At 63.8% G+C, this 56945-nt stretch carries 49 protein-coding genes, 2 tRNA genes, 2 rRNA genes and 1 riboswitch (1 of these 54 running past the window's edge); of the genes, 32 read left to right on the forward strand and 21 right to left on the reverse strand.

Annotated features, from left to right (window positions below):
• From ACTPOI_RS11140 to ACTPOI_RS11200, 13 genes are all read left to right on the forward strand, one after another.
• Positions 1-1981 (forward strand): 23S ribosomal RNA (locus tag ACTPOI_RS11140); the annotation flags it as partial.
• A 144-nt stretch (positions 1982-2125) separates the two neighbouring features.
• Positions 2126-2238: ribosomal RNA gene (gene rrf, locus ACTPOI_RS11145) — 5S ribosomal RNA — on the forward strand.
• 108 nt (positions 2239-2346) lie between these two features.
• Positions 2347-3102: a 16S rRNA pseudouridine(516) synthase gene (locus tag ACTPOI_RS11150; RefSeq protein WP_440108790.1), complete on the forward strand. Its 756-nt coding sequence runs from the start codon at positions 2347-2349 to the stop codon at positions 3100-3102.
• A 204-nt stretch (positions 3103-3306) separates the two neighbouring features.
• Positions 3307-4281, forward strand: a complete 975-nt coding sequence (locus ACTPOI_RS11155) for a YncE family protein (RefSeq protein ID WP_440108792.1) — start codon at positions 3307-3309, stop codon at positions 4279-4281.
• Positions 4282-4323: 42 nt separating this feature from the next.
• Positions 4324-5103 (forward strand): polysaccharide deacetylase family protein, encoded by a 780-nt coding sequence (locus ACTPOI_RS11160; protein ID WP_440108794.1) that lies wholly within the window; start codon positions 4324-4326, stop codon positions 5101-5103.
• A gap of 105 nt (positions 5104-5208) precedes the next feature.
• Positions 5209-6243 (forward strand): sterol desaturase family protein, encoded by a 1035-nt coding sequence (locus ACTPOI_RS11165; protein WP_440108796.1) that lies wholly within the window; start codon positions 5209-5211, stop codon positions 6241-6243.
• Positions 6244-6383: 140 nt separating this feature from the next.
• A complete protein-coding gene (locus ACTPOI_RS11170) occupies positions 6384-7304 on the forward strand; it encodes an EI24 domain-containing protein (protein ID WP_440108798.1) in 921 nt (306 codons plus the stop codon).
• Positions 7301-8122 carry a competence/damage-inducible protein A gene (locus ACTPOI_RS11175; protein ID WP_440108799.1) on the forward strand — a complete coding sequence of 274 codons (822 nt, stop codon included), beginning with the start codon at positions 7301-7303 and terminating at the stop codon, positions 8120-8122. The genes ACTPOI_RS11170 and ACTPOI_RS11175 overlap by 4 nt, the downstream gene beginning before the upstream one ends.
• A gap of 168 nt (positions 8123-8290) precedes the next feature.
• Positions 8291-9706 (forward strand): type I glutamate--ammonia ligase, encoded by a 1416-nt coding sequence (glnA, locus tag ACTPOI_RS11180; RefSeq protein ID WP_440108801.1) that lies wholly within the window; start codon positions 8291-8293, stop codon positions 9704-9706.
• A gap of 205 nt (positions 9707-9911) precedes the next feature.
• The gene (locus ACTPOI_RS11185) at positions 9912-10421 is read left to right on the forward strand and encodes a hypothetical protein (protein WP_440108803.1); all 510 of its coding nucleotides are present in this window, start codon (positions 9912-9914) and stop codon (positions 10419-10421) included.
• 91 nt (positions 10422-10512) lie between these two features.
• Complete coding sequence (glnL, locus tag ACTPOI_RS11190) at positions 10513-11535, forward strand: nitrogen regulation protein NR(II) (RefSeq protein WP_440109461.1); 1023 nt, start codon at positions 10513-10515, stop codon at positions 11533-11535.
• 41 nt (positions 11536-11576) lie between these two features.
• Positions 11577-13274, forward strand: a complete 1698-nt coding sequence (ntrC, locus tag ACTPOI_RS11195) for a nitrogen regulation protein NR(I) (RefSeq protein ID WP_440108804.1) — start codon at positions 11577-11579, stop codon at positions 13272-13274.
• A gap of 297 nt (positions 13275-13571) precedes the next feature.
• Positions 13572-14543, forward strand: coding sequence for a ferritin-like domain-containing protein (locus ACTPOI_RS11200; protein WP_440108806.1), 972 nt, complete (start codon positions 13572-13574; stop codon positions 14541-14543).
• Positions 14544-14686: 143 nt separating this feature from the next.
• On the opposite strand, the gene xth is transcribed toward ACTPOI_RS11200, so the two are convergent.
• From xth to ACTPOI_RS11220, 4 genes are all read right to left on the reverse strand, one after another.
• On the reverse strand, positions 14687-15475 hold the full coding sequence (xth, locus tag ACTPOI_RS11205) for an exodeoxyribonuclease III (protein WP_440108808.1): 789 nt from the start codon (positions 15473-15475) through the stop codon (positions 14687-14689).
• 73 nt (positions 15476-15548) lie between these two features.
• Entirely contained in the window at positions 15549-16037 is a 489-nt protein-coding gene (locus ACTPOI_RS11210) for a dihydrofolate reductase (protein WP_440108809.1), read from the reverse strand.
• Positions 16038-16103: 66 nt separating this feature from the next.
• Positions 16104-16706 (reverse strand): DUF4337 domain-containing protein, encoded by a 603-nt coding sequence (locus ACTPOI_RS11215; protein WP_440108811.1) that lies wholly within the window; start codon positions 16704-16706, stop codon positions 16104-16106.
• Between the two features lie 75 nt (positions 16707-16781).
• A complete protein-coding gene (locus tag ACTPOI_RS11220; protein ID WP_440108813.1) occupies positions 16782-17636 on the reverse strand; it encodes a thymidylate synthase in 855 nt (284 codons plus the stop codon).
• Positions 17637-17976: 340 nt separating this feature from the next.
• Here ACTPOI_RS11220 and ACTPOI_RS11225 point away from each other — a divergent pair, with 340 nt between their 5' ends.
• The 3 genes from ACTPOI_RS11225 to ACTPOI_RS11235 all read left to right on the forward strand — a co-directional run bounded on the left by ACTPOI_RS11225 (position 17977) and on the right by ACTPOI_RS11235 (position 20031).
• The gene (locus tag ACTPOI_RS11225; protein WP_440108815.1) at positions 17977-19017 is read left to right on the forward strand and encodes a PfkB family carbohydrate kinase; all 1041 of its coding nucleotides are present in this window, start codon (positions 17977-17979) and stop codon (positions 19015-19017) included.
• Between the two features lie 24 nt (positions 19018-19041).
• Complete coding sequence (locus ACTPOI_RS11230) at positions 19042-19428, forward strand: hypothetical protein (RefSeq protein WP_440108817.1); 387 nt, start codon at positions 19042-19044, stop codon at positions 19426-19428.
• 87 nt (positions 19429-19515) lie between these two features.
• On the forward strand, positions 19516-20031 hold the full coding sequence (locus ACTPOI_RS11235) for a GNAT family N-acetyltransferase (RefSeq protein ID WP_440108819.1): 516 nt from the start codon (positions 19516-19518) through the stop codon (positions 20029-20031).
• 74 nt (positions 20032-20105) lie between these two features.
• Here ACTPOI_RS11235 and ACTPOI_RS11240 read toward each other — a convergent pair whose 3' ends face one another.
• Positions 20106-20870 (reverse strand): SDR family oxidoreductase, encoded by a 765-nt coding sequence (locus ACTPOI_RS11240; RefSeq protein ID WP_440108821.1) that lies wholly within the window; start codon positions 20868-20870, stop codon positions 20106-20108.
• A gap of 242 nt (positions 20871-21112) precedes the next feature.
• Here ACTPOI_RS11240 and ACTPOI_RS11245 point away from each other — a divergent pair, with 242 nt between their 5' ends.
• Positions 21113-21628: a GNAT family N-acetyltransferase gene (locus tag ACTPOI_RS11245; protein ID WP_440108823.1), complete on the forward strand. Its 516-nt coding sequence runs from the start codon at positions 21113-21115 to the stop codon at positions 21626-21628.
• A 154-nt stretch (positions 21629-21782) separates the two neighbouring features.
• Here the strand turns inward: ACTPOI_RS11245 and ACTPOI_RS11250 are convergent, their stop codons facing one another.
• Together ACTPOI_RS11250 and ACTPOI_RS11255 are read right to left on the reverse strand one after the other, a co-directional pair.
• Positions 21783-23207, reverse strand: coding sequence for an FAD-binding oxidoreductase (locus tag ACTPOI_RS11250; RefSeq protein WP_440108825.1), 1425 nt, complete (start codon positions 23205-23207; stop codon positions 21783-21785).
• 43 nt (positions 23208-23250) lie between these two features.
• Entirely contained in the window at positions 23251-23730 is a 480-nt protein-coding gene (locus tag ACTPOI_RS11255) for a DUF2069 domain-containing protein (RefSeq protein ID WP_440108827.1), read from the reverse strand.
• Positions 23731-23894: 164 nt separating this feature from the next.
• On the opposite strand from ACTPOI_RS11255, the gene ACTPOI_RS11260 reads away from it, so the two are divergent.
• Positions 23895-25145, forward strand: a complete 1251-nt coding sequence (locus tag ACTPOI_RS11260) for a YihY family inner membrane protein (protein ID WP_440108829.1) — start codon at positions 23895-23897, stop codon at positions 25143-25145.
• A 178-nt stretch (positions 25146-25323) separates the two neighbouring features.
• On the opposite strand, the gene ACTPOI_RS11265 is transcribed toward ACTPOI_RS11260, so the two are convergent.
• The 3 genes from ACTPOI_RS11265 to ACTPOI_RS11275 all read right to left on the reverse strand — a co-directional run bounded on the left by ACTPOI_RS11265 (position 25324) and on the right by ACTPOI_RS11275 (position 27979).
• Positions 25324-25653 (reverse strand): Mpo1-like protein, encoded by a 330-nt coding sequence (locus tag ACTPOI_RS11265; protein WP_440108831.1) that lies wholly within the window; start codon positions 25651-25653, stop codon positions 25324-25326.
• A 194-nt stretch (positions 25654-25847) separates the two neighbouring features.
• Positions 25848-26666: an alpha/beta fold hydrolase gene (locus ACTPOI_RS11270; RefSeq protein ID WP_440108833.1), complete on the reverse strand. Its 819-nt coding sequence runs from the start codon at positions 26664-26666 to the stop codon at positions 25848-25850.
• 2 nt (positions 26667-26668) lie between these two features.
• Complete coding sequence (locus ACTPOI_RS11275) at positions 26669-27979, reverse strand: O-acetylhomoserine aminocarboxypropyltransferase (RefSeq protein WP_440108835.1); 1311 nt, start codon at positions 27977-27979, stop codon at positions 26669-26671.
• Positions 27980-28088: 109 nt separating this feature from the next.
• On the opposite strand from ACTPOI_RS11275, the gene ACTPOI_RS11280 reads away from it, so the two are divergent.
• Positions 28089-28538 carry a CBS domain-containing protein gene (locus ACTPOI_RS11280; protein ID WP_440108837.1) on the forward strand — a complete coding sequence of 150 codons (450 nt, stop codon included), beginning with the start codon at positions 28089-28091 and terminating at the stop codon, positions 28536-28538.
• Positions 28539-28621: 83 nt separating this feature from the next.
• On the opposite strand, the gene ACTPOI_RS11285 is transcribed toward ACTPOI_RS11280, so the two are convergent.
• Positions 28622-30775 (reverse strand): EAL domain-containing protein, encoded by a 2154-nt coding sequence (locus ACTPOI_RS11285; RefSeq protein WP_440109463.1) that lies wholly within the window; start codon positions 30773-30775, stop codon positions 28622-28624.
• Between the two features lie 183 nt (positions 30776-30958).
• Between ACTPOI_RS11285 and aroC the strand changes: the two genes are divergently transcribed.
• A complete protein-coding gene (aroC, locus tag ACTPOI_RS11290) occupies positions 30959-32056 on the forward strand; it encodes a chorismate synthase (protein ID WP_440108839.1) in 1098 nt (365 codons plus the stop codon).
• Between the two features lie 160 nt (positions 32057-32216).
• Here aroC and ACTPOI_RS11295 read toward each other — a convergent pair whose 3' ends face one another.
• From ACTPOI_RS11295 to ACTPOI_RS11310, 4 genes are all read right to left on the reverse strand, one after another.
• Positions 32217-33110 carry a DMT family transporter gene (locus ACTPOI_RS11295; protein WP_440108841.1) on the reverse strand — a complete coding sequence of 298 codons (894 nt, stop codon included), beginning with the start codon at positions 33108-33110 and terminating at the stop codon, positions 32217-32219.
• A gap of 145 nt (positions 33111-33255) precedes the next feature.
• Entirely contained in the window at positions 33256-33705 is a 450-nt protein-coding gene (gene nrdR, locus ACTPOI_RS11300) for a transcriptional regulator NrdR (protein ID WP_069105351.1), read from the reverse strand.
• Between the two features lie 15 nt (positions 33706-33720).
• Entirely contained in the window at positions 33721-34965 is a 1245-nt protein-coding gene (gene glyA, locus ACTPOI_RS11305) for a serine hydroxymethyltransferase (protein ID WP_440108843.1), read from the reverse strand.
• 36 nt (positions 34966-35001) lie between these two features.
• Positions 35002-35152: riboswitch (ZMP/ZTP riboswitch) on the reverse strand.
• A 73-nt stretch (positions 35153-35225) separates the two neighbouring features.
• Entirely contained in the window at positions 35226-36074 is an 849-nt protein-coding gene (locus ACTPOI_RS11310; protein WP_440108845.1) for a transglycosylase SLT domain-containing protein, read from the reverse strand.
• A 1026-nt stretch (positions 36075-37100) separates the two neighbouring features.
• On the opposite strand from ACTPOI_RS11310, the gene ACTPOI_RS11315 reads away from it, so the two are divergent.
• Complete coding sequence (locus tag ACTPOI_RS11315; protein ID WP_440108847.1) at positions 37101-39869, forward strand: DUF349 domain-containing protein; 2769 nt, start codon at positions 37101-37103, stop codon at positions 39867-39869.
• A gap of 171 nt (positions 39870-40040) precedes the next feature.
• On the opposite strand, the gene ACTPOI_RS11320 is transcribed toward ACTPOI_RS11315, so the two are convergent.
• Both ACTPOI_RS11320 and ACTPOI_RS11325 read right to left on the reverse strand, forming a co-directional pair.
• Positions 40041-40125, reverse strand: a tRNA-Leu gene (locus ACTPOI_RS11320).
• Between the two features lie 189 nt (positions 40126-40314).
• Positions 40315-40399 (reverse strand) — tRNA-Leu (locus ACTPOI_RS11325).
• Between the two features lie 19 nt (positions 40400-40418).
• Between ACTPOI_RS11325 and rnr the strand changes: the two genes are divergently transcribed.
• Positions 40419-42755 (forward strand): ribonuclease R, encoded by a 2337-nt coding sequence (gene rnr, locus ACTPOI_RS11330; protein ID WP_440108849.1) that lies wholly within the window; start codon positions 40419-40421, stop codon positions 42753-42755.
• Positions 42756-42833: 78 nt separating this feature from the next.
• Here rnr and ACTPOI_RS11335 read toward each other — a convergent pair whose 3' ends face one another.
• Positions 42834-43862, reverse strand: coding sequence for an alpha/beta fold hydrolase (locus ACTPOI_RS11335; protein WP_440108851.1), 1029 nt, complete (start codon positions 43860-43862; stop codon positions 42834-42836).
• Positions 43863-44008: 146 nt separating this feature from the next.
• Between ACTPOI_RS11335 and ACTPOI_RS11340 the strand changes: the two genes are divergently transcribed.
• Positions 44009-44758, forward strand: coding sequence for a helix-turn-helix domain-containing protein (locus ACTPOI_RS11340; protein ID WP_440108853.1), 750 nt, complete (start codon positions 44009-44011; stop codon positions 44756-44758).
• A 45-nt stretch (positions 44759-44803) separates the two neighbouring features.
• Here ACTPOI_RS11340 and ACTPOI_RS11345 read toward each other — a convergent pair whose 3' ends face one another.
• The 3 genes from ACTPOI_RS11345 to ACTPOI_RS11355 all read right to left on the reverse strand — a co-directional run bounded on the left by ACTPOI_RS11345 (position 44804) and on the right by ACTPOI_RS11355 (position 49184).
• Positions 44804-46336, reverse strand: coding sequence for an NAD(P)H-hydrate dehydratase (locus ACTPOI_RS11345; RefSeq protein ID WP_440108855.1), 1533 nt, complete (start codon positions 46334-46336; stop codon positions 44804-44806).
• A 206-nt stretch (positions 46337-46542) separates the two neighbouring features.
• Positions 46543-47775: an FAD-dependent oxidoreductase gene (locus ACTPOI_RS11350; protein WP_440108857.1), complete on the reverse strand. Its 1233-nt coding sequence runs from the start codon at positions 47773-47775 to the stop codon at positions 46543-46545.
• A 50-nt stretch (positions 47776-47825) separates the two neighbouring features.
• Complete coding sequence (locus ACTPOI_RS11355) at positions 47826-49184, reverse strand: amidase (protein ID WP_440108859.1); 1359 nt, start codon at positions 49182-49184, stop codon at positions 47826-47828.
• 244 nt (positions 49185-49428) lie between these two features.
• Between ACTPOI_RS11355 and rpsB the strand changes: the two genes are divergently transcribed.
• From rpsB to bamA, 9 genes are all read left to right on the forward strand, one after another.
• Positions 49429-50181 (forward strand): 30S ribosomal protein S2, encoded by a 753-nt coding sequence (gene rpsB, locus ACTPOI_RS11360; RefSeq protein ID WP_069105361.1) that lies wholly within the window; start codon positions 49429-49431, stop codon positions 50179-50181.
• Positions 50182-50287: 106 nt separating this feature from the next.
• Positions 50288-51214 (forward strand): translation elongation factor Ts, encoded by a 927-nt coding sequence (tsf, locus tag ACTPOI_RS11365; protein ID WP_300459340.1) that lies wholly within the window; start codon positions 50288-50290, stop codon positions 51212-51214.
• Positions 51215-51261: 47 nt separating this feature from the next.
• The gene (gene pyrH, locus ACTPOI_RS11370) at positions 51262-51984 is read left to right on the forward strand and encodes a UMP kinase (protein ID WP_069105363.1); all 723 of its coding nucleotides are present in this window, start codon (positions 51262-51264) and stop codon (positions 51982-51984) included.
• 60 nt (positions 51985-52044) lie between these two features.
• A complete protein-coding gene (frr, locus tag ACTPOI_RS11375) occupies positions 52045-52605 on the forward strand; it encodes a ribosome recycling factor (RefSeq protein WP_440108862.1) in 561 nt (186 codons plus the stop codon).
• A 30-nt stretch (positions 52606-52635) separates the two neighbouring features.
• Positions 52636-53367, forward strand: a complete 732-nt coding sequence (uppS, locus tag ACTPOI_RS11380; protein ID WP_440108864.1) for a polyprenyl diphosphate synthase — start codon at positions 52636-52638, stop codon at positions 53365-53367.
• Between the two features lie 11 nt (positions 53368-53378).
• Entirely contained in the window at positions 53379-54236 is an 858-nt protein-coding gene (locus ACTPOI_RS11385; protein WP_440108866.1) for a phosphatidate cytidylyltransferase, read from the forward strand.
• Positions 54233-55414 carry a 1-deoxy-D-xylulose-5-phosphate reductoisomerase gene (ispC, locus tag ACTPOI_RS11390; protein WP_440108868.1) on the forward strand — a complete coding sequence of 394 codons (1182 nt, stop codon included), beginning with the start codon at positions 54233-54235 and terminating at the stop codon, positions 55412-55414. The genes ACTPOI_RS11385 and ispC overlap by 4 nt, the downstream gene beginning before the upstream one ends.
• A gap of 26 nt (positions 55415-55440) precedes the next feature.
• Complete coding sequence (rseP, locus tag ACTPOI_RS11395; RefSeq protein WP_440108870.1) at positions 55441-56805, forward strand: RIP metalloprotease RseP; 1365 nt, start codon at positions 55441-55443, stop codon at positions 56803-56805.
• 45 nt (positions 56806-56850) lie between these two features.
• Positions 56851-56945 carry the 5' portion of an outer membrane protein assembly factor BamA gene (gene bamA, locus ACTPOI_RS11400; RefSeq protein ID WP_440108872.1) on the forward strand. 2203 nt of this gene lie beyond the right edge of the window, so only the first 95 of its 2298 coding nucleotides appear in the window; it begins with the start codon at positions 56851-56853; its stop codon lies off the right edge, out of view.

Below are 56945 nucleotides of genomic sequence, written 5' to 3' on the forward strand. Positions count from 1 at the left end.
TGCAAACTCCGAATACCGACGAGTACAGCTTGGGAGACAGAGCACCGGGTGCTAACGTCCGGACTCAAGAGGGAAACAACCCAGACCGCCAGCTAAGGTCCCTAAAATTGGCTAAGTGGGAAACGAAGTGGGAAGGCTAAAACAGTCAGGATGTTGGCTTAGAAGCAGCCATCATTTAAAGAAAGCGTAATAGCTCACTGATCGAGTCGTCCTGCGCGGAAGATGTAACGGGGCTAAGCCAGTTACCGAAGCTGCGGATTTGCAATTTATTGCAAGTGGTAGGAGAGCGTTCTGTAGGCCTGTGAAGGTGTCTGGTAACGGATGCTGGAGGTATCAGAAGTGCGAATGCTGACATGAGTAGCGTTAAAGGGGGTGAAAAGCCCCCTCGCCGTAAGCGCAAGGTTTTCTACGCAACGTTCATCGGCGTAGAGTGAGTCGGCCCCTAAGGCGAGGCAGAGATGCGTAGCTGATGGGAAACAGGTCAATATTCCTGTACCGATCAATAGTGCGATGTGGGGACGGAGAAGGTTAGCTCAGCCAACTGTTGGATATGTTGGTTCAAGCCTGTAGTCGTGCCTGGTAGGCAAATCCGCCGGGCTTAGATGAGGGGTGATAACGAGTCTGCTTGCAGACGAAGTGAGTGATACCCTGCTTCCAGGAAAAGCCACTAAGCTTCAGCTATTGACGACCGTACCGCAAACCGACACTGGTGCGCGAGATGAGTATTCTAAGGCGCTTGAGAGAACTCAGGAGAAGGAACTCGGCAAATTGATACCGTAACTTCGGGAGAAGGTATGCCCCAAGTAGGTGAACCTGTACAAGGCGAGCCCAACGGGGTTGCAAAAAATCGGTGGCTGCGACTGTTTAATAAAAACACAGCACTCTGCAAACACGAAAGTGGACGTATAGGGTGTGACGCCTGCCCGGTGCTGGAAGATTAAATGATGGGGTGCAAGCTCTTGATTGAAGTCCCAGTAAACGGCGGCCGTAACTATAACGGTCCTAAGGTAGCGAAATTCCTTGTCGGGTAAGTTCCGACCTGCACGAATGGCGTAACGATGGCCACACTGTCTCCTCCTGAGACTCAGCGAAGTTGAAATGTTTGTGATGATGCAATCTCCCCGCGGAAAGACGGAAAGACCCCATGAACCTTTACTGTAGCTTTGTATTGGACTTTGAACAGATCTGTGTAGGATAGGTGGGAGGCTTTGAAGTGAGGTCGCTAGATCTCATGGAGCCAACGTTGAAATACCACCCTGGTGTGTTTGAGGTTCTAACCTAGGTCCATTATCTGGATCGGGGACAGTGCATGGTAGGCAGTTTGACTGGGGCGGTCTCCTCCCAAAGCGTAACGGAGGAGTTCGAAGGTACGCTAGTTACGGTCGGACATCGTGACGATAGTGCAATGGCATAAGCGTGCTTAACTGCGAGACTGACAAGTCGAGCAGATGCGAAAGCAGGACATAGTGATCCGGTGGTTCTGTATGGAAGGGCCATCGCTCAACGGATAAAAGGTACTCTGGGGATAACAGGCTGATACCGCCCAAGAGTTCATATCGACGGCGGTGTTTGGCACCTCGATGTCGGCTCATCTCATCCTGGGGCTGTAGCCGGTCCCAAGGGTATGGCTGTTCGCCATTTAAAGAGGTACGTGAGCTGGGTTTAAAACGTCGTGAGACAGTTTGGTCCCTATCTTCCGTGGGCGCTGCAGATTTGAGGAAGCCTGCTCCTAGTACGAGAGGACCGGAGTGGACACACCTCTGGTGTATCGGTTGTCACGCCAGTGGCATTGCCGAGTAGCTAAGTGTGGAAGAGATAACCGCTGAAAGCATCTAAGCGGGAAACTCGTTTCAAGATGAGATCTGCCGGGGCCTTGAGCCCCCTAAAGAGTCGTTCAAGACCAGGACGTTGATAGGTCAGGTGTGGAAGCGCAGTAATGCGTTAAGCTAACTGATACTAATTGCTCGTGCGGCTTGACCCTATAACTTTGATTGCCAACGCAAGTAATTGCGATAAGCTCAAAGATTGTTATGCCAAGTTGACGCAGTCAAAAGACACAAAAATCTGATTCCAAACTCTATGAATTCGTTGTGTTGCTCCCAGAGCAGCCCGACACCAAGTTATGCCTGATGACCATAGCAAGTTGGTACCACTCCTTCCCATCCCGAACAGGACAGTGAAACGACTTTGCGCCGATGATAGTGCGGGTTCCCGTGTGAAAGTAGGTCATCGTCAGGCTCTTACAGCCCAAACCGCCCTTCTGCTCGTTCGAGTAGAAGGGCGTTTTGCTTTGCGGGCTGCCAGATCTAATGTCTTGCAGTTAGGTGACTTTTTGCATTTGCGGTTATGCAGCTTCAGGATATTCTTTTTTCCCAAGGGTTTGGTACTCGCCGCGTGTGCGCGGGATTGATCCAGCAAGGTTGGGTGTCGGTTTCGAGTCCAGGTCATCCGGTTGAATTGGCCCTGTGTACCGAGGCGACCGCTGAGTTTGTGCCTGAAGGGCTCGTAATGAACGTTCAGGGCGTTCTTTGGCCGTATCACGAAAAAGCATACGTTTTGCTGAACAAGCCAGCAGGGACTGAGTGCTCTCAGAAGCCGTCCACCTATCCCAGTATCTATACATTGCTTCCAGCGCCACTTCGGCAGCGCCCCACCAAGAGCGCAATTCAGGGAGTACAAGCTGTGGGGCGGTTGGATCAGGACACCACAGGCATGCTGCTCCTGAGCGACGACGGGCAGTTCATTCATCGGATGAGTTCACCCAAAAAGCACGTCTCCAAGGTGTACCGGGTATCGGCCAAGCATGCAGTCGACCAGACGCAAATCGAGCGCTTGTTGGCAGGCGTGGTCTTGGACGACGACCCTCGGCCGGTGAAAGCGGTCGCCTGCAACTTGCTGGATACCAATACCCTGGAGATGACCCTGACCGATGGAAAGTACCACCAGGTCAAGCGGATGCTCGCCGCCGTTGGTAACCGGGTCGAAAACCTGCACCGGTCCAGGATTGGCGGGATGGCTCTCCCTGAAGATCTGGCGCCCGGTCAGTGGCGATGGTTGAGCCCCTCCGATCTCGATTTGCTGGGGTCCGAGTCGGGAAAGTGAGCGACCGCTGCGGTCGGCGAGGCGTTGGCGCCCGCCCCGTGCCGAGCCGGATGTTTCCCGCCTCAATTCGGGTCAGCCTTTGTGTTTACGCATTCCCGCCTGTGTGTCGCTCCAGATCAAGGAAAGACTGCATGGCAGGCAGGGTTCACGCCACCCGCCGCTAAACTCCCAGTTCCTGGAGAAAGTGATTCTGTGAAGACGACCATGTTGAAAGCCCGTGCCTGTCTTGCGTTGGCAGGCCTGTGGCTGGCAATGACGAGCGCTGTTGCCAGCGTGCCTCCCATTTTTGTGCTGAATTCGCTGGAGGCCAACGTCAGCGTGATCGACCCGGTCACCTGGACAGAAACCGCGCGGATACCAACCGGGAAAGAGCCCCACCATCTCTATCTGACGCCGGACGAGAAGTCGCTGATCGTGGCAAATGCGCTGGGGGATACGCTGACCTTTGTAGACCCACAGACTGCCCAGATCCAGCGGACCGTGCGTGGCATTGTGGACCCGTATCACCTGCGGTTCTCGCCAGACATGAAGTGGTTCGTCACGGCGGCCAATCGCCTGAACCACATTGACTTTTACCGCTGGGATGGAAAAGACCTGTCGCTGGTTCAACGCGTGGCTACCTCACGCACGCCAAGCCACCTGTGGATAGACAGTCGTAGCACCACGGTGTACTCGACCATGCAGGACAGCGATGAACTCGTGGCCATCGACATAGCCACTCAGAAAATCAAGTCGCGTGTGAAGACCGGGCCCATGCCTGCTGACGTATACGGCAGCCCCGACGACAAGCGTGTATTTGTAGGGCTCACGGGGGGTGACAGTGTCGAGGTGTTCGACATCACCGGCCGGGAACCGGTCAGCATCAGGAAGATCAAGACGGGTAACGGTGCCCATGCATTCCGGGCAGCAGGCGACGGCAAACATCTGTTCGTGAGCAATCGCGTGGCCAACACGATCAGCAAGCTCGACATGGACACGCTGCAGGTGGTGGAGTCTTACCCGGTACCGGGCGGCCCGGACTGCATGGAAGTGTCTGCAGACGGCCGGTTCATCTACGTCAGTGCTCGCTGGGCACGAAAGCTTTCTGTGGTCGATACCCAGCTGAAGAAGGTGGTGCGGCAGGTACCCGTGGGTAAGTCACCCCACGGCGTGTGGACGCTGCAACACGCTCCCCGCTGAAGGTCGGCGCATCGGTAACTTCACCCCGTACCCGCTTTAAGCATGCGAAGTCTTTTTGCTATTATTTTCATAGCTTTCAGTGCTTGTTCTATAAGCGCTACAGCCAAGAATGACTGCGAAAAGCCGGTTTACCTGACTTTTGACACTGGACACATGGAGGTGGCCCCTCTGGTGGCGGATGTTCTACAGCGTCATCAGGTGCTTGTGACGTTCTTTGGTGCCAACGAGCGTACGAAGGAGGGGGACGGCAGCCTGGGCAACCATTGGGCACCCTGGTGGCGCGCCCGCGCCCAGGAGGGGCACGAGTTTGCGTCCCACACCTGGGATCATGTCTACTGGCGCGGCGACATTGCTGGCAAACCGAACGTTTCATTCACGGTGCGTCCTTCGGCGGGGCAGCGCAATGGCGAAACCTACGCACTGAGCGCAGCCGGCTACTGTGAGCAGCTTGATCGCGCCTCCAACAGGTTGAAGGAAATGACTGGCCGGGCGCCTCTGCCGCTTTTCCGCGCGCCGGGTGGCAAGACGTCGCCGCAGTTACTGGCATCTGCGCGCGCTTGTGGGTACACGCACGTGGGATGGTCGGAGGCGGGATTTCTGGGCGATGAGCTTTCCAGCGAGAAATTCAGCAACGCAGCCCTCTTGCGAAAGGCGCTGCGGGACATCCGCAGCGGTGACATTCTCCTGGCACATCTGGGCATCTGGTCCCGCAAGGACCCTTGGGCGCCTGCCGTGCTGGAGCCGTTGATCACAGGACTGAAGGAGCGCGGATTCTGCTTTAGAACCTTGCGCGAGCATCCTGATCTGGGCAAAACGCAGTAGCGCCATGCACGTCATCGTCGGCGCCAGCCAACGCATTCTGGCGGCAACGCTTTGTGCACATACGGGGCGGTCCAAACATCGACGTGCGGGAAGGATCTTGAAGTGATGGACTGGTGGAGCAATGGATTTGACGCCGCACAGCAGTGGGTGTTTGAGCATGCCATGCAGCCTGTGATGTTCTGGGCTGGGCTGGGCAATCACCTCGAGACCGGCTACGAGGCGGCGGGCTGGCTGCTGGTCGGACTGTTGCAACTGGTCGTCATCATTGGACTGATCGGGCCCCTGCAGCGGCTGCGCCCGGTCGAGGCGGTTTCGGACCGCGCCACCATCCGCACAGATATTCTCTACACACTCATTCACCGGCTTGGTCTTTTCCGCCTGGTACTGTTTTTCGCCATCGATCCGCTGATGGATTCGATGTTCGGCGCATTGCGCGTGGCCGGCATCAGCACCTTTCAGCTGGACGGCATCTGGCCCGGAGTGACGGACCTTCCGTGGGTGAGCCTGCTGCTGTACCTTGTGGTGTTCGATTTTGTGGACTACTGGATCCACCGGGGGCAGCACCACTTTGAATGGTGGTGGAAACTGCACTCGCTGCATCACGCCCAGCGGCAGATGACGATGTGGAGCGACAACCGCAACCACCTGCTGGATGATTTGCTGCGCGACACGATCCTGGTCGTGGTGGCCCAGTTCATTGGCGTGGCACCGGGGCAGTTCATTGCCATCGTGGCCATCACCCAGTTGAGCGAGAGTTTCCAGCATGCCAACCTTCGCCTGTGGTTTGGCCGGTGGGGTGAGCGCCTGTGGGTGAGTCCCCGGTTCCATCGCCGCCATCACAGCATTGGTATCGGCCACGAAACGGTCAAGATGGCGCCTGCCGTTTCCTCCGGCTCTGCAGATACGGACGACGCTTACCCGCCGCGAGTACGGCGCGTCGTATTGGGCGGGCACAACTTCGGGGTGCTACTTCCCTGGTGGGACATCCTGATGGGCACCGCCAACTTCGAGCTGCGCTACGACCCCACCGGTGTGCGCGATCAAGTGGAACCTGGGCCCGACGGCTCCACGCGCAACTACGGAAAAGGCTTCTGGTCCCAGCAATGGACCGGGCTGCTGAGGCTGGCGGGTAAGGCCTGATCGTCAGCTGCCCACAGCGGGGCGTCTACGGTGCCTTGCGAGATGACCCGGTCGGCGCAAACGACGGCGCCACTGCCCGTGCGCTGGCCGACCACTTCCAAGGCAAGTGGGGAAATCATCCAGCGCGGTATGCTCTGCCCATGGGACTTCTGCTTGATTCCTTTTGGCGTGCCAGCGCCTACTGCCTGCGGCCCCGGGTCATGGCCCTGTCGACCGTGCCCTTGTTGGTGATTGCGGCCCTGGCGTTCGTCTTCGGGTACTTTTACTGGGATGCCGCGGTGTCCGGCATGCGCGCAGTGCTTGACTCATCCACCATCCTCACCAGCCTCTGGACCTGGCTGCAAGGATGGGGCGTGGCCGATGCGGCCAACATGGTGGCGCCCTTGATGGTCGTGGTGGCGGTGGCACCCTTGATCGTGGTGGTCTCGCTCCTGCTCGTGGCGATGCTGATGACGCCTGCGCTGGTGCGGCTAGTCGCAGACCGCCGCTTTCCTGGTCTGGAGCGGCGCCAGGGCGGGTCCTTCTTTGCCAGCGTGATGTGGTCCCTCGGCTCAACGGCGCTCGCCCTGGTGGCGTTGGTGCTGTCGATACCGTTGTGGTTCGTGCCGCCGCTGGTGCTCATCCTGCCGCCCCTGATCTGGGGGTGGCTCACCTACCGTGTGATGAGCTTTGATGCGCTGGCTGAGCACGCCAGCAAGGAAGAGCGCCAGCAGCTTTTCAAGCGACACCGCAGCAGCCTGCTGGGCATTGGTATCGTGACCGGCTACCTAGGCGCGGCCCCCAGCATTGTGTGGGCCTCGGGGGTTGTATTTGCGGCGGCTTTTTTCGTGTTGGTGCCGTTGGCGATCTGGATCTACACGCTGGTTTTTGCTTTTTCGTCGCTGTGGTTCACCCACTACTGCCTTGCCGCCCTGGAACGCTTACGTAGCGAGAGCGCGTCCGTTTCGCCGCGCCCCGCAGATCCTGGTATGGCGGCGGCTCTGCCACCAACACCGCTCCCCGCTGCCTTGCCGGAAGCTGGGCCTGCCGTTTCCCCTGAACGACCTTCCACTCCCCCATGATTCCCCGTTTTGGCCTTGTCATCGTCGGTGACGAAATCCTGTCCGGCAAGCGTGCCGACAAGCACTTTTCCAAGGTGATCGAACTGCTTTCGGCCCACGGGCTCTCGCTGTCGTACAGCGAGTACGTCGGTGACGACCCCGCGCGGATCACAGCTACTTTGAGGCGTGCCTTTGAATCCGGGGATGTGTTGTTCTCCTGTGGCGGTATCGGCGCGACGCCTGACGATCACACCCGGCAGTGCGCGGCGGCCGCCCTTGCCCGACCTCTGTGCCTGCATCCCCGTGCGGCGGAACTCATCCGGGAGCGCATGCAGGATGTGGCCCGTGAGCAGGGTGAGCCTTTCGAGCCGGACCGGCACGACAACGTCCATCGTTTGCAGATGGGGCATTTCCCCGAAGGGGCAGAGATCATCCCCAACCCCTACAACAAGATCCCGGGCTTCACCTGTCGCGGAGCGGGCGCTGGCACAGTGCATTTCGTACCCGGATTTCCGGTGATGGCCTGGCCGATGATTGAGTGGGTGCTTGACCAGCATTACGCCGCGTTTTTCAACACCGCACCGCAGATCGAGCAGTCGGTACTGGTGTTCGGAGCCATGGAGGCCGCCTTGACGCCTCTCATGGAGCGCATTGAACAGGCACACCCAGGCGTTCGGGTATTCAGTTTGCCGAGCGTGGATCATCCACAATACGGCCGGCATATTGAACTCGGAGTCAAAGGGGCGGCCTCGGTGGTCCCAGAGGCTTGGGCAGACCTGAAGGCGGGACTGCATGATTTTGGTGCAAATTTGGGCCCCGAATTGGTGCGAAAGCTTTGAGCGTTGATCCTTGATTCTCGAATGCACCTTTATGGTGCTTTTGGGGCTTCAATGGTGCTTCCAAGTTCGGGTTGCTCTGTTGTAGTGCGTGAGGAACCCTACTGGCACGCAACCTGCTTTAATCGAACAAATCTTTTTTTCAACAAGCGCTTTACCCAGGAGAACCTGATGGCCAAGACCGTTGCAGACGTGATGAAGATGGTGAAAGAGAACGAAGTCAAGTTTGTTGACTTCCGTTTCACCGATACCCGTGGCAAACAGCAGCACACCACGGTGCCCGTCTCGCACTTCGACGAAGACAAGTTTGTATCGGGTCACGCGTTCGATGGCTCGTCCATCGCCGGCTGGAAGGGCATCGAAGCCTCCGACATGCTGCTGATGCCCGATCCAGGCACCGCCAACATCGATCCGTTCTTCGAGGAAACCACCCTCATCATGAATTGCGACGTTGTTGAGCCTGCCGATGGCAAGTCCTACGACCGCGATCCACGTTCCATCGCCAAGCGCGCTGAAGCCTACCTGAAGGCCTCCGGCATGGGCGATACCGCTTACTTCGGCCCCGAGCCAGAATTTTTCATCTTCGACGGCGTCCGCTGGAGCACGGACCCCCAGAACACGTTCTACGAAATCGAAGAATACGAAGCACCATGGAATACCGGCGCCAAGCTGGAAGGCGGCAACCGCGGCCACCGTCCCACCGTCAAGGGTGGCTACTTCCCGGTTCCACCGGTTGACAGCACGCAAGACATGCGTGCGGAGATGTCCCTGATCCTCGAATCCCTGGGCATCCCGGTCGAAGTGTTCCACCACGAAGTGGCGGGCGCGGGCCAGAATGAAATCGGCACCAAGTTCTCCACGCTGGTGGAGCGCGCTGACTGGACCATGCTGCAAAAGTATGTGATCCACAACGTGGCCAATGCATACGGCAAGACTGCCACGTTCATGCCCAAGCCCTACCACGGTGACAACGGCTCCGGCATGCACGTGCACCAGTCCGTATGGAAAGATGGCAAGAACCTGTTTGCTGGCGACGGCTATGCAGGCCTGTCTGACTTCGCGCTGTACTACATCGGCGGCATCATCAAGCATGCCCGTGCCCTGAACGCCATCACCAACCCCGGTACCAACAGCTACAAGCGTCTGGTGCCCCATTTCGAAGCTCCGGTGAAGCTGGCCTACTCGGCCAAGAACCGTTCTGCCTCGATCCGTATTCCGTTTGTGGCCAACCCCAAGGGCCGCCGCGTGGAAGCGCGTTTCCCTGATCCACTGATGAACCCCTACCTGGGCTTTGCGGCCCTGCTGATGGCGGGTCTGGATGGCGTGGAAAACAAGATCCACCCCGGCGAAGCCGCCACCAAGGATCTGTACCATCTGCCCCCAGAGGAAGACAAGCTGGTCCCGACCGTGTGCCACAGCCTCGACCAGGCGTTGGAGCACCTGGACAAGGACCGTGCCTTCCTGACCAAGGGTGGCGTGTTCACCGACAGCATGATCGACGCCTACATCGACCTCAAGATGGCCGAAGTGACGCGCTTCCGCATGTCGGTGCACCCTGTCGAGTACGACATGTACTTCTCGATCTAAGCCCAAGGCCGCAAGGCCGGTGCTTTCAGGAAAAGGCGGCGTCAGCCGCCTTTTTTTATGGGCCCGCAGGTGGCCGCTGATGCGTGGAACCAATGCTGCCGCACAGGTGTCTGCACAAAGCCCTGCGCAGCGCACTGCCGGATTGGCGATGACCTGCGATTGGGGGATACTCCCCCGAGCCCTGCACGGCAGCGCGAGGAACCTGATGAAAAACACCCTGATCTCTTTACTACTTATCGTTGCGGCGGCTCCGGCCGCCTGGGCCCAGGATCGCATCTACCGCTGCGGAAACGAGTACACGAACAACGCAGCGCAGGCCAAAGAGCGTGGGTGCAAGCTGGTGGAGGGCGGGAACGTCACCGTGGTGCAGGGCGCACGGCCCGCAGCAGCGGCTGCCCAGCAGCCTGCACCTGCAGGCGGGGCATCGCCTGCGTCGCCGCCCAGCGCCCCGCGTGTGAGCAGCAACGACCAGAAGGCGCGTGACTCCGATGCACGCGCCATCCTGGAATCCGAACTGCGCAAGGCCGAGTCGCGCCACGCCGAGCTGGTCAAGGAATACAACAACGGCGCGCCCGAGCGCAATGCGCTTGATCTGCGCAATCCTCAGCGCTACATGGAGCGCACTGCCGAACTCAAGGCCAGCGTCGCCCGCAGCGAGAGTGACATTGCAGGCATCAAGCGCGAGATTGCCCGCCTGCCCGCCGCCAGCAACTGACGCTTTTCAACCAGGGCTCTTCCGAGTGAACGTACCTTCCATGCGCGATGTCCCGGGCGGACACGCGGGGCGATTCCATTCCCTGGACCTGATGTCCACGCTGGTGGCAGTGCTGCGCGCCGACGGTGCTGTGCAGTTTGCCAATGCCGCACTGGAAAACACGCTGGGCCTTTCGCGCCGCACGCTGGAGGGCGCGGATTTCTCCGGTTTTTTCACCGACCCCAGCCTGCTGCAGACTGCACTGGCGGGCGCCCGTGGCAAAGACTTTGCGGCCCTGCGCTACGAGGCCAACCTCAAGCGGCTGCACCAGGATGCGATTCCGGTGCACGTGAGCGTGGCCGATGCCGAACAGGTGGGCGAGGTGCTGGTAGAGCTGTGGCCGCTGGAGCAGCAGGCCCGGCAGGACCGCGAAGAGCGTCTGCTCGACCAGGCGCAGGCCAACAAGGAGCTGATCCGCAACCTGGCACATGAAATCAAGAACCCGCTCGGTGGCATTCGCGGTGCGGCACAGCTGCTCGAGATGGAGCTGGAAAGCCGGGAGCTGACCGAATACACCCAGGTCATCATCCACGAGGCCGACCGGCTGCAAAGCCTGGTGGACCGGCTGCTGGCGCCGCACCGGCACCCGCACCTGGTGGGCGACGTCAACATCCACGAGGTATGCGAGCGGGTGCGCTCGCTCGTGCTGGTCGAGTATCCCAACGGCCTGCGTGTGGTACGAGACTACGACACCTCCATCCCCGAGTTCCGCGGCGACCGCGCGCAGCTCATCCAGGCGCTGCTCAACATCGTGCAGAACGCTGCCCAGGCGCTGGCCGAGCGCATTGCCGCGGGCAACGCCGTCATCACCTTGCGCACTCGCGTGGCCCGACAAGTAACGTTTGGTCGCCAGCGATATCGGCTGGCACTGGAATTGCATGTCATCGACAACGGACCGGGCGTGCCCGATGCCATCAAGGAGCGTATCTTTTACCCTCTGGTATCGGGTCGGGACGGAGGATCGGGGCTGGGGCTCACGCTGGCACAGACATTTGTGCAGCGTCACCACGGGCTGATCGAGTGCGAGAGTGTTCCGGGTCGCACCGATTTCCGCATTCTCATTCCCTTGCCCTGAGGTCCCTGGCCGCGCAACCACAGGGAAGGTAAGCAAAACATATGAAGCCGATCTGGTTAGTAGATGACGACCCTTCGATCCGCTTCGTCCTGGAAAAGGCGTTGGCCCGGGAGAACCTTCCCACGCGCAGCTTCACGCACCCGCGCGAGGTGCTCGATGCCCTGGCCGACCTAACCCCCGCCGACCCTGCCCGCCAGGGCCCCCAGGTGCTGGTGAGCGACATCCGCATGCCGGGCGGCTCGGGGCTGCAATTGCTGGAGAAGGTGCGCGAGCTGCAGCCGGGGCTGCCCGTCATCATCATGACGGCGTATTCCGACCTTGACAGTGCGGTGTCGGCCTTTCAGCGCGGCGCCTTTGAATACCTGCCCAAGCCGTTTGACCTGCCCAAGGCGGTTGAACTGATCCGCCGCGCGGTGGAAGAAAGCCAGCGCGAAGAAGTCACCGAGGAGCGGCAGGCCGAGGCCCCTGAAATGCTGGGCCAAGCCCCTGCCATGCAGGATGTCTTCCGCGCCATCGGCCGCCTGAGCCAGAGCCAGGTTACGGTGCTGATCACCGGCGAATCGGGCTCGGGTAAAGAGCTGGTGGCGCGTGCGCTGCACAAGCACTCGCCCTGTGCGGACGGTCCCTTTGTGGCCATCAACACCGCAGCCATTCCCAAGGACCTGCTCGAATCCGAGCTGTTCGGGCACGAGCGTGGCGCGTTCACCGGTGCGCAGACGCAGCGGCGTGGCCGCTTCGAGCAGGCCGAAGGCGGCACGCTGTTTCTGGACGAAATCGGCGACATGCCGTTCGATCTGCAGACCCGGCTGCTGCGCGTGCTGTCGGACGGCCAGTTCTATCGCGTGGGCGGCCATGCGGCCGTGAAATCGCACGTGCGCGTGATCGCGGCTACGCATCAGGACCTGGAGCGCCGCGTGAAAGAGGGCGGCTTCCGCGAGGACTTGTTCCACCGTCTCAACGTGATCCGCCTGCGCCTGCCCGCGCTGCGCGAGCGCCACGAAGACGTACGCGTGCTGACGCGCCACTTCTTGCAGCAAAGCGCGCGGCAGCTGGGCGTGGAGCCCAAGCGCATTGCGGATTCGGCACTGGCGCGACTGGAGCAGTTTGCGTTTCCGGGCAACGTGCGCCAGCTTGAGAACATCTGCCACTGGCTGACCGTGATGGCCCCTGCGCAGGTGATCTCGGTGCAGGATCTGCCGCCCGAGGTGCTGGAATCGCCGGTGTACCAGCCCGTGCTGCGCCCGCAGCCAGAGCGCATGCCGGCGGAGCACGACGCGTTGCCCGCGGCCCCCGCCGCTGCAATGCCAGGCGCGCCGGTCGCATCGGTAGATGTGCGTGCTGGCGAGTTGCCGGTAGCTGGCAGTCGTGTTGTGGCCCCCGCATACGCCAACGGGAGCGCGGCGGCATCCGTGCACGCGCACTCTGGCTCGGCAGCGTCAGCCGATGCGGCCGGGTTGGCGCTTTCAGCCGGAGACATGGCCGTCGCGCCTGCCATTGCGGCGCACGGCAACAACGGCTGGGAGCATTCTCTGGAGCTGGAGGCCCAGCGCCTCCTGTCCGGCGGGCAACCGGAGGTGTGGGATGCCCTGACCCGCAAGTTTGAGTCGCGCCTGATCCGCACCGCCCTGGCAGCCACACACGGGCGCCGCATGGAGGCGGCGCAGCGCCTGGGCATCGGGCGCAACACCATCACACGCAAGATCCAGGAACTGGGGCTGGACGCGCCCGAGGACGCCTGAACCGGGCGCTGGACGCCGAGCGTGCGTTTCTGTGCAGCCCGGCGGCCCGGCGTAGTTGGGCGGTAGCTGCGGCGCACGGCCGCCTGCCTCAAAGAGCATGGGCGGACCCGCATCCGCTCCCGCCGCTCCAGCCGCCCATCACTGCGGCATCCCTGTAGGCGCCTGCACTCCCAGCATCAGCACGACGCGCGGCGCCATACGTGCGCCAGTCCTACACCCATGGCATCCATGGGCCGACCTCCGGGCAAATTGGCTGCTTCAACAATGAATGCACTGTCAACCAACCGGAGAGCTTCTATGTCGGATTTCAATGATGCCAACCGAGACCCGCTGACCAACGAACCTGGCGCTCACCCCGTGGGCACGGGCATCGGTGCCGTCATGGGCGGCGCTGCCGCAGGTGCTGCCGCTGGCGCATTCGGCGGACCTGTAGGCGCCGCCGTGGGTGGTGTTGCGGGTGCCGTGGCGGGTGGCCTGGCGGGCAAAGCGGCTGCCGAAGCCGTCAACCCGACCGCGGAAGATGCCTACTGGCGCGAAAGCTACCAGCGCGAGCCCTACTACGTGGCGGGCCGCACGTATGACCAGTACCGCCCCGCGTACGAACTTGGCTGGTCGTCCCTGAGCCGCTACGAAGGCGACTTCGACAGCGTGGAACCGCGTTTGGCCGACGACTGGCGTGCGCGCCATGCAGCCACCGGCATGGGTTGGGATGAAGCCCGCCCTGCCACCCGCGCGGCGTGGCAGCGTGCGTCTTTCAGCAACAAGGGAGCGGGCTCCAATACGGCCGCTGAAGGCCTGGCCAGCACCGAGATGATGGGCAACGACGACGCTGCCGATGTGCTCAACGACGTGCTCGAGTCAGCCCGCGACGGCGAATATGGCTTCAACGCCTGCGCCGAGCATTGCGACTCGCAGGAGCTCAAGACGCTATTCCTGCGCCATGCCCGTGAATGCGCTGCAGCGGGCGGTGAGCTGGAGCAGGAGATCCGCCGGCTGGGCGGAGAGCCTGCCTCGGGCGGCAGCATGGCCGGTGCGCTGCACCGCGGCTGGGTGTCGGTGAAGTCTGCCCTCTCCACGCGCGACGACAAGGCCGTGCTGGAAGAGTGCGAGCGCGGCGAAGACGCCGCTGTGGCGCGCTACCGCAAGGCCCTCAAGTCGGGCGGGCTGCCGGCCAACGTGCGTGGCCTGCTGGAGCGCCAGCTGCAAGGCGCGCAGCGCAACCACGATGAAGTGAAGGCGCTGCGCGATGGCTACGCCAACCGTGCCTGACCCGCATTGAGTCCCTGAGCAAAGGGACCCGGGGCGGCTAAATCGGCACGTCACCATAAAAAAACCGCAGGGAGCCAACGGCTCCTGCGGTTTTTTCATTCACCCAAACATCTGGCGCGGCGCCAGCAGCCTGGACCCAGCGTTCAGGCCCATGCCCCCGAGAGCGACACCACCACCGGTGCATGGTCGCTGGGCTGCGGGTTCTTGCGCGGCGCGCGGTCCACGGTGCAGGCGGCCACACTGCCGCGCACCGCATCGCTCACCAAAATGTGGTCGATGCGAAGCCCCCTGTTTTTCTGGAACCCCAGCATCCGGTAGTCCCACCACGAATACGTTTTCTCGGGCTGCTCGAACATCCGGAAAGCATCGGTCAGCCCGAGCTGGAGCAGGGCACGGAAATGGGCGCGCTCTTCGGTGGTGTGGTGGATGGTTTCACGCAGGCCGTCCGGGTCGTACGAATCGCGGTCTTCCGGGGCCACGTTGAAATCGCCCACCAGCACCAGCTGTGGGTGCGCCTGCATCTCTGCCCGCACCATGTCTTCCAGCGCCTGCAGCCAGCGCATCTTGTAGGCAAACTTCTCCGACCCCGGCTCCTGCCCGTTCACAAAATACCCGTTGATCAGGCGCAGCGGGCCCGCAGGCGTGTCCAGCGTGGCGGTGATCACGCGGGCCTGCTCGTCATCAAAGCCCTGGATGTTGCGCGACACATCGCGCAGCGGGCTGCGGCTCAGGATGGCGACACCGTTGTACGTCTTCTGGCCAAAGGCTGCCGCCTCGTAGCCCGCTTCTTTCAAGGCATCGTGCGGAAACTTGTCATCGGTCAGCTTGAGCTCTTGCAGGCACAGGGCGTCAACCGGGTTGGCGGCCAGCCAGGCCAGCACCTGGGGCAGGCGCACAGAGAGTGAATTGACGTTCCAGGTGGCGATTTTCATGGTTTTTGGCCTCAGGCCCCCGTAATGATTGCCTGGTTTGCTATCAATAAGTGAGTTCGGGACGGTGTGGCGGTTAACTGGCCCGCACGTACGTCACGAAGCTGAAGGGCAGCCCATTGCCGCCCACATGCTCGCTGCGCGTGGATTCGACCCACTCGGCTCCCAGTGTGGGGGCGAAGGCATCGCCGTCAAAGTCCCGGGCGATCTCGGTCACTTCCAGCCTGTCTGCCAGCGGCAGGGCCTCCGCGTAGATCTGCGCCCCGCCAATCACCCACACCGTCTGGCCGGTGGGCGCCTGCTGCAGCGCATCGTGCAGGCTGGCAGCGCGTACGGCGCCGTCCACCTTCCAGTCGCCCTGGCGCGTCACGACGATGTTGGTACGCCCGGGCAACGGGCGAAACCGTGGGGGCAGAGAGTCCCAGGTCTTGCGGCCCATGATCACGGGGCAGCCCTGGGTGAGCTGCTTGAAATGCGCCATGTCTTCCGACAGGTGCCAGGGCAGAGAATTGTTCTTGCCGATGACGCCGTTGGCAGCGCGGGCGTAGATGAGGTGCAGGGGCATGGCGGTTGCTGGTGTGGCCCGAAGATGTGCAGGTATGTGCAGGTATGTGCAGGTATGTGCAGATGGTCAGATGTGCAGGGCTGCGAGCACGCCCACACCCAGGCCCACAGCGGCCACGCCGTACATGCCGTATTCAAGCCACTTCTTGCGCGTCAGCAGCGCGATGGCTGCCAGCGCGATGGCCACCTGCAGCGCCGTGGTGGCCTGCGCCCAGCGGTGGTGCTCGTGCATCTGCGCCTCGCTCTTCCGGTCGAAAGCCAGTGCATCTGCTTCAAGCTTTTCTGCCACGACCTTGATCTCGTTCTTTTCTTTTTCGTAGCGGTCGATCTTGACCTGGTACTTGGCTTTCTCGGGCTCGGAGGCGCTCAGGTCTCGTGCGAGTTCGGCCAGGCTCTGCTTGGTGCTTTTCGACTGGAAGTAATTCCACTGGTTGGAAGCTTCGGTTTTCTTGATGGCCGCATCGTTCTTCATCAGCCCGGCATTGGCCTGGGTGGCCCCGCCCATGTAGGCGAAGATGGCTCCCACTGTGGCCACAATGGCCGTGAACATGGCGATCTTGTTGATGGACGAGCCACCTTCTGCGCCGTGGTGCGCTGCATCACCGCCGTGGGTGGCGTGCTCCACCGCGTGGTCATGGGGCCCGTGTACGTGAAATCCGCCGGAAGACATGGATGAGAAAACTCGTGGTGAAAGGGTTGGACTGGAGTGTGGGGCCAGTGGCCCGGCGCTGGTCTGCGGGTTAGGTCAGACCGCCACGGGCGCCTTGATGGCCGGGTGGCACTGGTAGTCCAGCACTTCAAAGTCTTCGTACTGGTAGTCGAAGATGCTGTCGGGCTTGCGCTTGATGTTCAGCACCGGGTAGGGGTAGGGCGTACGCGCCAGCTGGGTCTGCACCTGCTCATGATGGTTGCTGTAGATGTGGCAGTCGCCGCCCGTCCAGATGAAGTCGCCCACGTCCAGGTCGCACTGCTGGGCCACCATGTGGGTGAGCAGCGCATAGCTGGCAATGTTGAAGGGCACGCCCAGAAAAATGTCTGCGCTGCGCTGGTACAGCTGGCAGCTCAGCGTGCCGCGCCCTCCGGGTTCTTGCGCAGGCGCCACATAGAACTGGAAGAACGCATGGCAGGGCATCAGCGCCATCTTGTTCAGCTCGGCCACGTTCCACGCGCTCACGATGATGCGGCGCGAGTCGGGGTTGGTCTTGAGGGTCTGGATCACGTCGCTGATCTGGTCGATGTGCCCGCCATCCGGAGTAGGCCAGCTGCGCCACTGCACGCCGTACACCGGGCCCAGGTCCCCGTCCTCGCGCGCCCACTCGTCCCAGATGGTCACGCCGCGCTCTTTCAGCCAGTGGTTGCTGCTCGACCCGGTGAGAAACCACAGCAGCTCGACGATGATCGATTTGAGGTGCACCTTCTTGGTCGTGACCAGCGGAAAGCCTTCCTTCAGGTCAAACCGCATCTGGTGGCCGAATACGCTGCGCGTGCCGGTGCCGGTGCGGTCTGCCTTTTGCACACCATGCGTGAACACATGGCGCATGAAGTCTTCGTACTGGGACCGCACGGGGCGGGCGGTGGCAAGGGGGGCTGCGTCAGTCATGGCGTGTGCAAAAGCGGAGAAGGGCACCGGGTGGATGTAGCCGGTGCATGCGGGCGGACGAAGGGGTGCAGGAAGCGGATGCGGGCGTACCCCGATCCGGGCCGGACATTTTATGCGGCGCGGCATGGAGACGCCTTGCACCCTGATGCAGGGGCCGATAAGGCGAATTTCTTGGTCAAAACTACCTTCGGCGCAGGTTCCATATGCCCTGAATGCTATTATTTATATAGCTTTCAATGGTGGTCTGCCCGTGCGGGTCACGCAACACGCGGTGGTCTGGAAGGAAAGCCCTCCCGGGCATGAGTGCCCCCCCGCCAACAACACTTTCTTGAACCACCCCATGACCGACGTTGACCAGGCTTCCGTCCCGTCTTTGCAACCGGCCCCTGGCATTCACGCCGCCATCGCTGGCGAGGCCCTCATCGACCTCATCCGGCGGCCGGACGGCAGCTACCTGCCTTGCCTGGGCGGAGCCCTTTACAACCTGTGCCGCGCGCTGGCCCGCCAGGGCATCGGCACGCAGTACCTCAACCCCTTGTCGCGCGACCGCTTTGGCCGCGAGCTGGCAGCGCAGTTGCGGGCCGATGGCGTGCACCTGGCCCGGCCGGAGCCGGTACAGCCCGTAACGTCCCTCGCAGTGGTCAACCTCGATGCACACGGTCACCCCGACTACGCCTTCTATCGCGAGGGCGTGGCCGACCGCGCCGTGTCATCGCAGCTGCTGGGCGAGGCCTGCGCTGCCTTGCCCGGGTTGCAGCTGGTCTGCACCGGCGCACTGGCGCTGGACGCACGCGACGCGGCCATCTACCTGCCGTGGCTGGCCGCCCAGCGCGCCGCAGGCCATTGCGTGGTGGTTGATGCCAACCTGCGCCCTTCGGTGATGCCCGACCTCGCGGCCTACCGCGCCACCGTGCATGCCGCGCTGGCCCAGGCCCACATCATCAAGGTGAGCGACGAAGACCTGGACCACCTTGCGGTGCCCGGCACCGACGCTCTGGCACGCGCCCGCCAGCTTCTGGTTGCCAACCCTGCAGCCCAGCTGCTGGCCCTGACCATGGGGGCACAAGGCGCGTGGCTGCTGCACCGCAGCGGCACGCAATGCTTTGCGAAGGAGGCGCAGCCCCTGCAGGTGGTGGACACCGTGGGCGCGGGCGACAGTTTTCTGGCTGGGTTGCTGGCGCATTTGCTACGGCAGGCACAGTCCGCTGGCGCCGCCAGCTTGGCGGAGTTCGTTCAGACGCTGTCCGCCGAAGCGTGCCGGCAGGCATTGCGCCACGCACTGGCCAGCGCAAGCCTGTGCGTGATGGAGCAGGGCTGTATGCCGCCGGGGTGGAAGGCAGCGGTGGAGTGGACGCAAAATCATCTGGCGCACACGGCTTAGCTGCACGCTGTCCAGTTGGCGGCATTGACGTTGCTGGTCGATTGTTTGCCAGCTTTTTTTCTGGCATTCAAGGTTGTTCTTTGGTTCGTGCAAGCTGGTTCAATAACGCGTTGTCATAACTGGACGGACGAAATGCTGGATGCCCTTGCCGTGCTTTTATGGTCTGCAGTCGAGTTTGTTCTGGTGGTGACGGCCAAATGGCTGGTGCCCCGTTTAAGTCTTGGCCGCTGGCGCGCTGAGTCACTGGACGGCTCGGAGGGGCGCGTGCACGGGCCTGCGGGTGCACTCTCGTTCCGACGTGACGGCAAGCGGGTGTTGACTCCGACGGGTCTTCTGTTTGTCGGGGTTGCGTTTTATGCGCTGGTAGGCCTGGCCGCTGCTGGTTTGGCGGCGCTCACGGAAAGCGGTTGAATAGGTTCCTTGAACCGGCTCCCCAATCTGGATACTTGCTGATCTGGGTAGGGCTGTACCAGATTGCAACTGACAACGCTTCTTTTCATGAAACCTCGCGTTTACCTCCGCTCACCTGCAGTGGCCGATGAGCTCGCATTTATCGGTGCCGTGCGGCGAAGCAAGCTGTTCCATCGTCCGTGGGTTTCTCCTCCCAGCACTTCCGATGCGTTCGGGAGGTATCTTGAATCGATGGCACTACCCGTCAATCAAGGCTACCTGGTCTGCCTGCGCGCTACGGATGAGCCGGTGGGGGTGTTCAACATCACCAACATCGTCCGGGGGTGTTTTCAAAGCGGGTACCTTGGGTACTACGCATTCGCGGAGCATCACGGCCAGGGGTTGATGCGTGAGGGGCTGCAGGCAGTGGTCAAGCACGCGTTTGGCGTGCTCAAACTGCACCGCCTGGAAGCGAACATTCAGCCCGCAAACCAGACCTCGTTGGCGTTGGTGGAAGCCTGCGGATTTTGCAGGGAGGGGTTCTCGCCCCATTACCTCAAGATTGGCGGGCGTTGGCGCGACCATGAGCGGTGGGCGATCAACGCCACCGCCACGCATCGTTAGCCTGGTTTTCTGAGAGCCGGCGAACAGCCTTGGTAGCTGCCTGGCACGCGTTGCATCCAGGCTCCCTGCGCGCTTCACGTCCGGTTGATCGACATCCCTCCGTCCACCAGCATGGCCGCGCCGGTCATGAACGATGACGCATCAGACGCCAGGTACAGCGCGGCTTGGGCCAGTTCGTCGGGCTGTGCCAGGCGTTTCAAGGCGTGCAGGCTTGCGACCTGGGCCAAGGCCTCGGGAGTGCCGTTCATGGTGTGTGCCATGGGGGTGAGCGTGCCGCCGGGAAGCAAGGCATTCACACGTACGCCCTTGGGGCCACACTCTGCGGCCAGGGCCTGGGTCAGGCCGATCAGGCCCGATTTGCTGGCGGCATAGGCGGCCACGCCGGGAAAGCCCACCGTGTGTCCCACGAAGGTGGACGTGAAGATGATGGAGCCCTGACCCTTCTCCAGCATGGCGGGGATCTGGTGCTTGGCGCCATAGAAGGCGCTGGTCAGGTTGGTGTCGATGGCCTCTTGCCAGCCGGCAGCAGAAATGCCGGGCGTCGGCCCCATCTCGCCCGTGATGCCGGCGTTGTTGAACGCAATGTCCAGCCCGCCAAACTGCTCGATGGCCCGCTGTACCAAGCGCTGGGCAAATGATTCGTCGCGTACGTCGCCCACTACGCTGTAGGCCAGGCCGCCCGCTGCGCGGATCTGTGCGACCAGGTTGTCAAGCTCGGCTTGGCGCCGTGCGCCTGCGATGACGCGCGCGCCGTTGCGCGCGAACAGCAGGGCGGCCGCGCGCCCGATGCCCGAGCTCGCTCCGGTGATGATGGCTACTTTGTCGGTCAATGCATGCATGGGTTGTCCTTTCAGTGGGTTGTGCAGAGGTTGCGTTGAAACCAGGCGCCCAGTCTCTGCAGAACGGGTGCTGGCGTCGCGCTGAAAGCGGACATGCGATGCGTTGGGACTGCGGGCGATGGAGCTGCGTGGGCTCGTTAAGCAACGCTGTACGCGGCTCTGCTGCATAGGTGCGCAGCGGGGCGTGTTGAAATCCAGGCCATGCCAGACACGCCGTTCCACCGCCCGTAGAAGTGCGCCGCTTGCAAGCCCCTGCGGCAGCGCGGGCCTGCGAAGTGGTTCGCCAGTCCATCATCCACTGCTGTGCTTTGGACCATCACCATGACCCGGCCGTGCTAGCCGCCTGGCTGGCCAATAAGACAGCAGACCACCTCGCCGCATGGATTGCTGCGCCGCATGCCATGGCCTGGGGGGCTTACCGGGGCTCCTGTCGGGGCGCGCAGGGTGGAGCTGGCGCCGAGGCTCATGCAGCCACGGACGCTAACGCAGGTGAGGATGCTGTGATGGTGGGCATTGCGCTGCTCATGCAAGACAAGCTGGCCCTGTGCTACGTGGTGCCTGATGCGCTGCACCAGGGCGCAGGCAGTGCCTTGCTGGCCGCCGCTGAAGACGGTGCAAGGGCTGCCGGCATCAGCGTGGTGGTGCTGGAACGCACGCGCACAGCGGAGGCGTTTTACCGCCACCACGGCTATGAGCCCACTGGCGCCGTACAGACCTGGGCGGGGCTGCAGGCGCAACCGATGTGCAAGCGGCTTTGAGGGCTTGGGCGACGTTCGGAGCTGGAGCGCAGCACAACTGCAGCCAAAAAGACTGCTAGCGCATTAATTGATTGACTCTGGTGCTATGAAAGAAATAGCATATGCTGCGGCTTCGAAACCGTGTGCACGCCACAGCAGCGTCCGGGGAGTCTCGCTATGCCGACCGCAGCACCCGCCCCGGATTCATGATCCCCTGCGGGTCCAGCGCGTTCTTGATGGCGTGCATCATCGACAGCGCGACCGGCGACTGGTACTTCTCCAGCTTGTCGGCCTTGAGTTCGCCAATGCCATGCTCGGCCGAGAACGAGCCGCCAAACTCGGCCACGGCTTCATAGACCAGGTGGTTGACCTGCGCCTCGTAGTCGCGCAAGAAGGCCTTGGCATCGCCTTCAGCAGGGGCCTGCACGTTGTAGTGCAGGTTGCCATCGCCCAGGTGCCCGAAGTTGACCAGGCGCACGCCCGGGATCTGGCTTTGCAGCAGCGCGTCGGTGTGCGCCACAAATGCAGGGATGCGCGAGATGGGGATGGAGATATCGTTCTTGATGTTCAGGCCTTCTTCGGCCTGCGCGAGCGGAATGCTCTCGCGGATGTGCCACAGCTGTTGCGCCTGGGTCAGGTTCTCGGCCACCACCGCGTCGGTCACGCAGCCGGCTTCAAAGGCGGATTCGAGCAGCGCTTCAAACCGGCCGCGCGCGTGTTCTTCGGATTCGCTGTCGGAGTTTTCGAGCAGCACGCACCAGGCAGCTGTCTCGTCACCCAGGAACGGCACGCGCAGCTGCGGCATGTGTTTGCCTACCAGGCTCAGCGCAAACTGGCCCATCACCTCAAACCCCGTGAGGCCCGCGCCCAGCTGCTTGTGGGCCATGCCCAGCAGCTGTACGGCGTGCTCCATCGACGGTACGGCGGCCCAGGCGGTGAGCTTGGCTGCAGGCTGCGGGTGGAGCTTCATGCTGGCGGCGGTGATGATGCCCAGCGTGCCTTCGCTGCCGATGAACAGGTCGCGCAGGTCGTAACCGGTGTTGTCCTTGCGCAGGCCCTTGAGGCCGCTCCACACCTCGCCCTGTGCGGTGACGACTTCGAGCCCCAGGCACAGGTCGCGCGTGTTGCCGTAGCGCACCACTTGCGTGCCACCGGCATTGGTGCCCAGGTTGCCGCCAATGGTGCAGCTGCCTTCGGCCGCCAGCGACAGCGGGAACAGCAGGCCCGCGTTGCGCGCCACTTCCTGCAGGGTCTGCAGGATGCAGCCAGCTTCGACCGTCATGGTCAGGTTGGCGGTATCGACATTGCGCACGGCGTTCATGCGCGCAAGGCTCAGCACGATCTGCGTGCCCGATGCGTCAGGCGTGGAGCCCACGGCCAGCCCGGTGTTGCCGCCCTGCGGCACGATGGCCGTGCCGGCGGCAGCGCAGGCCTTGACCACCGCCGCCACCTCGGTCGTGTTGCCGGGCCGCACCACGGCCAGCGCCTTGCCGCGCACGCGGCGGCGCCAGTCCTGCTCCCAAGCCGTCATGTCGCCTTCGGTGATCACATGAGTGGGTCCAACGATGGAGCGCAATGTTTCGAGCAGGGTGGTGGGCATGGAGACGGTCGGTGTTCGTTCAGGGGAAGCGCAGCGTGTGCCGTCAGGCAGCCGGGCCTGCGTCGGGCGCCGCTGCGGCTATGGGTTGCTGCGGTGCCTGCGCCTCGGCCAGGGCAGCGGCCTCGCGCGCGTTGCGCTGGCGCAGGCGCACATGCAGCGTGCAGGCGGTAAACAGCACCAGGCACAGCAACACCTCGACCCATGCCAGCCATTGCGACGGGGCGGGGTCGCTCCAGCCACGCACGACGCCTTCGGTGAAGTACAGCCAGATCACCAGGCTAACCCAGCGGTAGGTGTACATGCGGTTCTTCAAGATGCCTGCGAGCGGAATGCAGAGCGGCAGCGCCTTCAGCGCCAGCCATGTGCCACCGGGGCGCAGCGGTGCCAGCAGCAGCTCCCACGCCAGGCACAGCGCAATCAGTGCCAGAAGGCTGCCAGTCGCCACCCAGCGGGTGGCTGAAACGGCGTTGCTCGCAGTTACGTGCACGACAAGGGGAGCAGGGGCAGAGGTGGGCGCAGTCATTGGGGTGGCATCATATCGGCCATGCCTTTGCCCTTTGTTTCCGTTGACCACTGCTTGCGGTGTGCGGCCCTGTGCGTGCATGAGGGGCCCGTACCGCGGAATGGGCAGCGGTGGTTGTTGCGCGCTGGCAGGGCAGGGCAGTGCGCGGCAAGGATGCCCGCAGCATGAACGAGATAGTCCAAAAGGCGGCGGCGCGGCTGGAAGCGCTGCTGACCGAGCTGTCGCACTTTCCGTGGAAGACCACCGCCCTCACGCTGCGCGAGCGCTTCCGCGAGGACCGCCTGGGGCTGACGGCCAGCAGCCTCACTTTCACCACCATGCTAGGGCTGGTGCCCTTTTTTGCGGTGGCGCTGGCCATCTTCACCGCGTTTCCCATCTTCAGCAAGCTTCAGGTGCTGCTGCAGCGCTGGCTGGTAGACAGCCTGGTGCCCGACAGCATCTCGCGCCAGGTGCTGGGCTACCTCACGCAGTTTGCGGCCAAGGCCAGCGGCCTGGGCGTGGTGGGCTTCAGCGTTTTGCTGATCACGGCGCTGGCGCTCATCCTCACCATCGACCGCACCCTCAATGGCATCTGGCGCGTGCAGCGGCTGCGCCCGCTGGGCCAGCGCGTGCTGATCTACTGGGCAGCCGTTACGCTGGGGCCACTGCTGCTGGGCGCCAGCCTGGCGGTCACGTCGTATGTGCTGTCAGCCTCGGGCGGTCTGGTGCAGCGGGTGCCCGATGGCGTGAAGCTGCTGTTTGATTCGGTGCAGTTCATTGTGCTGGCCGGGGGCATGGCAGCGCTGTACCACTATGTGCCCAACACGCCAGTCAAGTGGCGGCACGCTTGGTCTGGCGGTTTTTTCGTGGCGGTGTGCATCGAGCTGGCCAAGAAGGTGCTGGCGCTGTACCTGGCGCAAGTACCCACGTATTCAGTGGTGTACGGCGCGTTTGCCACGCTCCCCATCCTGCTGGTCTGGATCTACGTGGCGTGGGTCATCGTGCTGCTGGGGGCGGTGGTGACGGCTTACCTGCCCAGCCTGCTCGCCGGAGTGGCCCGCCGCGGGACCGTGGCAGGGTGGAATTTTCAGCTGGCGGTGGAGGTGCTGCAGGCCCTGCACCGTACCCGCGCCGATGGCGGCACGGGCCTGCGCCCCAGCCAGCTGGCACAGCGGCTGGGCGTGGATGCGCTGCAATTGCAGCCTGCGCTGGAGGCGCTCACGGCGCTGGACTGGGCGGGCCAGGTGACCGATGCTGCGGTGACCATGTCGGATGTGCCCGAGTCGCGCTATGTGCTGCTGGTGGACCCGGAACGCACGCTGCTGGCGCCGCTGCTGCAGCGCCTTCTGCTGGAGCGCTCGGAGGCGCTGGAGCCTCTGTGGCACAGGGCCGGGATGGACGCACTGCATCTGGCCGACGTGTTGCGAACGCGCTGAGGCACGCTGCCGGTCCACACGGCTGTCAGCCGGGCGCGTGGATGCCAGACGGGCGTGGCTTTGCAGGCGCGTGCAACGCCGGGTGAATATGGCGCACAGCCGCCTGTGCAATCAAAATTGATAGCAATCAGGGCAGATAAAGGCTGGACCCTGAGCCGTTTTGACCAGAAATGGCACCTCAGAGCGAAACTTTTCCCGTCCAGATGTCTGCGTACATCCTCCAGTCGCCCATGAAGCTGTACAGCGGGCGCTTGAAGCTGGCGGGCTTGTTCTTTTCAAACCCGAAGTGCCCCACCCACGCAAACCCATAACCGCACAGCAGCCCGTACAGCAGGTACTGCGGCTTGCCCGTGGCCACCAGCATCGCCAGGCATAAAAGGCTCAGCGTGGAGCCCGCAAAGTGCAGCCGGCGGCAGGTGCGGTTGCTGTGTTCGGTCAGGTAGAAGGGGTAGAACTCCGCAAAGGTCTTGAAGGTGCGCGGGTCGGTGGTGGGCGTAGCGATGTCCATGGGGTCTCCAGTCGGTAGCGTGCCTCTGGCGCCTGCCAGCGTGGGGCTAACGGGCGTATGCGGGCGCTTGAACTCCAGTGTGAAGCCCGGCAGCGCAGCGCACAGTCGCCTTGCCGACACAGCACCGCCTGATGCCATCCCCTGCCGCAAACCGTCGCTCTCAGCGGTCCAGGGCGGGCCAGCGAGGGCGCTTGCTACCGCGCCAGAAAGCCGCGCAGCGCCGCCAGTGTCTCCTCTGGCGCTTCCGTCATCTGGTTGTGGCCGACCGGCAGATGGACCACCTCGACGGTTTTGCCAGCAGCGCGCGCTGCCTTGATGAGGCCCTGCGCGGCTTTGGGCGGCGTCATCTGGTCGTGTGTGCCCAGTGCAAACAGCACCGGGCAGGCAAGCTGTGCCATGGCGGCCTCGCCGTTGGCGTAGCTGTCGCAGGCGATGAAGCCGCGCTGGAACACATTGACCGCCGGGTTGCTGCGCAGCACCTTGCGCCCCAGCGCCATGCCCGCGCCAAACACCCAGGTGCCGGGCCCCAGCGCCGAAGGCGGGGCCGCCAGCGTGCTGCGCGAGAACACGTTGACCATGCGCATGGCCTTTTCGGGGTCGGCGGCAGAGGCCTCGATGAGCGAGGGCGATACCTTCATCGGAAACGCGGTGCCCACCAGCACCAGGTGCGTGATGCGATCGCCCAGCCGTGCCGCGGCTTCCATGGCGATCAGCGAGCCCCAGCTGTGGCCCACCAACGCTGCGCGCTGCACGCCTGCGGCATCCAGCAGGGCACCGACGAAATCTGCACCTTCTTCCACCGTGGCGGGGGCGTTGCCGCCGCTGCGGCAGTGCCCGGGCAGGTCGATGGCCAGCACGTTCCAGCCGTGGCTTGCCATGTAGCGCGTTTGCAAGGCCCACACGCTGTGGTCGTTGAGCACGCCGTGGATGAACACGACCGTGGGCTTGGCGGCGTCAAACGCCTTGCCGCCGGTGTAGCAGTAGACCGGCGCTCCGTTGACTTCGATGTACATGGTCACGCTCCCGCCTTCTCGGCCGCTTTCAGGGCACGCTTGAGGTCGTCGATCAGGTCGTCGGCATCCTCCAGCCCGATGGACAGGCGGATGGTGCCCTGCGTGATGCCAGCGCCTGCAAGAGCCTCGTCACTCATGCGAAAGTGCGTGGTGCTCGCCGGGTGGATCACCAGACTGCGGCAGTCGCCCACATTGGCCAGGTGGCTGAAGACCTTGAGGGCTTCGATGAACTTTTTGCCCTGCTCGCGGTTGCCCTTGAGGTCAAAGCTGAACACCGAACCCGCGCCGCGTGGCAGCAGCTTTTTCGCCAGCACATGGCTGGGGTGTGATTCCAGCATGGGATGCCCCACGCGCGATACAAACGGCTGGGCAGCCAGAAACTCGACCACTTTTTCGGTGTTGCGCACATGGCGTTCCATGCGCAGGGGCAGGGTTTCGATGCCCTGCAGGATGAGCCAGGCGGTGTGCGGGCTCATGCAGGCGCCAAAGTCGCGCAGGCCTTCGCGGCGCGCCCGCAGCAGGAAGGCGCCTACGGTGCTCTCTTCGGCAAACACCATGTTGTGAAAGCCGTCGTAGGGCTGCGTCAGCTCGGCAAACTTGCCTGCTGACTTCGGTCCGTCCCAGTCAAAGCTGCCGCCATCCACCACGATGCCGCCCACCACGGTGCCGTGGCCCGACAGGAACTTGGTGGCCGAGTGGTAGACCAGATCCGCGCCATGTTCAAACGGCTTGATCAGCCAGGGCGAGGTGAGGGTGGAGTCCACCAGCAGCGGCACACCTGCGTCGTGCGCAATCGCGCTCACGGTGGGGATGTCCAGCACATCCAGCCCCGGGTTGCCCACGGTTTCGCCGAAAAACAGCTTGGTGTTGGGGCGTACTGCGGCGCGCCAGGCGTCGATGTCGCCGGGCCTCACAAACGTGGTCTCGATGCCGAAGCGCGACAGCGTGTAATGCAGCAGGTTTTGCGAGCCGCCGTACAGCGCAGTGCTGGCCACGATGTGGCTGCCTGCGCCCATCAGCGTGGCAATGGCCAGGTGCAGCGCGGCCTGGCCGCTGGCCGTCGCGATGGATCCCACGCCTCCTTCCAGCGCCGCCACGCGCTGCTCCAGCACGGCGTTGGTGGGGTTGCTGATGCGGCTGTACACATGGCCGCCGCGCTCCAGGTTGAAGAGGGCAGCGGCGTGGTCGCTCGACTCGAAGACGAACGACGTTGTGAGGTGGATGGGCACGGCGCGAGCGCCGGTGGCGGGGTCGGGCGCAGCGCCTGCGTGCAGGGCCAGCGTATCAAAGCCGGGGTCGGAGTAACCGGGCATCGTTGTGTCTCCCATGTTGTCTGGTCAGCGGGGCATTGTGGGCTATATTTGCCGCCATATTGGTGCAACGCACCCTGCGTTGCACGGGCCATCTCGGAGACTCAGCACCATGAAAGTCAGCGACATCCTTCGCGTCAAGGGGAACACCCTGTACACCGTCCAGCCGGACGAGCCGCTGGCCGGCGCGGTGGACCTGATGGCCGAGCGCGACATTGGATCGCTGGTGGTGATGGAGCACGGTGACCTGGTGGGCATGCTCACCTTCCGCGAGGTCATCCAGGCACTGGTGAAGAACGGTGGCAGCGTGGGCACCATGCTGGTCCGCACGGCCATGGACGACGCGCCCCTGACCTGCACCATGGAAACCGACATGGACGAGGTGCGCCGCATGATGCTGGACCGCCATGCGCGCTACATGCCGGTGATGGACCGCAAGATGCTCATGGGCGTGATCAGCTTCTACGACGTGGCCAAGGCCGTGGTGGACAGCCAGAACTTCGAGAACAAGATGCTCAAGGCCTACATCCGTGACTGGCCTGAAGACGATCCGCGCGGCTGAGCGATTGTTTTCAGGATGGTTTTCGCTGGATCGTCAGCGCTTTGCCCTCCCGCCAGGTCAGCGACCTGATCCCTTTCTGGCAGTCAGCGACCCGAGTGGCCCGCTGCATCCAGCCAGGCTTCAATCTCGTTGGCTGGCATGGGGCGTCCGAACAGGTAGCCCTGCATGACCGGGCATCCGTGCGCTTGCAGCCACTGCTGCTGCCCGGGCGTTTCCACGCCTTCAGCAACCACCACCATCTCAAGGCTGTGCGCAATGCTCAGTACCGACACCGTGAGCGCGCGTGCGGTGGGGCTGGTGGTGAGGTCGCGCACAAACGCCATGTCCAGCTTGAGCTCGGCGATGGGCAGGCGGTGCAGGTAGCTGAGGCTGGAATAGCCGGTGCCGAAGTCATCCAGTGAAAGTTTGAAACCCCTGTTGTGCAGGGCCGCAATATTTGCGCGTGTCTCGGGCCGCGCGTCCATCATCACGCTTTCGGTGATCTCCAGCATCAGGTCGCCCGGGTGCAGGTGGTGGCGCTGCAGCGTATCGCTGATCTGCTGGGCAAACTCCGGGTGGTGAAAGTTACGGCCCGACAGATTGACGGCCACGGTGGGCACGCTTTTTCCGGCAGCTCGCCAGCGGTTCAGCTGGCTGCAGGTTTCTTGCAGCACCCAGAGGGTCAGCTCATGAATCAGCCCGGCTTCTTCGGCCACCGGAATGAACTCGCCGGGCGGTACCACGCCGCGCTCGGGGTGGTTCCAGCGGGCCAGCGCCTCCACACCATGGAGGGTGCGGGGCGATGTGCTGAGCACCTGCGGCTGGTAGTGCAGCGTCAGGCTCCCCTCGGCCAGCGCGTGCCGCAGGTCGCGCTCCAGCCGCGCGCGCTCCTGCGCGCGGCGGTTCATTTCGGGGCTGAAGAGTTGCAGGCTGTGCCGCTGTTCGCTTTTGGCCTGATTCATCGCCTGGTCGGCGTGGCGCAGCAGGGTGTCGATCGTCGTGCCGTCTTCCGGGTACATCGCGATGCCGACCGATGCCTGGGCCATGTATTCGTGGCCCGGCAGATGCATTGGGCGAGCCAGGTCATCCAGGATGCGCTGCGCTGCGTGGACCGCGTCGACCGTGGCGCATTCCGAAAGCAGCAGGGCAAATTCATCCCCGGAGAGCCGTCCGATGAGGTCCCGGGCCCGCAATGCTTGCGTCAGTCGTGTGGCCACCTCGCACAGCAGGGCATCGCCCGCGGCATGGCCCAGCGTCTCATTGACCTGCTTGAAACGGTCGAGGTTGATGAAGAGCAAGGCTCCGGGGCGGTTGTCCTGGTTCAGGTGTTCCAGCGCGCGGCCCGCGCTGCTGCGCAGCATTGAACGGTTGGGCAGCCCCGTAAGTGCGTCAAAAAAGGCCAGTTGGTGGATGCGCGCAGCGGCAGCGGCGCGCTCGATCGCCAGTGCGCAAAGGTGAAGCCCGACCTCGACCAGCCGCTTGTGCAGCGCGTTGGGTTCGCGGTTTTCGCGAAAGTAGAAGGCGAAGGTGCCGATGACCTTGCCCCTGTGATCGACGATGGGGCTGGACCAGCACGCTTTGAAACCGGTGGACGCGAAGAGTTCGCGGTAGTTCGCCCACAGCGGGTCCGTGGCGATGTCGGTGACGAGCACAGGCTGGCCCCTGAAGGCGGCTGTCCCGCACGACCCTACGCTCGGACCAATAGCGACGCCATCAAGCTGCGCGCAGATCTCGGGCGAAAGACCGGGTGCGGCCAGCGGCCGCAGGCAGCCCGTATCGTCCACTGCCAGGATGGACGCCGTGACTTCCGGGGCGATCCGCTCGACCTCCTTGCACACCAGCATCATGAGATCGGGCAAGGGAAGCTCGTTCACCATGCCTTCGAGCACACGCTTTTGCAGCACTTCGTGCATCTTTGTCAGCGTGATGTCGGTCAGCACCGTGATGGTGCCACCCGTGCCTCCTGCCCCCGCGTCCGAGGAATTGATCACCATGGAAACCCATCGCGGCTGACCAGTCTGGCCGTAGAGCAGGGTCTCGACCCGAACCTTGCCGTCGGCGCTGAGGGTGTTCCGGATGTGGTCGAGGATGCCGGGCTCGGCGCGTGCGTCAAAGAGCGTTTCGCTCAGCCGCTTGCCTACAACGTCTGCGGCTGGATAACCGAAGAGCCGCGTGAATCCGGCGTTGACATACACCACCCGCCGTTCGCTGTTGCTCATGACGATGGCGTTGTCGCTGGCATCCAGCGCGTTGCGCATGGCTTCCACCTGCAACGTTGCATGCGTGACGGGCGAGCCGGGCCCCGGTGCGGCAGCGTTGGGCAGGTCAAAAGCGGGCATGCATCTCCCAGATGGTCTTGGACAGATGCTAGCAACAGCCTGTAACCGTGCCAAGAGGCTTTTGCCGGGTAGGCTGCCTCGTGGCTCTGGGATAATCGTGCAATGAGCGGAAACACCTTTGGCACCCTGTTTGCAGTCACCAACTTCGGTGAATCCCATGGCCCGGCGATAGGCTGCGTGATCGACGGGTGCCCGCCCGGCATGCCGCTCGCGGAATCAGACATCCAGGCCGACCTGGATCGCCGCCGGCCCGGTACCAGCCGCCACGTGACGCAGCGCAACGAACCCGACGCGGTGGAGATCCTGTCCGGCGTGTACGAGGGCAAGACCACGGGTACGCCCATCGCGCTCCTGATCCGCAACACCGATCAGCGCAGCAAGGACTACAGCAACATTGCCGAGAGCTTTCGCCCCGGGCACGCTGACTACACCTACTGGCACAAATACGGCATCCGCGACCCGCGCGGCGGTGGCCGTTCGTCTGCCCGGTTGACGGCGCCCACGGTAGCTGCCGGCGCCGTGGCCAAGAAGTGGCTGGCCCAGCGCTACGGTGTGCAGTTCCGCGCCTGCATGACGCAGCTCGGCGAACTCGCGATTCCCTTCGAGAGCTGGGACCACGTTCGCTCCAACCCCTTCTTTGCGCCTGTGGCAGACGTGGCGCAGTACGAGGACTATATGGACGCGCTGCGTAAGGCTGGCGACTCCTGCGGCGCACGCATCCGCGTGCAGGCGACGGGCGTGCCGGTGGGGCTGGGCGAACCGCTGTACGACAAGCTCGATGCCGACATCGCCTACGCAATGATGGGGCTCAATGCCGTCAAGGGTGTGGAGATTGGCGCCGGCTTTGCCAGCGTGGCGCAGCGTGGTACCACGCATGGCGACTCGATGACACCCGGCGGATTCGAGACCAACAACGCAGGTGGCGTGCTCGGCGGGATCAGCACCGGGCAGGACATCGAGGTCAGCATTGCCATCAAGCCGACGAGCTCCATCATCAGCCCCCGGGCGTCCATCGACATCCACGGCAACAGCGCCGAGGTCATCACCAAAGGTCGCCACGACCCCTGCGTGGGCATCCGTGCGGCGCCCATCGCCGAGGCGCTGCTGGCGCTGGTGGTGATGGACCATGCCCTGCGCCACCGAGCGCAGTGTGCCGACGTGACCAGCGCGGTTCCGCCCATTCAGGCTTCGTTTCTCTGACAGGGTGCGGCATGAGCTGCCGCCGTTGACGGGGTGCGAGCTTTTCCGACGTTTGAGTTAATTGCCACTGTCCGCGGCTGGTATACGTGGCGTCTGCGACCAAGTGCGCCAGGGCCGCGTCAACTCGATATCACTGCAATGGGACACCTCGCTCAGGGTTTTAGTCTGTTTTCGCCCTGAGGATCGATAGCCACTTCAGGGGGTTGAAGCCGGTGACCAGGCCGGTGGCGGCCAGCACCAGCGCGCCGCCCCAGAACATGCCCGGGCCCAGCGTTTCCCCCAGGAAGATGTGGCCCCAGGCCACCCCGAACAACGGGATCATGAACGCCGAGCTCATGGTGGCCACCGGGGGTACCTCGGCGAGCACGCGCAGGTTCAGCCAGTACGCGAACCCCGACGTGACAATCCCCATCACGGCCACGGCTGCGAGCGCGCCGGGTGTGAAGCGGGCGTCTGGCAAGCTCCAGGCTGCACCGGGCGTCAGCAATATCAGCGCCGCAGCGTGGATGCCAGCGGCAATGGAAAGCGGGGACATGCGTGTGGTGGCGCGCTTCATCCATGTGGTGGACACGCCGTAGCAGGCGGCAGCCACCACGCTGGCGAGGGCTGCAAGCAGCAGTGAGGGCGTAGGCTCGACGGGGCCCAGCTGGACGATCAAGGCAACCCCGGCGAACCCGCAAAGGCAACCCAACGCCTTGGTGGCAGTCAGCGTGTCTTCCTTCATCCACGCAGCAGCAATCACACCGAACGGTACCGCCATGGTGTTGAGCAGCGAGCTGTAGCCCGCCGGCAGATGCAACGCGGCCCACGCATAGAGCAGGAAAGGCACCGCAACGGTGAGCGTGCCTAGGCCCACCAATTCGCGCCAATGGCGCCAGGGCCAGCGTTCGTTGGCCAGGCGCATGATGGCCATCAGGGTGAGCGTTGCCAGTGCAATCCGCAAGGCAGCCATCACGTTCGGCCCCAGGACGGGGCTGGCAATGCGGATGAAGAGGAAGGAAGCGCCCCACAGGGCCGAGAGCAGCATCAGCTGCAGGAAATGGCGGGTTTTCACCCCCGCATTGTCGGCCATTGGCCGCAGATGCGATGCCAGGGCTTGGCATAGGATTTTTGCGCTCAGACGAGGGCAACTCAGCTTGGCTGTAGTCGTGTCCCGGGTTGGCTGAACGCCGCTCCCGCTCCGGAAAGGCAGGCTCGCTCTACTTGCGTACCTCGTCCACCATCGCCCGGAAGTCATCGATGTCCTCGAAGCTCCGGTACACGCTGGCAAAGCGGATGTAGGCCACCTTGTCCAGTTTTTTCAGCTCGCGCATCACCAGTTCGCCGATGCGGCTGGAAAGGACTTCGCGCTGGCCCAGATTGAGCAGCTTTTCCTCGATGCGCTCAATCGCGCCGTCAATCTGCTCCGTACTCACCGGACGCTTGCGCAGCGCCAGATTGAAGGACGCCATCAGCTTGGCGCGCTCGTACTCGATCCGTCGGCCGTCCTTCTTCACGATGGCCGGGAAGTTCACTTCCGGCCGTTCGTATGTTGTGAAGCGCTTGTCACACGCGCCGCATTGACGGCGGCGCCTGATGAACACCCCGTCTTCGGAAACCCGTGTTTCGACGACTTGCGTCTCCAGGTGTCCGCAGAAGGGGCATTTCATGTGCGTATGCCCAACTTAGCGATAGACGGGGAAGCGAGCGGTCAGCGCGTTGACCTTCTCGCGCACGGCGGCGATGTTGGCCTCGTCGCGCGGGTTGTCCAGCACGTCAGCAATCAGGTTGGCCGTGATGCGCGCTTCCTCTTCCTTGAAGCCGCGCGTGGTCATGGCGGGGGTGCCAATGCGCACGCCGCTGGTCACCATCGGCTTTTCGGGGTCGTTGGGGATCGCGTTCTTGTTGATGGTCATGTGGGCTGCGCCCAGCACGGCCTCGGCTTCCTTGCCAGTGATGCCCTTGGCGCGCAGGTCCACCAGCATCACGTGGCTTTGCGTGCCGCCACTGACGATCCGCAGGCCGCGGGCAGTCAGCGTCTCTGCCACTACCTTGGCGTTCTTGACCACCTGTTCCTGGTAGGCCTTGAACTCGGGTTGCAGTGCTTCCTTGAAGGCGACAGCCTTGGCTGCAATCACGTGCATCAGCGGGCCGCCTTGCAGGCCGGGGAAGATTGCGCTGTTGATGGCCTTTTCGTGCTCGGCCTTCATCAGGATGATGCCGCCACGGGGACCGCGCAGGCTCTTGTGCGTGGTGGATGTGACCACGTCCGCGTGGGGGACGGGGTTGGGGTACACACCGGCTGCGATCAGGCCTGCATAGTGGGCCATGTCTACCATGAAGATCGCGCCAACGTCCTTTGCCACCTTGGCGAAGCGGGCAAAGTCGATGTGCAGGCTGTAGGCCGATGCACCCGCGATGATCAGCTTGGGCTTTGTCTCATGCGCCTTCTTTTCCATCGCGTCGTAGTCGATGGCTTCATTGGCATCCAGGCCGTACGAGACCACGTTGAACCACTTGCCCGACATGTTCAGCGGCATGCCATGCGTGAGGTGCCCGCCTTCGGCAAGGCTCATGCCCATGATGGTGTCGCCGGGCTTGATGAAGGCAAGGAATACAGCTTCGTTGGCCGAAGCACCGCAATGCGGCTGCACGTTGGCGGCGTCTGCGCCAAAGATCTTCTTGACCCGGTCGATGGCCAGCTGCTCGGCCACGTCGACGTGCTCGCAGCCGCCGTAGTAGCGCTTGCCCGGGTAGCCTTCTGCGTACTTGTTGGTGAGCTGGGTGCCCTGGGCCCACATCACGGCGGGGGAGGCATAGTTTTCGCTGGCGATCAGCTCGATGTGGTGTTCCTGCCGGGCGTTTTCAGCCTGGATGGCAGCAAAAAGCTCGGGGTCGGTCTGTTCGACAAGAATGGAGCGGTCGTACATGATGTGGCAGTCCTATGAACTTGTGTCCCTTGAAACAAGGGCTGCCCAGGCGAACGGCTGAACGCGAAGGCTTTACACCTTCGCGGCACGCTCCCCAGTGGTTTGCAAGAAGCAGGTTCTTGCCGGTTTCCACGTCAGCGGCAATGCCCCCAGGGCATAGCGCCTATCGCCAGTCGCGTACCCCACAAGTGTAGCCGAGGCGGCTCATTCAGCGCGATCCAAACCGTGAGCCTTGGACGTCGGGCTTGTATATGACAGGCCTACGAAGCCTCGAGCAGAGCAACCTTGTCGCTAGCGGCCGCGGGCGTTGCCGGTGCCGCGGCGGGTATCGATGCGGGCACGGTTTGCTGTGGCGCCTGGGTAGACAGTGTCGGTGGTGGGGACAGCGGTACGCTACGGCCGCCCGCCACCTGGAGCAGGCGGAAGTGCTCCGCCATCACCTTTGCTACGTAGCCTCCGTCATCCGGATTGTTGGCTGCGCCCACGTAGTACCGCAGTCCACCTTCCACCGAGCCGGCCCGGGCGATGCATTCCTGCAGTACCTTCACGCCGACGCGGAGATTGGTCACGGGGTCAAAGGCGGCGAAGTGGCCACCGAAGTTATCGTACTTTTCGGTGTGCACCGTGGTCATCACCTGCATCAACCCTTGTGCGCCGACAGCGCTCTGTGCGAACGGGTTGAAGCTCGATTCCACAGCCATGATCGCCAGAATCAGGGTGGGATCAATCTTGGAGCGAGCGCCGATCTCGTACGCCTCGGCAACCAGCACGCTCAGCGGCTCGGCCGCCACGCGGTACTTCTTGCTTAGCCAGAAGGCCACTGCGGCCTGCTGCTTGGGCAAATCCTTCGGGTTGGCGGCGGTAGCCCGGCCGCTGGCTTCGGGCTCGATCGGCATGCCGACCAGCTCCACCTGCCGCTCCCGCAGCCAGGTCATCAACCGTTCTTCCCCGGCCTGACGCAAGTCGTCACGGGCCGTCAGCATGATCACGACAAACGCCACGGCGAGGCCGATCAGCGCGAAGCTGTTGTGGGTGATCTCAATAAATCCTTCCACCACGTCGGTGGCGAAGGTGCGGAAACCGCGAAGTATGGTTCCTGACGCTGTCATAGCTCTCCTTTCTGAGGCCGCGCCCTCATCCCTGTGCGGCCTGTGAGGCCGCCAGGGTGGGCGAAAAGCCTGGATTGGTACGCCATCAAAACTGCAGGCGGCACGTCGATGGCGTGCTTGCAACCTCGTTTGAATTAGCCGGTGGGGTCGGCAGCGATTGGGGTTTCTACTGGCCCGTCGCAGGGCTGGCGGATTCTAGGAGGTGTCTTAATGCACAGTCAACACTATCAATGTAATTTGATATGCATTGTGGTAATATAAAAATGAGTTAGACCATCCTGTTCGGGTTCGTCGCTTGGGGCGAGCGGCGTAAGGGGCGGGGAGCAATCGGGGCGCCGTGGGCGATTGAAAAATTACCTTGGCCCCGTTCGCGCTGTTTTGTTAAGGTGCAGGGGCCTGTTGATCAGGCGACGTCATTGATAAGGTGCTCCCGTCCCGGCATTCAGTGCGGCGACGCAGCAGCACCTGATGCAATGGCACCCCAAGGAGGCAATCCCTTGCCTCCGCGCAGCCGGACTTTTACCCTCCGGACTGCGGCAGATGGCAAAGACCGTTGTGTCAGCCGTCAAGCCCGGTAGATGTGCATCGCATGTCCACCGGGCTTTCTTGTTTCTGGCCGAGTGCTTGATCTTTCGGGTTGCATGTGTCCGGGCGAAATATACGAAACCGTCATCGAAGGGATGGCATAGCTAGCCGGGATGACCGCACACTTTGCGATGTTTTTTAGTCTGGTAAGTTTGCCCGCAAGACGAATCATGAACGTGCCGCCAAGCGTGGCTGCCCGGCACGCTGGGGCGATCCGCATATATATAGATAATGCAGGGTGCCCCCGTCCCGTTTTTGCTCGCCAGGCATGGCAAGCGCGTCGCGATGTGTTTGCTCTGCAGCTGCAGTCGGGCCCGTTGGCCAGTTCCGGCCCTCTGGGCTTGGTGGCTTTGATTTTTCAGCCTGGACGCCCGTGAATACGGCGGTCAGGTGGGCGCCAGACGCCTTCTGATCTGGCCCATTTGCTATTCCCTTGGATCCATGTTTCCCTTTCTCTCCCGCAACAAAATGTCTGACGCTCCCGAAGTGAATCCGGCTCCGGCCAAATCCCACGAGCCGCATCCGCTGGATGCTTTGACCGGAGGCGCCTTTTCAGCCGCCACTTCTGGCGAGCGTGCCTCGCGCATCCGGGACTGGCTGGCGACACAGCCTGGCCTCGATCAGCTGCAGGAAGTGTTCAAGGAGTTCAGCGGCCGCGACAAGGGGGCTGCCCGTGCCGTGCGCGAGCGTCTTGATGAGATCCGCCGTGCCAAGGGGCAGGAGGTGATCGCCGCCGAGTGGGCCGACAAGGCCCAGGCATTGCTGGCCGCACCCAAGCTCAACATTGCAGATGCGCTTGCGTGGCAGCGCGATGCCGCCAAGGCTGGAGCACCGCTGTCGCGTGAGCCGCTCTCGCAGCTCAAGGTTCAGCTGGCGGATCGCGTCAAGGTGATCGAAGACTTGCAGCACCGCGTTCAGGTCCAGCGCGAGGCGGCTGTGCTCCTTGCGCAGCGTATTGAAGTCCTGTCGACAAAGCCCTGGCGCGATGCGCAGGCCGCGCTGGAAATGCTGGGCGCCGACGTAGCCCGCTGGCAGCAGCAGGCGGACGAGCTGGCCAGCGATGGCAGCTGGGCGAGCGTGGATGCGCGTTTTCCGCCGTTGCTGGATGCATCGCGCGTGCAGCTTCTCGTGGTCTGGGATGCTTTCCAGCCTGCAGTAGCCCAGGCTGTGCTTGCTGCAGAAGACGCCAGCGCGCCTTTGCCACCCGTACCCGTCTGGGCCGATGAGCTGCGCGCCGCGCGTGGACTGCCGCCAGAAGCTGGTAGCAATGCTGGCGCCGAGGCTGCTACAGGCAAGCCTGCGCGCGTGCCAAAACCACGGGTGTCCCCGGAGGCGGTCGAGAAATCCATGCAAGCGGTGCGTGAAGCGCTTGCCACCCTGGAGCGTGAAACTGAAGAAGGCCATGGCAAGGCCAGCGTTGGCGCTGCAGCGGCTCTGCGCGCCGTGCTCAAGCAGCACGGCAAGAACATCGACCAAGCCCTGGAGCACCAGGTACACGCCGCGTTGGTGGCGGCAGGCGAGCTGGAAGGCTGGCAGCGCTGGGGCGCAGACCAGGTGCGCGAGGAACTTGTTGCCAAGGCCGAAGCGCTGCTGAACCGCCCTGACGGCCAGGCATTGGGCGGCCGCAAGATGCAGGAAACCCTGCGGAGCCTGCGCGAACAGTGGAAGAAGGCAGATCAGGGCGGCGCGCCCAATCATGCCCTCTGGAAAAAGTTTGACGAGGCCTGCAATGCGGCGCACAAGGTCGTCGAAGCCTGGCTTGACAGGATTCGCGCCGAGGCAGCCGAGCACAAGACCCAGCGCCTGGCGCTGATCGAAGAAGTCAAGGCATGGGCCCAGGCGCACGCAGCGTCGGGCGACTGGAAGGGCATCAACCGGGCCCTGCACCAGTTTGGCGACCGCTGGCGCGAAGGTGGACACGTCGGCGAAAAGATTTTTGCCGAACTGCAACCCTTGTGGAAGCAGGCGATCAGCGCTGCGGCCGCGCCATTTGAAGCCGCCCAGAAGGAAAGCCTGGCCCGCCGACATGCAATGATCGACGAGGCCGTAGCCTTGGGCGCGGCACCCATGCTGCGCATCGATGCCGTCAAGGCGCTCCAGCAGCGCTGGCAGGGAGAGGCGCAAACGGTTCCGCTGGACCGCAAGCACGAGCAAAAGCTGTGGGATGCTTTCCGCAAGCCCATCGACGAGGCGTTCAACCGCAAATCTGCGGACCGTGACCGTGCGGTGACTGAACTGAGTGCGCGCGACAAGGTGGTGCTGGAGGCTTCCAAAGCCCTTGAAGCGGCCAACGCATCGGGCGATGCGCAGCAGATTCGTACGGCCATGCAGGCCCTGGAGGCGGCCTTGCGCGGGCAGGCCCAGGCAGCCGAGGCAGTGGCCACGGCGCGCCGCGACGAACAGCAAGCTGTTGCTGCAGCTGGTGATGCCAAGCCGGCTGAGGCCCCTGCCGAGGGTGTTGATGCAGCTGCGGCAGTTGATGATGGATCTACCGAAAGTACGCCTGCAGCCGCACCAGCACCAGCACCCAAGCCAAGCCGTCCCGTGGTGGCCGTTCGCGGAGATGACCGCCCCGGCATGAAGAAAGACGCGCCTGCGCCGGCAGGCCGTGGCGCCCGTCCGGGCGAGCGCCGCGATGGCCGGCCAGCCGACCGCGATGCTGGACGGGGCGCGCGCCCCGACAGCCGCACGGGCGATCGTCCTGACCGGGGTGGCCGTTTCGGGGACCGTCCAGCGTTTGAAGACCGCGGTCCACGTCTGGGCGATACGGCATTCCGCGCGCAGCGCGACGCCATGGAGCACGCGCAACTGGCCTTGAAGAAGCTTGCCGCGCAGGCCCATGGCGAAGCGCTCACCCAGCTGCTGACGGCTTGGGAAAAGCGCGATCCTTCGCAGGTGCCCGGTACGCAGGAGCTGGGCTCGGGCGTGACACCTGCCGTGCGCGCCGCCTGGACCCAGGCGCTGTCGTCACCGCCGAAGGCTGATGCCGCTGAAGCGCTGCTGCGCCTGGAGATGGCGGCTGATGCACCGACGCCCGCTGAGCACATCTCGGCACGACGCATGCTGCAGTTGCAGTTGCTCACGCGCCGCAACGATCCTGCACCGGCCCAGACCTGGGGGCAGGATGCTGCGCGCGTGCTGGCCAGCGCCAGCGATGCCAGCAACGCCCGGCGTCTTCAGAATGCGCTCAAGGTGCTCCTGCGCAAATAGTTGGCTGGCTCTTGTATCAAAAACAAGCGCCCGAATGGGCGCTTTGTTTTTTGCAGTCTGGTAGGTGTGGCGTAGATCATCTGCAGACAGACAGCGCATGAATACTGCGCGCACGGCCATGGACTCGCCAAAACAAAAAAGCCGCTGCGGGTGCAGCGGCTTTTTAATGTTTGGTGCCCAGGAGAGGACTCGAACCTCCACGATGTTACTCGCTAGTACCTGAAACTAGTGCGTCTACCAATTCCGCCACCTGGGCTTTCAGTTCAGCCTCGAATTATAGGACAGGAATTTCGGGCTCCGGAGAATTTGAACGAATTTTTATGATGCGCCCGAGTTCGTCTTCGAGCATGCAGTTCACCGTCGAGACCTCCGGAAACAAAAAAGCCGCGGTCAAAAGACAGCGGCCGGGATATTTGTGAAAACCACGATGGGTTCTCGTTAAACTTGGTGCCCAGGAGAGGACTCGAACCTCCACGATGTTACTCGCTAGTACCTGAAACTAGTGCGTCTACCAATTCCGCCACCTGGGCATTTCAGGAAAGACTAAGATTGTATATCAAAAAAACGACCCCCGACGCGCAGTCTGCTGCGCACCTGTCTCAGGAGATTGAAGGCAGCGTGCAGGGGCACCGTGATGGACACGGTTTCGTCATCCGCGACGACGGCGATGGCGACATCTATATTCCCCCCAATGAAATGCGTGCGGTGTTGCACAAAGACCGTGTCCGCGTGCGCATCGTGCGCCAGGACCGCCGCGGCCGCCCCGAGGGCCGGGTGGTCGAGATCATCGAACGCCCACCGCAGCCACTTATTGGGCGCCTGCTGCAGGAAAGCGGTGTATGGCTGGTGGCGCCGGAAGACAAGCGCTACGGCCAGGATGTGCTGATCCCGAAAGGAGCCACTGGGACGGCGAAGCCCGGCCAGGTGGTGGTGGTCGAATTGACAGAGCCGCCCGCGCTTTTTGGCCAGCCGGTGGGGCGCATCACCGAAGTGCTCGGCGAGGTCGATGACCCGGGCATGGAGATCGAAATTGCGGTGCGCAAATACGGCGTGCCACACGAGTTCTCGGCCGAGTGCCTGGCTCAGGCGAAGGAGCTGCCCGACAAGGTGCGCGCCCCAGACAAGAAACGCCGTGTGGATCTGACCGACGTGCCCCTGGTCACTATCGACGGCGAAGATGCGCGCGACTTCGACGATGCCGTCTACTGCGAGCCCGCCAAGGTCGGCCGCAGCAAGGGCTGGCGCCTGCTGGTGGCCATTGCAGACGTGAGCCACTATGTGGAGACGGGCAGCGCCATCGACATCGACGCGTATGACCGGGCCACCAGCGTGTACTTCCCGCGGCGCGTGATCCCCATGCTGCCCGAAAAGCTCAGCAACGGGCTTTGCTCGCTCAACCCCGAGGTCGAGCGCCTGTGCATGGTCTGCGACATGCTGGTCACCGCCAAGGGCGAGGTGCATGCGTACCAGTTCTACCCTGCCGTGATGTTCAGCCACGCGCGCTTCACCTACACCGAGGTAGCTGCCATCCTGGCCAACACGCGTGGCCCCGAGGCCAGCAAGCGCAAGGATCGCGTCAAGGACCTGCTCAACCTGCACGACGTGTACCGCGCCCTGCTTATTGCACGCCAGGCGCGTGGCGCGGTGGACTTTGAAACCACCGAGACGCAGATCGTGTGCGATGAGAACGGCCGCATTGAAAAGATCGTGCCGCGCACCCGCAACGATGCGCACAAGCTGATCGAAGAAGCCATGCTGGCCGCCAACGTGTGCAGTGCCGACTTCATCGCCCAGGGCGGACAACCCGGCCTGTTCCGTGTGCACGAAGGCCCCACGCCCGAGAAGCAGGAAATCCTGCGCAACTACCTCAAGGCCATGGCCGTGGGCATGACGATTGGGGACGACCCCAAGCCCGGTGATTTCCAGGCGATCGCCACGGCCACCAAGGACAGGCCCGACGCGCAGCAGATCCACACCATGCTGTTGCGTTCCATGCAGCAGGCCATCTACACGCCTGTCAACAGCGGCCACTTCGGGCTGGCTTTCGAGGCGTACACGCACTTCACCAGCCCGATCCGGCGGTACCCCGATCTGCTGGTGCACCGTGTCATCAAGGCCATCCTGAACCGCACCAAGTACGCGCTGCCTTCGCTGCCGACCCCGGGCGAGGCCCATGCCAAGCTGGCCAAGCGGCTTGCGGCGCGTGTGGCAGCGCCCGGCACCAGGCCCCGCAAGGATGTGGCGCCTCCCAGCCGCGACACTCAGGCCTGGGAGGCCGCGGGCCTGCACTGCAGCGCCAACGAGCGCCGTGCCGACGAGGCCAGCCGCGATGTGGAGGCGTGGCTCAAGTGCAAGTACATGCGCGAGCACCTGGGCGAGGAGTACAGCGGCGTGGTCAGTGCCGCCACCAGCTTCGGCATCTTCGTCACGCTCGACGCGATGTATGTCGAGGGTCTGGTGCACATCACCGAGCTCGGCGGCGAATACTTCAAGTTCGACGAGGCCCGCCAGGAGCTGCGGGGCGAGCGCACCGGCATTCGCTACGCCATCGGCGCACGGGTGCGGGTGCAGGTCAGCCGCGTGGACCTGGACGGCCGCAAGATTGATTTCCGCCTTGTGCGGGAGGGCGAGGAGCTGCTGGGCCGGGCATTGAAGGACAAGGGCGTGGGCCCCGATGGCGCCGGCGGCGGCTCGCGCAAGACGACCGGCGGTCGGTCTTCAGGACGCAAGGCAGATAAGAGTGCCGCGCCCTCTGCCACCGAACAGGCCGGCCTCTCGCGCGAGCGTGCTGCGCGCTCGCCGATCCAGTCGCTCAAGGCCTCGGTGAAGAAGGCGGTGGCGGGCAAGTCCAGCAAGGGCAAGGCTCGCAAGCCGCGCAGGGGTTGAGCGAAGCCTGTGCTGCCCAGGCATCCTTTGCTTTAAATGCTATAAAAATTATAGCTATAAGTGCAATTAGCGCCTGGGCTATCGACTGTTTTGGCTCAATTTTGGCTGGTTTGACCCTCCGAGCGACCCGACGTCGTCGAGGAAGCGCGCATACCGGTTGGCCGTCTCTGCCGGAGCTTCCATCATGGGCAGGTGGCCGATGCCGGGCAGGGCGGTGATGCGCGCGCGAGGCAAAAGCGTCTGCACGGTAGACAGCCCCGAACGGTCGAACACCCGGTCGCTGTCGCCCCACATCACCAGCGTCGGAGAATTTTGCAGTTGGCCCAGGTGCTGCTGCAGCAGATAGCGGTCCTTGAGCTGCGCATCCCACACACGGGCATTGGATGTGGCGTTGCGCAGCGCCTCCTGTTGGGTTGCATGCAGGATGGGGTAGGGCAGAAACGGACGCTTTTCAAACACCAGAGCCATCATCGCGCTGAAGGCGGCGGCATCGTGGGCAACCAGCGGGCGCTGGCCCGCATCGATGAGGCGGTCCATGGTGCTGGGCTGCGGCGACCGGATACCGTGCGGCGCACCGATGAAGGCCACGCTGGCCACGCGCTCAGGGTGCGCCAGGGCGAACAAGGCAGTTATTGTGCCGCCCATCGAGTTGCCCGCAAGGTGAACGCGCTGCAAACCCAGAGCGTCGAGGAATGCACCAAGCCGCCGCACATGCGCCGCGTAGTCGTAGGCTTCGTCGTCCCGCCGCGTGCTTTCGCCAAAGCCCGCAATGTCGGGCGCGATGACCCGGTATTGCCCCGTGAGCGGGCGTGCAAAATCCACCCAGTGGTCCTTTTCCGCAAAAATGCCGTGCAGCAGGATGATGGGTACGTCGTTACCACCGCTGCTGCCAGGGGCAAAGCGGCTGGCAACGGAGCTGGCCGATGGGGTGGTGTCAAGGTAGTGCACGGTGTGCCTTGCTACCTCGACGGTTTTTTCCTCCATGCCTGACAAGCTCCGATTGAGCTGGAGCAGAGGCTCCCGGAACAGCGACGGGGCACCGTAGTACAGCCCGGCAAGGATGCACACGATCAGGGTGGCGGCAACGGACATGGCAATGCGTTTCAAGGGGCGGTCTCCAGAATGACGGGTGTGTGGGTGTGCGCCGCGCTTTCGCGCGAGGCAATGGCAATCCTTCGCAGCGCACGGCTGCCTTGTGACGGGGCCGGGCGAGGTTATGGGCATCCCCGGGAAAAAACTTGCACGTTTGGGCTATGTCGACACGCAACACACTGACCCTGGGCACTGACCGCGCCCTGTACTTGGGCGATATCCCCGCCACAGGGTGGCACTGCCATGCCTCGCCCGTGTTGCTGATCGGCTTGTCGGGCCGGTTTGCCGTGCATTGGGGGGCGGGCCGGGTGGATACCTGCCGCAGCGCGTTGATTGACACCGGCGTGCCGCATGTGTTTGACCCGCGGGGCGAGACGGTCGCCCTGGTGTACATGGAGCCGGATTCGCGTGAGGCGCGTGGCCTGCGGGGCTTGTTCCACCAGCAGGGGGGCGTGGTGCTGGATGTGGCGGCCCCGGTGGGGGCGCGCAGCGCCATCGAGGGCTATCTGCGCCACTTCGATCTGCCGGCCCTGCTGCGCTGCCCGCCGGACTTTGATGCAGCCCCGCTGGACGCGCGCGTTTTGGGCAGTCTGCGCTTGCTGCGCAGCCCGCAGGGGCTGGCCGGTCCGAGGCTGCGGCGCGACATGCTGGCCGCAGAGGTCGCGCTCTCGGCCTCGCGCTTCAACCATCTGTTTCGCGCCGAAATGGGTGTGAGCCTGCGCAGCTACCGTGTGTGGTCGCAGGTGCGTCTGGCCATGGCGGGACTGGCTGTGAGCCCGCGCCTGACCGACGCGGCGCTCCATGGTGAGTTTGCCGATTCGGCGCACTTCAGCCGCATGTTCCGGCAGACATTTGGCATGACGCCTTCGAGTGTGCTGCGGCCACTCAAAGATGTCACGCTGCTGGGGTAGTCGCGTTCATCCCGCACCGCTGCGCTCCGGCTCACTTTCGCGCTGTCAACCGCCCACGCGCCGCGCCAGCGCACTCGCGGTCAAGGCCAGCCCTTGAGGCCAGTCGTCAGCGGCTTGGCCATGCAGGTAGACCGCATCACGGGCGGCGTGTACTGCGCTGTCGCCCGCGGCCAGGCGGGCTCCCACCATGCCTGCCAGCACATCGCCGGTGCCAGCGGTGGCCAGGCGCGCATTGCCGGTGGGGTTGATGGCGGGCGCGCCACCTGGCGAAGCGATCACGGTGCCCGAACCCTTGAGCACCGCCATACACTGGAAGGCGTCTGCCAGTTGCTGCGCAGTGCCCAGCCGGTCGCCCTGGACCTGTGCGGTGGTCAGCCCCAGCAGGCGTGCGGCCTCCAGGGGGTGGGGTGTGAGCACCGTCGGCAGCCCGCGCTGGCGGCGCGCCGCCACCAACTCCCGCAGGCCTCGGGTGGTGGCAATAGCGTTGAGCGCATCGGCATCCAGCACCAGGCGGGCCGCGCGGGTGATGACGGCGGGCAGCACCGGCGTGACAGCCTGCCCGCCGCCGCAGCCGCAGACGACGGTGAGGTCTTCCAGCACCAGCGCGCCCATCTGGCGGAACATCAGTTCGGGCTGCTGCGCATCCAGTTGCAAGTGGCCGTCGTCCAGTAGCGCCACCAGTACTCGCCCCGCGCCGCTGTGCAAGGCGGCCGATGCAGCCAGCAGGGCCGCGCCGGTCATACCCATGCCGCGTGCGGCCAGGCCTTCGCCGCCCACCACGGCCACATCACCGTAGCTGCCCTTGTGGCTGGCATGGGCGCGGGCCGGGGGCTCTGGCGGGGCGCTCAGCCACGCATCGGCTGGCGCATGCCCGTGCGTTGCCGTGTCAATGCCCAGGTCATCCAGCCACACCTGCCCGGCAGCGTCGCGCCCGCTGGCGGTAAACAGGCCGGGTTTGAGGGTGAGCAGGCTCAGGGTGTGGTGGCCCGCGCCAGGGCCTGCGGGTTCTGCGGGCGCAAAGCCGGCTGCGAACTGGCCGGTGTCGGCATCGAGACCGCTGGGTACATCCACGGCCAGCAGGGGGGTACCGCTCGCCTGCAGGGCCCGCAATGCCTGAAGGCACTGCTGCATGCGGCCATCCAGCGGGCGCGGTGGCACTTGGCGTGCGGACGAGATGCCGATGCCCAGCAGTGCGTCAATGCACAGGTCATCGCGTGTAAGGTCTTGCGGCGGGCTGTCTGCCCACTCGACACCGGCTGACAGTGCGCGCGCCCACGAGGCGCGTGCATCGGCGGGGGCGGCTTCAGGCTGCCCGAGCCAGGTCACCACCACGCGCCGGCCATGCTGGCGCAGGTGCATGGCTGCCTCCAGCCCGTCTCCGCCGTTGTTGCCTGGGCCGCACGTGATCCATACCGTGCGGGCGTGCGGTGCCAAAGCCATCGCCAATCGGGCCACCGCCCAACCTGCCCGTTGCATCAGTGTGTGTGCGGTCAGCGTGCGGGCGGCAGCTTGCTCCAGCGCGCGGGTGGACGCGGAGCTGAACAGCGGGTAGGCCTGGGTAGAGCGGATGGGGTGCATGACGGCGGTGGGGGTAATGCGTTGTGCGCTGGCGCTGCACATTGCTGTGCAGGGGCTGGCAGGGTCGGCCCTGCCTCTGCATTTTGCGCCGGGCCGCATCGCTGCTGACGACGGGAAGGTACACATCGCGTACCCCCATGTTCCTACCCAGTGCGCGCGGCCTGCAACGCAGAGGTGTCCGTGGTGCGGGCTTGGCGTAGCACCCCTCAGAACTTGCGCAGTCCGAGGCCGTCCAGCGAGATCTCGGGCGCCCGCTGCGCCACCAGGTCGGCCACGGCGCGTGCGCTGCCGCAGGCCAGGGCCCAGCCATTGCCCCCGTGGGCCAGGTTGAGCCACAGGCCCGGGACGCCGCTGGCGCCGATCACCGGGGCGCCGTCGGGCATTGCCACCCGCGCGCCGCGCCAGATCTGCAGGCCGGTGGAGAGTTGAGCGCCCCCCGGAAACCAGTCGTTGAACGCACGGTAGAGGCGCTGCAGGGTGGGCGCATGGTGCTCCGCTGTTGGCCCGGCCAGTTCAGCGCCGCCCGCGATGCGCACCCGTTGCCCCAGGCGTGTGATGCTGATCTGCTGTGCCACATCGATCACGCTGGCCACCGGTGCATGCGTGGCTTCGCGCAGGGGCGCGCTCACGGTGTAGCCATGCACGGCGGCTACCGGCAACGCCAGGCCCAGCGGGCCCATCAGCGTTGCCGGAGCAGCCCCGGTGCACAGCACGACAGCGTCAAAGCGCCGGGGCTCGGCATCGCCGCGCACTGTGATCGCCACGGGGTTGGTGCTGATGCGCTCGACGGCTGCGTTGAATTCAAAGGTCACGCCCGACCCCTGGATGCCCTGGCGCAGCAGCTGGCCGAACAGGCGGCAGTTGCCTGCGCTGGCTGCGGGCAGGTGCAGGGCGGCGACCAGCGGGGTGTCAGGGCACAGGCCGGGCTCGAGCTTGCGCGCGGCTTCGGGCGTGATCTCGTGCACCGCGTTGCCGGTGTCGCGCAGGGTCTGCAAGGCAGGCTGGATGGCGGCCAGCTCGGCCTCGGTGCGCAGCAGCAGCAGGCGCCCTGTGGTGCCCTCGAAATCCAGGTCGTGCAGCGCGGCGATGGCCTCCAGCCGGGTCTGGCTGTACCGGGCAAGCGCCTCCAGTGCCACGGCCGGGGCCGTGTTGCGGCGCGACGCCTGGCGCCAACGCCGCAGCCACGCCAGATGCGGCAGGCTCATGCCCACGCTCATGCGCAGGCTGGCCTGGGCGCCCCACAGGCGCAGCGGCTGCCCGAAGCCGGGCAACGCCCAGGGGCTGGTCAGCAATGGCGCCAGCAGGCTGCCGGTGGCAAAGCTGGCCTCCTCGGCGGCGGCGCCGCGCTGCTCAAAAACGGTGATCTCATGGCCATCCCTGGCCAGTTCGTACGCGGTGGTCACGCCGGCAATCCCGGCGCCCACGATGGCGATCTTCATGAATTTATGGTCTTTTTGGCCTGTAGCGCTTGATTATCAAGCCCTGGCAGCTATTGTTTTTGTAGTACTTGTTCGATTTGCAGGCCAATGTTCAGCACGGCGTCATCGCGCAGCGCGCCGTGCCATACCATGAAGCCCACAGGCAGTTCGCCCGGTACATGGCAGGGCAGCGAAAGCGCGCAGCCATCGAGCAGGTTGATGGCGCTGGTGTTGCGCAGCAGCAGGGCGTTGACGCGGAAGAACTCGGCATCGCGGGCTGCGTCCTGGTGCGGGTCGCGGCCATCCGCCGGTGCCACATCAGCGATGATCGGCGCGACGATGGGCACCGTGGGCGACAGCAGCGCATCGTAGCCGCCGATGGCGTCTTGCATGGCCGCGATCCAGGCTTGCCGCTCGCGCAGCAGATCAATGTATTCCCAGGCCATCAGCGTGCCGCCTTTTTCGATGCGGGCGCGCACGCGGGGGTCGTACTGGCTGGCGCTGCGGGCCAGCAACGGCCGGTGCCATGCAAATGCCTCAGGGGCAGAAAACCCGTAGGCGGGTTGCTGCGCCACGGTCGGCAGGTCGATCATCTCGATGCTGGCGCCAGCTGCGCGCAGCGCATTGAGCGTCCTCTCGAAGGCCTGCGCCACGGTGGCGTCCAGCCCATCAAGGAACACCTGCCGCGGTACTGCCAGGCGGTATTGGGCCAGAGGTGCCAGGCTGCGCGTCACCTCCCGTGCCGCGAGCACTTCATGCACTACGATGGCGTCGCGCACGCTGCGTGTGATAGCGCAGGCGGTGTCGAGTGTGGTGGAAAGGGGTACCGCACCCTGGGTGGGCACCAGGCGCGCTGTGCTCTTGAAGCCCACTACGCCGTTGAGGGCGGCAGGGATGCGGATGGACCCGCCCGTGTCCGACCCCAGTCCCACAAATGCGGCTCCAGTGGCCACCGAAACGGCTGCCCCTGACGATGAGCCGCCTGGTACCCGGCCCGGGCCGGGAAGTGCGCCGGTACGAGCGTCCCAGGCCGCAGGTGTGCCGTAGTGCGGATTCACACCCACACCCGAAAAAGCGAACTCCACCATGTTGGTGCGGCCAATGATGGCGGCACCCGCCGCCTTCAGGCGCGCTACGGCGGGGCTGTCGGCCAACGCGGCTGGCGCATCGGCCAGAACCGTCGAGCCCGCGGGCGTGGGCTGGCCAGTGATGTCAAACAGGTCCTTGACGGAGACCGCCAGCCCCGCCAGCGGAAGGCGGGCCGCTCCGGTTTGCGCCGCTTCATTGCGGGCTGAATCGAACAGGGTGCGTACGAAGCTGTGGGCATTGCGGGGCGCCTGCGCGGCCTCGATGCAGTGCTCCATTTCGGCGCTGGCCGTGGTGGCTCCGTCGTGCATGCGGTCGCGGGTGGCGGTCAAGTCGGAAAGCATGGGCGTGCTACAATCTTTGGGTTTTGCTGGGTGCTGCGGCACGTGCCGACCGGCTTGTCCGGTCAAGGCGCAGTGATCTTGCGGTGGTGTTGCATTTGTGCGGTTCACGGCATTGTCGCCGTCCTGATCGCAACGCTGGCAAAGCAATCGCAAACCAGTCCCGTCAAGGTGTTGTGCTTTGGGTTTTTAGACCCTGGCGCAAATATTGGGGCTGGATTTTAGACCCAACCTTTGGAGTATTTTTATGTCCGTTACCATGCGCGAAATGCTGGAAGCCGGTGTCCACTTCGGTCACCAGACCCGCTTCTGGAACCCCAAGATGGCTCCGTACATCTTCGGCCACCGCAACAAGATTCACATCATCAACCTGGAAAAGTCGCTGCCACTTTTCCAGGAAGCCCAGAAGTTCGCCAAGCAGCTCGCTGCCAACCGCGGCACGATCCTGATGGTCGGCACCAAGCGCCAGGCCCGCGAAATCCTGTCGACCGAAGCGCAACGCGCTGGCGTGCCTTTCGTGGACCAGCGCTGGCTGGGCGGCATGCTGACCAACTTCAAGACGGTCAAGACTTCGATCAAGCGTCTCAAGGACATGAAGGCCCAGCAAGAAGCTGGCCTCGATAGCCTGAGCAAGAAGGAGCAGCTGACGTTCTCCCGCGAGATCGAAAAGCTGGAAAAGGACATCGGCGGCATCCAGGACATGGCTGCACTGCCAGACGCAATCTTCATCATCGACGTGGGCTTCCACAAGATCGCCGTGGCCGAAGCCAAGAAGCTGGGCATTCCGCTGATCGGCGTGGTGGATACCAACCACTCGCCCGAAGGCATCGACTATGTGATCCCCGGTAACGACGACTCGGCCAAGGCCGTGACGCTGTACGCCCGTGGCATCGCTGACGCGATCATCGAAGGCCGCGCCAACGCCGTGAACGAAGTCGTGAAGGCCGCTACGGCTGAAAGCACCGACGAATTCGTGGAAGTGCAAGAAGCCGCTGCCTGATAGCCCGGCTGCGCGATCCGTCGCGAACAAAAGCGGGGCCCCTGGTGAGCCCCCTTTTTTTTAGCCCGAATCTGAACCCGCTGAACTGAATACTGAAGGAATAAAGATGGCTGCAATTACAGCAAGCATGGTTGCCGAACTGCGTGGCAAGACCGACGCTCCGATGATGGAATGCAAGAAGGCCCTGACGGAAGCCGATGGCGACATGGCCAAGGCCGAAGAGCTGCTGCGCGTCAAGCTCGGCACCAAGGCCGGCAAGGCTGCTTCGCGCATCACCGCTGAAGGCGTGGTTGCCAACTACATCGACGGCACCACGGGCGCCCTGGTCGAAGTCAACAGCGAAACCGACTTTGTTTCCAAGAACGACAGCTTCATCGCCATGGCCAACGCCGCGGCCAAGCTGGTGGCTCTGCACAACCCTGCCGATGTGGCAGCCCTGGGCGCGCTGCCCTACGAGCAAGACAGCTTCGGCCCCACGCTGGAAGACGTGCGCAAGGGCCTGATCGGCAAGATCGGCGAGAACATGTCGTTCCGCCGCTTCAAGCGCTTCAGCGGTTCCAGCCTGGCTGCGTACCTGCACGGTTCGCGCATTGGCGTGGTCGTCGAGTTCGACGGTGACGCCGCTGCCGCCAAGGACGTTGCCATGCACGTGGCCGCCATGAAGCCCGTGGCCCTGACCAGCGCCGACGTGCCTGCCGACCTGATCGCCAAGGAGCGCTCGGTGGCTGAAGGCAAGGCCGATGAAGCCAACAAGGAACTCGTGGCCGCTGGCAAGCCAGCCCAGAGCGCCGAGATCACGGCCAAGCGCATCGACGGCGCTGTGCAGAAGTACCTCAAGGAAGTCTCGCTGGCCGACCAGGTCTTCGTGAAGGCTGCCGACGGCAAGCAGACCGTGGCCCAGATGCTCAAGGCCGCCAACACCAACGTGAAGGGCTTCACCCTGTACGTGGTCGGCGAAGGCATCGAGAAGAAGGTCGACGACTTCGCAGCCGAAGTGGCTGCCCAGGTGGCTGCTGCCAAGGCCGCTGCCTGATTTTTGCTAGAACCCCCGACCCCCGACACACTTTGGAGAAATCGCCCATGACCACCGCCGCACCAGCTCACAAGCGCATCCTGCTCAAGCTGTCTGGTGAGGCGTTGATGGGCGACGATGCCTTCGGCATCAACCGCGCGACCATCGTGCGGATGGTGGAGGAAATCGCTGAAGTGACCCGCCTGGGCGTCCAGGTGGCGGTCGTGATTGGCGGGGGCAATATTTTCCGCGGTGTGGCCGGCGGTTCCGTCGGCATGGACCGTGCCACCGCCGACTACATGGGCATGCTGGCGACCGTGATGAACGCGCTGGCCCTGGCCGATGCGATGGACAAGCAGGGCCTGGTCGCCCGCGTGATGTCGGCCATTGCCATCGAGCAGGTGGTTGAGCCGTACGTGCGACCCAAGGCGCTGCAGTACCTCGAAGAAGGCAAGGTAGTCGTGTTTGCTGCCGGTACGGGCAACCCGTTCTTCACCACTGACACCGCTGCAGCATTGCGCGGCGCCGAAATCGGTGCCGAGCTGGTGCTCAAGGCCACCAAAGTAGACGGCGTCTATACTGCCGACCCGCAAAAAGACCCCACCGCCACGCGCTACACGAAGCTCAGCTTTGATGAGGCGATGTCGCGCAACCTGGGCATCATGGACGCCACCGCCTTTGCGCTGTGCCGTGACCAGAAGCTGCCGGTGAAGGTGTTTTCGATCATCAAGCACGGCGCGCTCAAGCGCGTGGTGATGGGCGAGGACGAGGGAACGCTGGTCTACGCCTGATGCCGACCATGCCATGAAGCTGCCTCGCCAGGGGCGGCGCTTCACCCACGAGGAGAGAACATGCCGATTGCCGATATCAAGAAGACTGCCGAAACGAAGATGGATCAGTCCATCGCCGCGTTCAAGAACAACCTGCAGAAAATCCGCACCGGCCGGGCCAATCCGTCGCTGCTGGACACCGTCCAGGTCGAATACTACGGCTCGCTCGTGCCGCTGAGCCAGGTTGCCAATGTGGCCCTGATCGACTCGCGCACGATCAGCGTGCAGCCCTGGGAAAAGGGCATGGGCGCCAAGATCGAAAAGGCCATCCGCGAAAGCGATCTGGGCCTGAACCCGGCCTCGATGGGCGACTTGATCCGCGTCCCCATGCCGCCCATGAGCGAAGAGCGTCGCAAGGAAATGACCAAATTGGCCCGCAACGAAGGCGAAAGCGCGAAGATCGCCATCCGTAACCTGCGCCGCGATGCCAATGAATCGGTCAAGAAGCTCGTCAAGGACAAGCTCGCGTCTGAAGATGACCAGAAGCGCGCCGAAACCGAAGTCCAGAAGTTCACCGACAAGCACATTGCCGAGGTGGACGCGCTGGTAGCTGCCAAAGAGCAGGAAATCATGGCGGTCTGAGCGTCCTGCTACGGATGCTGTTCGCCCTACATGTCTAGTTCTCCGGTGGTGCCACACCACATCGCCATCGTCATGGATGGCAACGGCCGCTGGGCCACGCGGCGTTTTTTGCCGCGCCTGGCGGGCCACAAACAAGGAGTGGATTCGCTGCGCCGCTGTGCCCGCGCCTGCGTGCAGCGCGGCGTGTCGGTCCTCACCGTCTTCGCTTTCTCGTCCGAAAACTGGAACCGGCCAGCCGACGAGGTGTCGGGCCTGATGGAACTGCTGGCCATGGCACTGGCTCGCGAGGTGCCCCAGCTGCGTGCGGATGGCGTGCGCCTGCATTTTGTAGGCGAGCGGGCTGGGCTGTCGTCCAAGGTCGTCGAAGGTCTGGCGCAGGCCGAGGTAGCGACTGCGCACAACACCCGCCTGGTGCTGAACGTGTGCTTCAACTACGGCGGCCGATGGGACATTGCCCAGGCGGCGGCTGCGTTGGCAGCCAGCGGTGAGCCGATCACCGAGGCGAGCCTTCATGCAGCAATGGGCATGGCCCATGTGCCCGATCCTGATCTTGTCATCCGCACCGGCGGTGAAATGCGCATCAGCAATTTCCTGTTGTGGCAGGCCGCATACTCCGAGCTGTATTTCAGTGACCGCCTCTGGCCCGACTTCGACGAAGCGGCGCTGGATGAAGCGATCGCTGCGTATGCCGGCCGCGAGCGCCGCTTCGGCAAAACCTCCGAACAGATCCTGTCCGCGCATCCAGCTTCGGTGCCGGGCTGAAAGGCCCCGTCATGCTTTTACAGCGCGTCATCACCGCCATCGTTTTGCTGGCCATCCTCCTGCCCGCGCTTTTCTACGCATCGCCCGTGCCGTTCATGGCGGTGGTGCTGGTGCTCATGGCGGCTGGCGCCTGGGAGTGGGGGCGCCTGAGCGGGTTGGGCCAGGCTGGCTCGGTCGCGGTGGGCGCAGCCTGCGTTGCACTGTGCGCTGTGTCTTGGTCGCTGGGCTGGACCGACCGGCCCTTGCCAGCCTTGTGGATTGCGGGCGGCGGGCTGTGGGTGCTGGCCACTGCGTGGCTGCTGCGCGCCGGTGTACCCGGCTGGGCGCGGATTCCGTCGGCGCTGAGGCTGGTGGCGGGTGTGCTTGCGCTCTGGCTGGCGTGGCTGGCAGCGGTGCAGGCCCGCAAGATCGGGATCAACTTTCTGCTGTCGGTGCTCGTGCTGGTGTGGGTGGCCGACATCTTTGCCTACTTTGCAGGCCGCGCCTTTGGCCTGCGCTTCACCAAGAACAAACTGGCTCCGTCCATCAGCCCTGGCAAAAGCTGGGAGGGTGTATGGGGTGGCCTCGCCGGCGTGATGGTGCTGGCGTTCGCCTGGGTGGCTGCCGACGCGCACTGGCAGGCCGAAGTGGGCAGCTTCTACTCGCGCCTGGCACAGCAGGGCTGGTGGCTGCTGCTGGTGGCTGCGCTGTTCATGGTTGCCATGAGCGTCTGCGGAGATCTGGTGGAGTCGCTGATCAAGCGCAGTGCGGGCGTGAAGGACAGCAGCGCGCTGCTGCCGGGCCACGGTGGTGTGCTAGACCGTGTGGATGCACTGCTGCCGACGCTGCCTCTGGCCATGATGCTGACTAGCCTGACAACGCCGCTATGAAAAAGACAAGACTGACCGTTCTGGGATCTACAGGCTCGATTGGCACGAGCACGCTGGACGTGGTCTCGCGCCACCCGGAGCGCTTTGAGGTGTTTGCGCTCAGCGCGGCCACCCAGGTGGACCTGATGTTGGCGCAATGCGCTCAGTTCCGCCCGCGTTACGCAGTGATGGCGAGTGCACCCCATGCGGCAGTGCTGGCGGAGAAAATCAAGTCAAATGGGCTTGAAGTCGAGGTAATCCAATCCTCTGATGCTATTGAATTAATAGCATCTCATGAGGAGGTCGATGCCGTGATGGCGGCCATTGTGGGTGCTGCAGGGCTGGCACCTTGCCTGGCCGCCGCGCGGGCGGGCAAGCGCCTGTTGCTGGCCAACAAGGAAGCCCTGGTCGTGGGCGGCGCGCTGTTCATGCAGACCGTGCGGGACGGCGGCGCGACGCTGCTGCCCATCGACAGCGAGCATTCGGCCATCTTCCAGTGCCTGCCCGAGGACCCCTCCACCTGGGCAAGCCGGGTGGACAGCATCCTGTTAACGGCCTCTGGCGGGCCGTTCCGGCAGCGTGACCCGGCCACCTTGTCGGCCATCACGCCCGAGCAGGCCTGCGCGCATCCCAATTTTTCGATGGGCCGCAAGATTTCGGTGGACTCCGCCACCATGATGAACAAGGCGCTCGAAGTCATCGAGGCACGCTGGCTGTTTGACCTGCATCCGGACCAGATCAAGGTCGTGATTCACCCGCAGCAAATCATCCATTCGATGGTGCAGTTCAAGGATGCATCCATCCTGGCCCAGCTGGGTACGCCCGACATGCGCGTGCCGATTGCCTGCGGTCTGGCCTGGCCTGAGCGCATCGAGAGCGGCGCAAGCCGGCTCGATTTCTCGAAGCTCGGCGCGCTGGCGTTCGAGGACGCCGACGCCGTGCGCTTTCCTGGCCTGCACCTTTCGTGGCAGGCCCTGAAAGCGGCGGAGGGGACAACGGCCGTGCTCAATGCAGCCAATGAAGTGGCGGTCGGTGCGTTTTTGGCGGGCAAGTTGCGGTTTGACCATATACATGCCGTCAACCTTGCAACTTTGGATGCCGTATCGCCCTCCAAGCCCGATTCGCTCGAATCGCTGCTCGATCTGGACGCGCTGGCCCGCACTGCGGCTACGGGCGCTGCAGAGCGTCTGGCAGCCTGAGCCCACCGAACGCGGGTACCTGTTCCATGCTTCTCACCATCGCCGCTTTTGTCGTCGCCCTGGGCCTGCTGATTGCCGTGCATGAATACGGCCACTACCGGGTGGCGGTGGCATGCGGCGTGAAGGTGCTGCGCTTTTCGGTCGGCTTCGGGCGGCCGCTGCTGCGCTGGCAGCCCAAGGGTTCGCCCACCGAATTCGTGATCGGTGCGTTTCCGCTGGGCGGCTATGTGCGCATGCTGGACGAGCGCGAGGCACCTGTGGAGCCGCACGAGCGGCATCTGGCGTTCAACACCCAGCCGCTCAAGGCGCGGGCCGCCATCGTGGCTGCGGGCCCGCTGGCCAACTTGCTGCTGGCCGTGCTGTTGTACTCGGTGGTCAACTGGAACGGCGTTCAGGAACCCAAGGCGGTGCTGGCCAGCCCCGTGATCGGCTCCATCGCCCACAGCGCCGGACTGCGCGGCGGTGAACTGGTCGAACGCGCAGCGCTCGGCTCGGATGAGCTCGAAGAAGTGCGTTCGTTTGAAGACCTGCGCTGGCTGCTGACGCGCGGTGCGCTGGAGGGTGACCTGACACGTCTCGAAGTGCGGGCGCAGGGTTCGTCTGCAGTGCGTGAGCTGGTTCTCGACATGTCCACCATCCACAGCCGGGAGGCCGACGCGCAGTTGTTCCGCAAGATCGGCATCCTCGGGCCCTGGACGCGCCCCGTTCTGGGTGAAGTCATGCCGCAGGGCGCAGCCGCCCGCGCCGGGCTTCGCCAGGGTGATGTGGTCCTGAGGATTGGTACGACCGACGTGGTGGACGGGCAGCAATTGCGCGAGCTGATCCGCCAGTCGGTCAAGGGGAATGCATCGGTCACCCAGCCCTGGCGCATCGAGCGCGGTGGACAGACCCTGATGGTTGATGTGGCGCCCGAGGCGCAGACGGACCAGGGCGTGACAGTTGGCCGCATCGGCGCGTACGTGGGTACTCCGCCCGAATTTGTCACGGTGGACTACGGATTTTTCGAGGGTGCCTGGGCCGGTGTCGTGAAGACATGGGATGTATCTGTCCTCACGCTGCGCATGATGGGGCGCATGGTGATCGGGGAAGCATCGCTCAAGAACCTCAGCGGCCCCCTCACCATTGCCGACTATGCGGGCCGGTCGGCCAGCATGGGAATCAGCCAGTATCTGGTGTTCCTGGCCCTCATCAGCGTGAGCCTGGGGGTGCTGAACCTGCTGCCGCTGCCGGTCTTGGACGGAGGGCACCTGATGTATTATCTTTGGGAAGGCGTGACCGGCAAGGGCGTGTCGGATGCATGGATGGAGCGCCTGCAACGCGGTGGCGTTGCCGTGCTGATCCTCATGATGTCCATTGCCCTGTTCAATGATGTCACCCGGCTTTTTGGCTAACCCTTTTGCCGCGCTTGCAACCCAACGGCGGCTCCAGCTTCATTCATGAAAAAACACATCAATCGCCTGGGCGTGCGTACCGCATCAGCCGTTGCAGCCATGGTTTTTGCCGCCAGCGCGGCCTGGGCTCTGGAGCCTTT

The organism is Acidovorax sp. BL-A-41-H1 (assembly GCF_051942715.1).

Coding starts and splice junctions, on each gene's coding strand:
- ACTPOI_RS11150 (WP_440108790.1), top strand. CDS start 2,347: ATGCAGCTTCAGGATATTCTTTTTTCCCAAGGGTTTGGTACTCGCCGC.
- ACTPOI_RS11155 (WP_440108792.1), top strand. CDS start 3,307: ATGTTGAAAGCCCGTGCCTGTCTTGCGTTGGCAGGCCTGTGGCTGGCA.
- ACTPOI_RS11160 (WP_440108794.1), top strand. CDS start 4,324: ATGCGAAGTCTTTTTGCTATTATTTTCATAGCTTTCAGTGCTTGTTCT.
- ACTPOI_RS11165 (WP_440108796.1), top strand. CDS start 5,209: ATGGACTGGTGGAGCAATGGATTTGACGCCGCACAGCAGTGGGTGTTT.
- ACTPOI_RS11170 (WP_440108798.1), top strand. CDS start 6,384: ATGGGACTTCTGCTTGATTCCTTTTGGCGTGCCAGCGCCTACTGCCTG.
- ACTPOI_RS11175 (WP_440108799.1), top strand. CDS start 7,301: ATGATTCCCCGTTTTGGCCTTGTCATCGTCGGTGACGAAATCCTGTCC.
- glnA (WP_440108801.1), top strand. CDS start 8,291: ATGGCCAAGACCGTTGCAGACGTGATGAAGATGGTGAAAGAGAACGAA.
- ACTPOI_RS11185 (WP_440108803.1), top strand. CDS start 9,912: ATGAAAAACACCCTGATCTCTTTACTACTTATCGTTGCGGCGGCTCCG.
- glnL (WP_440109461.1), top strand. CDS start 10,513: ATGTCCACGCTGGTGGCAGTGCTGCGCGCCGACGGTGCTGTGCAGTTT.
- ntrC (WP_440108804.1), top strand. CDS start 11,577: ATGAAGCCGATCTGGTTAGTAGATGACGACCCTTCGATCCGCTTCGTC.
- ACTPOI_RS11200 (WP_440108806.1), top strand. CDS start 13,572: ATGTCGGATTTCAATGATGCCAACCGAGACCCGCTGACCAACGAACCT.
- xth (WP_440108808.1), bottom strand. CDS start 15,475: ATGAAAATCGCCACCTGGAACGTCAATTCACTCTCTGTGCGCCTGCCC.
- ACTPOI_RS11210 (WP_440108809.1), bottom strand. CDS start 16,037: ATGCCCCTGCACCTCATCTACGCCCGCGCTGCCAACGGCGTCATCGGC.
- ACTPOI_RS11215 (WP_440108811.1), bottom strand. CDS start 16,706: ATGTCTTCCGGCGGATTTCACGTACACGGGCCCCATGACCACGCGGTG.
- ACTPOI_RS11220 (WP_440108813.1), bottom strand. CDS start 17,636: ATGACTGACGCAGCCCCCCTTGCCACCGCCCGCCCCGTGCGGTCCCAG.
- ACTPOI_RS11225 (WP_440108815.1), top strand. CDS start 17,977: ATGACCGACGTTGACCAGGCTTCCGTCCCGTCTTTGCAACCGGCCCCT.
- ACTPOI_RS11235 (WP_440108819.1), top strand. CDS start 19,516: ATGAAACCTCGCGTTTACCTCCGCTCACCTGCAGTGGCCGATGAGCTC.
- ACTPOI_RS11240 (WP_440108821.1), bottom strand. CDS start 20,870: ATGCATGCATTGACCGACAAAGTAGCCATCATCACCGGAGCGAGCTCG.
- ACTPOI_RS11250 (WP_440108825.1), bottom strand. CDS start 23,207: ATGCCCACCACCCTGCTCGAAACATTGCGCTCCATCGTTGGACCCACT.
- ACTPOI_RS11255 (WP_440108827.1), bottom strand. CDS start 23,730: ATGACTGCGCCCACCTCTGCCCCTGCTCCCCTTGTCGTGCACGTAACT.
- ACTPOI_RS11260 (WP_440108829.1), top strand. CDS start 23,895: ATGAACGAGATAGTCCAAAAGGCGGCGGCGCGGCTGGAAGCGCTGCTG.
- ACTPOI_RS11265 (WP_440108831.1), bottom strand. CDS start 25,653: ATGGACATCGCTACGCCCACCACCGACCCGCGCACCTTCAAGACCTTT.
- ACTPOI_RS11270 (WP_440108833.1), bottom strand. CDS start 26,666: ATGTACATCGAAGTCAACGGAGCGCCGGTCTACTGCTACACCGGCGGC.
- ACTPOI_RS11275 (WP_440108835.1), bottom strand. CDS start 27,979: ATGCCCGGTTACTCCGACCCCGGCTTTGATACGCTGGCCCTGCACGCA.
- ACTPOI_RS11280 (WP_440108837.1), top strand. CDS start 28,089: ATGAAAGTCAGCGACATCCTTCGCGTCAAGGGGAACACCCTGTACACC.
- ACTPOI_RS11285 (WP_440109463.1), bottom strand. CDS start 30,775: ATGCGCAACGCGCTGGATGCCAGCGACAACGCCATCGTCATGAGCAAC.
- aroC (WP_440108839.1), top strand. CDS start 30,959: ATGAGCGGAAACACCTTTGGCACCCTGTTTGCAGTCACCAACTTCGGT.
- nrdR (WP_069105351.1), bottom strand. CDS start 33,705: ATGAAATGCCCCTTCTGCGGACACCTGGAGACGCAAGTCGTCGAAACA.
- glyA (WP_440108843.1), bottom strand. CDS start 34,965: ATGTACGACCGCTCCATTCTTGTCGAACAGACCGACCCCGAGCTTTTT.
- ACTPOI_RS11310 (WP_440108845.1), bottom strand. CDS start 36,074: ATGACAGCGTCAGGAACCATACTTCGCGGTTTCCGCACCTTCGCCACC.
- ACTPOI_RS11315 (WP_440108847.1), top strand. CDS start 37,101: ATGTTTCCCTTTCTCTCCCGCAACAAAATGTCTGACGCTCCCGAAGTG.
- ACTPOI_RS11340 (WP_440108853.1), top strand. CDS start 44,009: ATGTCGACACGCAACACACTGACCCTGGGCACTGACCGCGCCCTGTAC.
- ACTPOI_RS11345 (WP_440108855.1), bottom strand. CDS start 46,336: ATGCACCCCATCCGCTCTACCCAGGCCTACCCGCTGTTCAGCTCCGCG.
- ACTPOI_RS11350 (WP_440108857.1), bottom strand. CDS start 47,775: ATGAAGATCGCCATCGTGGGCGCCGGGATTGCCGGCGTGACCACCGCG.
- ACTPOI_RS11355 (WP_440108859.1), bottom strand. CDS start 49,184: ATGCTTTCCGACTTGACCGCCACCCGCGACCGCATGCACGACGGAGCC.
- rpsB (WP_069105361.1), top strand. CDS start 49,429: ATGTCCGTTACCATGCGCGAAATGCTGGAAGCCGGTGTCCACTTCGGT.
- tsf (WP_300459340.1), top strand. CDS start 50,288: ATGGCTGCAATTACAGCAAGCATGGTTGCCGAACTGCGTGGCAAGACC.
- pyrH (WP_069105363.1), top strand. CDS start 51,262: ATGACCACCGCCGCACCAGCTCACAAGCGCATCCTGCTCAAGCTGTCT.
- frr (WP_440108862.1), top strand. CDS start 52,045: ATGCCGATTGCCGATATCAAGAAGACTGCCGAAACGAAGATGGATCAG.
- uppS (WP_440108864.1), top strand. CDS start 52,636: ATGTCTAGTTCTCCGGTGGTGCCACACCACATCGCCATCGTCATGGAT.
- ACTPOI_RS11385 (WP_440108866.1), top strand. CDS start 53,379: ATGCTTTTACAGCGCGTCATCACCGCCATCGTTTTGCTGGCCATCCTC.
- ispC (WP_440108868.1), top strand. CDS start 54,233: ATGAAAAAGACAAGACTGACCGTTCTGGGATCTACAGGCTCGATTGGC.
- rseP (WP_440108870.1), top strand. CDS start 55,441: ATGCTTCTCACCATCGCCGCTTTTGTCGTCGCCCTGGGCCTGCTGATT.